The organism is Pseudomonas sp. MYb118 (assembly GCF_040947875.1).
Lineage (GTDB): Bacteria > Pseudomonadota > Gammaproteobacteria > Pseudomonadales > Pseudomonadaceae > Aquipseudomonas.
This window is the reverse complement of the sequence record NZ_JBFRXN010000002.1, coordinates 2,217,651-2,275,321: the sequence shown is the minus strand read 5'-3', so window position 1 is coordinate 2,275,321 and position 57,671 is coordinate 2,217,651. Positions and strand designations below refer to the sequence as shown.

Here is a 57,671-nt window from a genome sequence, read left to right as displayed (position 1 = left end):
GCTTGCAACCAGATCAAACCAACCTCAGAACCGGAACACTTCCATATCGGTGCGAATCGGCGCAGCCATAGGGATTTTTGGCTGTTTTTCCTGCTCTGCCGCCGGTGCTGCCGGTTTGGCTGCCGGTTTGCGCGGCGCCTCGGCAATCGGTGGCTGGTTGGCCAGTGGCTTGAGCGCCACGGACAGCTGCTCGGCCAGACGCTGCAACAACACGCCCTGGGCCTGCACCTGAGCCGCCGTGCCGCCGGCATGCTGCTCTTGCAGGTGGACGATGCGGTTGTCACGAACCTGGCCACGGCGGTCGATCAGACGCCATTGCGCATCCAGGATCGCTGGTTGCGATTCGCCCGAGTCCAGGCGGGTGATGGTCAGCAACACCTGGACATCCGGGGTGAAGCCGATGGTCGCCGGGGCCAGTACGACGCGCTGGCTGTCCAGGTGGCCTGCCACCTGACGCAGCAGCAGTTGGTCAATATCCGCCGACAGGCTGCCCGCCCAACGACCATCGACCGACGCTTGCAGGCTGCCGTCCGGCTGGCGCTGCAGCAAGGTTTCACGTTGCAGGTAATCGGCCACGGTGACCGGGCCAAGCAATACCGCCATGCCTGCGGCTTGCGCAGGTTGTGCCGGACTTCCGCTGTCCAGCTGATACAGCGACACCGGCTGGTGAACGCTGCAACCCGCCAGGCCAAGAACGCCGGCGAGCATCAGAATAAAAGGAAGGCGCAGAGCAGTCATCGTCCCGTCCAGGTGGTCGCTACAAAGCTGACCACAGTGAAAATACTCAATAAATATGAAGAACGCTCGGTCACACCGGCGCTTGGAAAGGGCACATCATCCGTGAATATGCGCTCCGACTCCAGCGCCAAAGCGCCGATCTACGCGATAAATCGTAGATCGGGCGCTCTAGGACGCTTAATTGAGGTTTTCGACGAGCAGCGCATCGACCCGCTGGAAGCCACGTGGCAATTTGTTACCACGACGCCCACGTTCACCCTTGTAGTGTTCGAGGTCGTCCGCTTTCAGTGACAAGGTACGTTTTCCGGCCTGAAGCACCAGGGTGGCGCCTTCCGGAACGACGGCGATGTCCGTGACATATTCTTCGCGATTGGCCACGCGCTCACCGGAAATACCGATGATCTTGTTGCCTTTGCCCTTACCTAATTGTGGCAGATCGCTGATTTTGAAGATCAGCAGGCGACCTTCGGTGGTCACCGAGGCCAGCCAGTTGTTCTCGCGATCAGCCACCGGGCGCGGGGCAATCACCTTCGAATTGTTCGGCAGGCTGAGCAGCGCCTTGCCCGCCTTGTTCTTGGCCTGGAAGTCTTCACCCTTGACCACGAAACCGTAGCCGGCGTCGGAGGCGATCACGTACAGCGAATCGTCCTCGGGCATCAGCACACATTCGAAATTCGCCCCCGGCGGCGGCGTCAGACGACCGGTCAACGGTTCGCCCTGGCCACGGGCCGATGGCAAGGTGTGGGCGGCCACCGAATAGCTGCGACCGGTGGAGTCGATGAACACCGCGTACTGGTTGGAACGTCCGGCGGCCAGCGCCTTGAAACCGTCCCCGGCCTTGTAGGAAAGCCCGGTGGCGTCGATTTCATGGCCCTTGGCAGAACGAACCCAGCCTTTTTCCGACAGCACCACGCTGACTTTCTCGTTTGGCAGCAGGTCGTGCTCGGTCAGGGCCTTGGCTTCGGCGCGCTCGACGATCGGCGAGCGACGGTCGTCGCCATAGGTTTCAGCGTCCTTGATCAGTTCGCTGCGTACCAGTTTCTTCAGCTTGGCCTCGCTGCCCAGCAGGGCTTGCAGCTTGGCCTGTTCCTTGAGCAATGCATCCTGCTCATCACGCAGCTTCATTTCTTCCAGCCGCGCCAACTGGCGCAAGCGGGTGTCGAGGATGTAGTCGGCCTGGATTTCGCTCAGGGCGAAACGGGCGATCAGGCTGGCCTTGGGCTGATCCTCGGTGCGGATGATGTGGATCACTTCATCCAGGTTGAGGTAGGCGATCAGCAAGCCGTCCAACAGGTGCAGGCGACGCTCGACCTTGTCGAGGCGGAATTGCAGGCGACGACGCACGGTCTTGACCCGGAATTCCAGCCACTCGACCAGCAGCGCCCGCAGGTTTTTCAGCTGCGGCTTGCCGTCCAGGCCGATGATGTTGACGTTGACCCGGTAGCTGGACTCAAGGTCGGTGCTGGCGAACAGGTGCTGCATCAGCGCGTCATAGTCGAAGTTCTTCCGCGCGCCCGGGATGATCACGATACGGCACGGGTTTTCGTGGTCGGACTCGTCGCGCAGGTCGGCGATCTGCGGGGCCTTGGACGGTTTGGCCTGCATCATCGCCGCGATCTGTTCCAGCACCTTGGCACCGGAGACCTGATGCGGCAGCGCGGTGACGATGATGTCGCCGTCCTCGATGTGGTACACGGCGCGCATGCGCACCGAACCGCGGCCGGTTTCGTAGATTTTCAGCAGATCGGCACGCGGGGTGATGATTTCCGCTTCGGTCGGGTAATCCGGGCCCTGGATGTGTTCACAGAGCTGTTCGACCGTGGCCTTGGGCTCATCGAGCAGGCGCACGCACGCCGACGCCACTTCCCGCAGGTTGTGCGGCGGTACGTCGGTGGCCATGCCCACGGCGATGCCGGTGGTGCCGTTGAGCAGGATGTTCGGCAAACGGGCCGGCAACACCAGCGGCTCGTCGAGGGTGCCGTCGAAGTTCGGGCCCCAGTCCGCGGTGCCCTGGCCCAGCTCGCTGAGCAGCACTTCGGAGTAACGCGACAGACGCGCCTCGGTGTAACGCATGGCGGCGAACGACTTGGGATCGTCCGGCGCACCCCAGTTGCCCTGGCCGTCGACCAGCGTGTAGCGATAGCTGAACGGCTGGGCCATCAGGACCATGGCTTCGTAGCAGGCCGAATCGCCGTGCGGGTGGAACTTGCCGAGCACGTCACCGACGGTACGCGCCGATTTCTTGTGCTTGGAATCGGCGTCCAGCCCCAACTCGCTCATCGCATAGACGATGCGACGCTGTACCGGTTTCAGGCCGTCGCCGATATGCGGCAAGGCACGGTCCATGATCACGTACATGGAGTAGTTGAGGTAGGCATTTTCGGTGAAGTCAGACAGTGACCGGCGTTCTACACCGTCCAGGCTGAGATCAAGGGAGTCGCTCATGCGGGCCTCATCGGTTCGTTGTCTGGCGCAGCAGCATGGTGCCACCGCGCTGGGTAAATTCAAGTTTGTTCAGCGCGCTCATACCGAGCAGCACCTGATTGCCGTCCAGGCCGGGCGCGACCAGCGCGCGGACATCGCGCAAGACGATGTCGCCGACCTGCAAACGGTCGATCCGGGTACGGTAACCCTGGCTCAGGCCGTTTGCCGTGCTCAGGGTCACCCCGAAGCCTTCTTCCAGTTTCAACCGCTTGGCCAGCTCAGCCGGGATCGACACGTCCGTCGCCCCGGTGTCCAGCATGAAATCCACCGGCTGGCCATTGATCTGGCCGCTGGCGACGAAGTGGCCCTGTTGATTGCTGACCAGTTTCACTTCGATAAAACCATCGCCCTGCTCCGAGCTGACGATGACGTTGGGGTTGTTCTGACGCGCTTCCCACTCGCCGAAAAACCGCGTGGCCAGGAACAAGCCGGCGCACCAGGCCAGGATCAGGAACACTCGCCCTGCGCGCTTGCCCGGTGCCTGCGCCGTCATGGCGTGGCGCTCCAGCCACCTTCCGGCGCGGCAAAGCGCCAGACGATCGGGCGGACTTCGCCATCGGCGCGGGCGCCGTCGTTGTTGTCGATGCCGACCCAGGCGCCCTCGGCGTCAATAATCAACGCTTCGGCCAGGCCGTAGCTCTGTGAATAGAGCCGATTGGGCTGCAACGCTTCGTCGGCGAACGACCAGCAGCGCTCGACCTTGGCGGTCACCGCATCGCGACGGCAGATTTCGAACGCATTACGCTCGAGGGTGAACAGCTTGCCGTTGAACAGGGCCAGATCGGAAAAGTCCCGCGACACCGCCTTCGCTTTCGGAAATTGCGCCGGCTGCATCTCCACCCCGGCCTCGCTCAGCAGCACGCAGCCGCCGTCGCAATCCCAGAGTGTCTGCTGGCGCTTGACCTTGAGCAGGCCACGGCGCTCACGCTCCGCCGCCAGCCATAACTGGTCGCCGGCCGGGTTGATTGCCAGACCTTCGAACAGCGCATTGAAATGCAGCAACATGCCACTGGCGCGCGCTTCGCGAACCAGCAGCGGCGAAATCTTCAACCAGGAGGCCGGACCTTCAGGCGGAACCTGCAATACGGCGGCGTGCGCTTCGCTGACAATGTAGCGGTTACCGGCGCTGTCGCAGGTGATGCCTTCAAAATCCAGGTCACCGCCACGCACGAACGAAGCGGCCCAGGTGCGCGAGCGCAGGCCCCAGGGCAAACCGCTGTCCGGCACCGGTGGCACGTCGAGGTGCACGGTTTGCGCCTGCCAGACCGTACCGCCGGTTTCCAGGCGATAGATCTGGTCGTCGTCGCGATCGGACACCGTCCACATTTCCTTGCCGCACAGGGCCAACCCCGACAGGTTTCCGCCGCGCATGCCGTCCACCGGATGTTCGGACAACAGGCGCAACTCCGGCACCGGCTCGGCAAAGGCCGAAACGGTGGTCAGGAGCAGCGCACACGCCAGGGCAAAGCCAACCCGCATCAGGCCAGAACCTCGGCGAGGTTGCCTTTGGATTCGAGCCAGGTTTTGCGGTCGCCGGCGCGTTTCTTCGCCAGCAGCATGTCCATCATTTCCGAGGTTTCGGCGAAATCTTCGCCCAGGGTCAGTTGCACCAGGCGCCGGGTGTTCGGGTCCATGGTGGTTTCGCGCAGTTGCGGCGGGTTCATTTCACCCAGGCCCTTGAATCGGGTGACCTGCGGCTTGCCACGCTTCTTCTCGGCCACCAGGCGGTCGAGAATGCCGTCGCGTTCGGCTTCGTCGAGGGCGTAGTAGATTTCCTTGCCCAGGTCGATGCGGTACAGCGGCGGCATCGCCACGTAGACGTGACCGGCCTCCACCAGCGCGCGGAAATGCTGGACGAACAGCGCGCACAGCAGCGTGGCGATGTGCAGGCCGTCGGAGTCGGCGTCAGCGAGGATGCAGATCTTGCCGTAGCGCAACTGGCTCATGTCCGTGGCGCCGGGATCGACACCGATGGCGACGGCGATGTTGTGCACTTCCTGGCTGGCCAGTACTTCGCTGCCATCGACTTCCCAGGTGTTGAGGATCTTGCCGCGCAACGGCAGGATCGCCTGGAATTCCTTGTCCCGCGCCTGCTTGGCCGAGCCACCGGCGGAATCACCTTCGACCAGGAACAGTTCGGAACGCATCGGGTCCTGCCCGGCGCAATCAGCCAGCTTGCCCGGCAGTGCCGGTCCCTGAGTGATGCGCTTGCGCTCGACCTTCTTGCTCGCCTTGAGGCGGCGACCGGCGTTGTTGATCGCCAGTTCGGCCAGCAGCATGCCGGTTTCCGGGTTGGCGTTGAGCCACAGGCTGAATGCATCCTTGACCACGCCGGAGACGAATGCCGCCGCTTCCCGGGACGACAGGCGCTCCTTGGTCTGGCCGGAGAACTGCGGTTCCTGCATTTTCATCGACAGGACGAAGGCGATGCGTTCCCAGACGTCTTCCGGCGCCAGCTTGACGCCGCGCGGCAACAGGCTGCGGAACTCGCAGAACTCCCGCATGGCATCGAGCAAGCCCTGGCGCAGGCCGTTGACGTGGGTACCGCCCTGGGCGGTCGGGATCAGGTTGACGTAGCTTTCCTGGACGCTGTCGCCACCCTCGGGCAGCCACAGCAGCGCCCAGTCCACCGCTTCCTTGTTACCGGCCAGGCTGCCGCAGAACGGCTCGTTGGGCAGGCGTTCGAATTCGCTGACCGCGTCAACCAGATACGAGCGCAGGCCGTCCTCGTAATGCCATTCGACTTTCTCGCCGGTGCCTTTGTCTTCGAAGCTGACCAGCAGCCCCGGACACAGCACCGCCTTGGCCTTGAGCACGTGCTTGAGACGGCTGATGGAGAATTTCGGCGAATCGAAGTATTTCGGGTCCGGCGCGAAGAACACGCTGGTGCCGGTGTTGCGCTTGCCAACGGTGCCGACCACTTCCAGCTCGGTTTTCTTGAAACCGTCGGCGAAGGTCATCTGGTATTCGTTGCCGTCACGCTTGACGCGCACCCGCACTTCGGTCGACAGGGCGTTGACCACGGAAATACCCACCCCGTGCAAACCGCCGGAGAACTGGTAGTTCTTGTTGGAGAACTTGCCGCCGGCGTGCAGCTTGGTGAGGATCAGCTCGACGCCCGACACACCCTCTTCGGGGTGGATGTCCACCGGCATGCCACGGCCGTCATCGCAGACTTCCAGGGAATGGTCGGCGTGCAGGATGACCTGCACCGACTTGGCGTGGCCGGCCAGGGCTTCGTCGACACTGTTGTCGATGACTTCCTGGGCGAGGTGGTTCGGCCGACTGGTGTCGGTGTACATGCCGGGGCGTTTGCGCACCGGGTCGAGGCCCGAGAGGACTTCGATGGCGTCTGCGTTATAAGAGCTAGCGCTGGGAGTGGCCATGGGGTCTCTTCGTCCGCCTGTATAAAAAATGTTCGATGAAAAAGAAGCGTGGGTTCACAGTGCCGTGAAATCCACCGCCCGATACAAATCTGCGCCGATGTCGGCAAAACTCAGCATGGCCGGCAATCGCTCGGCAAAACCCTGGAAACCATGGTCGCCACCGGCCTGGATACGCAAGGCGCACGCCCGGTAATACTGCTCGGCGAGGCGATAGTCCAGTGTTTCATCGCCGGTTTGCAACCACACCTGGTAACGCTGCGGGTCCTGGGGCGCCGGCACTTCCAGTTCGGCCAGGGCCGTCACGTGGTCGTGGGTCAACTCCCAGGCCTCATCGGTATACAGGTTTTTCTGCGTTCCCAGGAACCCGTCGAACATCCGGTGCGGGCTGACGGCAGGGTTGATCAGCAGGGCCTTGAGGCCATGGCGCTCGGCCAGGAAAGTCGCATAGTAGCCGCCGAGCGAGCTGCCGACCAGCAGTGGCCGCCCCAGCGCCTCGATCGCCTGTTCAAGCTGCGCGATGGCCTGGCGCGGATGGTGATGCAAGGCCGGTACCCGCAACTGGTCGCTCAAGCCCAGACGTTCCATCACCTGCATCAACTGCGTGGCCTTTTTCGAGGCGGGCGCGCTGTTGAAACCGTGGATATAGAGGATCGAACCGGACATTGGAGCTCCCTGGAGTGTCGGGTGAGGATGGCGGAGTTTACAGGGAGTCGGGGGATTTTTGTCGCTTGGGAGGACGCCATCGCGGGCAAGCCCGCTCCTACAGTTGGAACGCGCTCCTCTGTAGGAGCGGGCTTGCCCGCGATGGGGACGCCGCGGTCTCAGACCAGGCCGACAACCTCAATAGCCATTGGACCCATAATCCACCGTGAACTCGAACCCGGTCACCCGCTCCACTCCGGTCTCGATCTGCCCATCGGGCAGCAGCCGCAGCCAGCGGTAACCCGGCGCCTGTTCGCCGACCTTGAAGTCGGTGCTGCCCGGCTCGAACTGAATGCAGGTCGAAGGCGAGGCGATCAGGCGCAGGTTGTCACGGAACCGATCAATTTCCTGGTGCACATGCCCCCACAGCACGGCGCGCGCCTGGGGAAAACGATCGAGCACGGCAAACAGTGCATCGGGGTTGCGCAGGCCGATCGGCTCCATCCAGGCACAGCCGATGGACACCGGGTGATGGTGGAAACACACCAGGTGATGGCGCTCCGGCGCCTCGCTCAGCGAACGCGCCAGCAGTTGCAGTTGCTCTTCCTGCAAATACCCCGGCACCGACCCCGGCACGGCGGAGTCGAGCAAGGTGACCCGCCAGTTGCCGATGTCCACCACCGGCTCCAACAAAGCGCTCTGCACCGCCGCCTCGGCCATCACCTGCGGCTCATCGTGATTGCCGGGAATCCAGCGTGCCGGAGCATCGAGCGGCCGGGTCAGGTCGCGAAACTGCTGGTAGGACTCGAAGCGTACCGTCCTGGGAAATATCACCGCTGGCGATGATCAGGTCGATGCGCGGCTGTTGCTGCCTGACCAGTTCGATGACCTTTTGCAGGCTTTGCCGCGTGTTCATGCCCAGCAACGTACCGTCGGCCTCGGCGAACAGATGGCTGTCGGACAGTTGCACCAGTAACGCCGAATCGGCGGTGGTCAGTGTGGATACGCTCGGCAAGACGTTCTCCCAGGGCTCGAGTGCGGCAATTATGCTGGGGGACGCTTAAAGGGGAAACCCGCGAACCGGACGCAGTTCACAACTAACGAACGACTTCGTATTCGTGCCCCAGCGCCAGGCAATGGCTCAGCCATTCCCCCAGGAACATGTTCAGCTGGGCCTTTTCGTCCGGCTGATGCATGGCGGCGTTCGGGTAAGGATAGATGCCGCGAAAGCGTCGTGCATGTTCGGCGCTGACCACTTCGGCCATGCAGGCGTCGTGGTAGACCTGCACTTCCAGTTGCGGCACCGGCAGCCACGGCAGGCTGTGTTCCTGGCGCACCTGCAGGGTCGTGGTGTAGGGGCAGACCTGCAACACTTCCAGGGCCAGCACGCCGAGCATCTGGTCACCATGGGTCACGGCAATGCGCCGCGCCGCCGGCTCGTTGCGCATGTCGGGCAGCAGTCGCATCAGGCGCGCGTAGTTGGCCTCGCAGGAGGCTTGCAGCCCCGCCAGGTCGACCCGGTAACGATCGCGCAGCTTGTTTACGACCATAGCCCCCTCACTTCAGCGCGGTTCAATGCCAGCCATTGCAAGGCAATGATGCTCGCCGCGTTGGCAATTCGCCCATCGCGTACGGCTTGCAGGGCATCTTCGAAGGCCCAGACCGTGACGCGGATATCTTCAGCTTCTTCCTCCAGCCCGTGCAGGCCGCCAACCCCGTTGGTTTCACAGCGCCCCAGGTACAAGTGGACAAATTCGTTGCTGCCGCCCGGCGATGGAAAATACTTGGTCATCGGCCACAGCGCGCGCAGTACCAGCCCAGCTTCCTCCTGCGCTTCGCGGTGAGCAACTTCTTCCGGCACTTCCTGCTTGTCGATCAGACCGGCGACCAGTTCGACCAGCCAGGGATTGTCGGCCTTGCCCATGGCACCGACGCGAAACTGTTCGATCAACACCACTTCGTCGCGCTGTGGATCGTAAGGCAACACGCACACCGCATCGTGGCGGACAAACACTTCACGATTGATTTCGCGACTCATGCCGCCACCGAACAATTCGTGGCGCAAGTGCACGCGGTCGAGCTTGTAGAAGCCCTCGTAGCACTTTTCGCGCCGGACGATATCAACGGCGGTCGGAATGGCGTTGGCAAAATCGGTCATGACTATCCTCGTTGGTACAAATCCGCTTCGAGGTTCCTTCATGCGTCCTGCCACCTCGACTTCGCGCCATCCTAACGCGCCGAAGACCTTTGATGCAGCCCCTTTCCCGTCAGCGGGATGGACGGTGAGGGCGAAACCAACTCTAATTAGCTTAGTGGCGAACTGACTGCCTGGTTGAGAGTCGAAGCGGGTAACTTTTCGCCTTTCCCTGTTTGATGAAGGACGCCCATGTCGCTTTTCAAAATCGCCTCAGTGACGGCCATTGCCCTGACCCTGGGCGCTTGCCAGAGCCTGTTCCAGCCCAACTACCGAGTACCGCTGGAAGTGACGCGCGACACCTCCGAGCAGTTGAAGCCCGGCTGCACGAGCGCCGACTGCCCGCTGGTGAATATCGACACGCTGCGCTTCCCTGCCGAGCCGGCACTGGATGGCATTGTCGAAAAGCGCTTGCTGCAAATGACCCGTACCGCGCCGGACGCCCCGACGGCGCCGACGCTGGCGGCCTATCGCGATGAGTTCCTGCGCACGGCAGCACCACGCAACAGCAGCTATTTGCAGGCCAAGGTACGCGAGCAGCATGACGGCTTGGTGATCATCGAATTTTCCAGCTACCTGGACACCGGCGGTGCCCACGGCACGCCGGGTCGCGGTTTCATCAACTATTCGCGTCAGCAACACAAGGTGCTGAACCTGTCCGACATGCTGCTGCCGGGCCAGGAAGAGGCGTTCTGGAAAGCCGCGCAGGTGGCGCACAACAGCTGGCTGATCAGCACCAAGCTCGATCAGGAAGCGGAGTTCGTGAAGAGCTGGCCGTTCCAGAAAACCCAGAACGTGGCGCTGACCTACGGTGGGGTGATCCTCAAGTACCAGGTGAGCACCATTGCGCCTTACGCGCTGGGCCACGTCGAACTGAAGATCCCCTACCCTCGCCTGAACGGCATTCTCAAGCCCGAGCTGTTTCCCGGCCGTAGCTGAAGGCCCGGCCCAGCACCAGTTGCAACAGCCCTGCCAGGACCAGCGCCGGCAGGGTTGCGCCGACATCCGGATACAGGTTGGCCAGCAGATGATAAGTGCTGATGCCACCCAGCCAGGCCAGCAGCGCCGGCCAGCGCAACGCGGCTGAAGCGACCTGGCCACTGCGCTTGCGCAGGATGAAGTGATCCACCAGCACCACGCCGAACAGCGGCGCGAACACCGAGCCGATCAGCAGCAGGAAGTTCTGGTACTGCGCCAGCGGCGCCAGCAGGGCGATCAGGGTGCAGACCACACCGATGGCCAGGGCCAGGTGCTCGACTTTCAAGCGCAGCAGGATGCCGCTGGAAACCGCCGCCGAGTGAATGTCGGCGAAGGCGTTTTCCGACTCGTCGAGCAAAATCAGCAGCAACGGAATACCCAGGCCCGCACCGGCCAGGGCCAGCAACAGGGCATTGACTTCGCCACTCGGGGCGAACGCCAGGGTGTAAGCCACGCCCAGGCTCATCAGCCAGAAGTTACCGATGAAGAAGCCCACGGCCGTGCCGCCGAACACGTTTTTCGCGCGTTTGCCGAAACGCGAGTAGTCGGCAATCAGCGGCAGCCACGACAGCGGCATGGCGATGGCGATGTCGAAGCCCACGGCGAATGGCATCGAGCCGTCGCCAGCCTGGGCCCACAAGGCGGCCAGGTCGGCCTTGGCGAACAGGTTCCAGGTCAGCCAGGTGCACGCTGCCAGCAACAGCCAGATACCCCACTTGCGCAGGATCTGGCGCACGAAGGTCAACGGACCGCTGACCGCCAACAAAGTCGCCAGGCCGCCGAAGAACACGGTCCACAGCAGCGGATTGGCCAGCAGACTGCCGTCGCTGAACGCGCGGGCGCCCAACAGACTGGCGGCGTCGCGCATGACGATGATTTCGAACGAGCCCCAGCCGATCAGTTGCAGCAAATTCAACACCGCCGGGACGCTGGCACCCTTGCTGCCGAGGCTGAGTTTCAGCGCAGCCATCGACGACAGGCCGGTGTCGCTGCCGATCACCCCGACCGCCGCCAGCAGCAGGACGCCGACCAGGGTGCCGAGGAAAATCGCCAGCAACGAACCCGAAAGGCCCAGGCCCGGCGCGAGCAAGGCGCCGGTCTGCAACACCATCAGGCCGATACCTAAGGAAAACCACAGGGAAAACAGGTCGCGACCACCGAACACACGCTTGTCGGCGGGTACGGCGATGTCGGGGGAGTAGGTGCTGGGTTGGATGCTCAAGGGGGTTATCTCAGAGGGACATTTGTTGTTGTGGAGATCGCAATCGCGGGCAAGCCCGCTCCTACAGGGATCGCATACATCCTGTAGGAGCGGGCTCGCCCGCGATGAGGCCGACAGGCCTCAGGATCAAACTTTCTGGTACAGCTGACTGCCTTCCTGCTTGAAGCGCTCGGCCTGTTCGGCCATGCCCTGGGCGACGTCCGCGTCGACCGTGTCGATCCGCTGGTTGGCCGCGTACTCGCGCACTTCCTGGGTGATCTTCATCGAGCAGAATTTCGGCCCGCACATGGAGCAGAAGTGCGCGACCTTGGCCGAATCCTTCGGCAGGGTCTCATCGTGATACGAACGGGCGGTGTCCGGATCCAGGCCCAGGTTGAACTGGTCTTCCCAGCGGAATTCGAAACGCGCCTTGCTCAGGGCATTGTCGCGGATCTGCGCCCCCGGATGTCCCTTGGCCAGATCGGCGGCATGGGCGGCGATCTTGTAGGTGATGATCCCGGTCTTCACGTCATCCTTGTTCGGCAGGCCCAGGTGCTCCTTGGGCGTCACGTAGCAGAGCATGGCGCAACCGAACCAGCCGATCATCGCCGCACCGATACCGGAGGTGATGTGGTCGTAGCCCGGCGCAATGTCGGTGGTCAACGGGCCCAGGGTGTAGAACGGCGCCTCGTCGCAGCACTCCAGCTGCTTGTCCATGTTTTCCTTGATCAACTGCATCGGCACATGGCCCGGACCTTCGATCATGCACTGCACGTCGTGCTTCCAGGCGATCTTGGTCAGCTCGCCGAGGGTTTCCAGCTCACCGAACTGCGCTTCGTCGTTGGCGTCGGCAATCGAACCCGGACGCAGGCCGTCGCCCAGCGAGAAGCTGACGTCGTAGGCCTTCATGATTTCGCAGATGTCTTCGAAATGGGTGTAGAGGAAGTTTTCCTTGTGGTGCGCCAGGCACCACTTGGCCATGATCGAACCACCGCGCGAAACGATGCCGGTCACCCGCTTGGCGGTCATCGGCACGTAGCGCAGCAGCACGCCGGCGTGGATGGTGAAGTAGTCGACGCCCTGCTCGGCCTGCTCGATCAGCGTGTCGCGGAACAGCTCCCAGGTCAGGTCCTCGGCCACGCCGCCGACTTTTTCCAGGGCCTGGTAGATCGGCACCGTGCCGATCGGCACCGGCGAGTTGCGGATGATCCACTCGCGGGTTTCGTGGATGTGCTTGCCGGTGGACAAGTCCATGACCGTGTCCGAACCCCAGCGAATGCCCCAGGTCAGCTTCGCCACTTCTTCTTCGATAGACGAACCCAGGGCGCTGTTGCCGATGTTGCCGTTGATCTTCACCAGGAAGTTACGGCCGATGATCATCGGTTCCAGTTCGGTGTGGTTGATGTTGGCAGGGATGATCGCGCGACCGCGGGCGATCTCCTCACGCACGAATTCCGGAGTGATGACCTTCGGCACGCTGGCGCCGAAGCTGTGGCCGGCGTGCTGCTGGTCGAGCAGGCCGGAAGCGCGGGCGACTTCCAGTTTCATGTTTTCGCGGATGGCGACGTATTCCATCTCGGCGGTGATGATGCCCTGGCGGGCGTAGTGCATCTGGGTGACGTTGGACCCGGCCTTGGCGCGGCGCGGGTTGTTGACGTGGGCGAAGCGCAGCTTGGTCAGCTCCGGATCGGCCAGGCGCTCCTGGCCGAAGTTGGAGCTCAGGCCGCTCAGGCGCTCGGTGTCGCCACGGGCTTCGATCCACGGCGAACGCACGTCGGCCAGGCCTTTGCGCACGTCGATGATGACATTGGGGTCGGTGTACGGGCCGGAGGTGTCATAGACCGTGACCGGTGCGTTGACCTCGCCGCCGAAGTCGGTCGGCGTCACGTCGAGGCTGATTTCACGCATGGGCACGAGGATGTCCGGACGGGAGCCCTGGACATAGATTTTTTGCGAGCGGGTAAACGGCTGAACCGATTGCTGATCGACTTGCGCCGAATCACTGAGGTTGGTCGTATTTTTTAGTTTTATCGTCATCACGGGCTCTCCAGACGGCATCCAGGCATGGGGATTTTGTCGGAGCGAACCTGTAACGAATGGACGCACGTGTACTGGAAAACCAGCTGTGCTGTGCTCAGTGCTCGAGGGGTAGTTCGATGGCGAACGACATCCCGGACGAAGCACAAGAGGACTCGCCGGGTGACGAGAAATCTTGTTCCCTACGCAGGCGCTAACCTGATCAGGTTCAACGGGATCCGAAATTATTCGATCTCAGCCTCATAGCAAGGCACCCCGACAAGAACCCGGCCAGTCTAGACATAACTGGCCAGGAACGCCAACACCGCGGCAATCACCATGATGAATGGCGTAATTGCAGGATTGTTGCCGCCCCAAGGCGCAACTACACTCGCTACGCCGCACTGCGCCTTGACGCTGTGCAGGCCGCGTCTTACCTTGGCGCCTGAATTATCAGCGTAATATCAATTTTTAGGGATCGCCTCATGCTGCGCAAACTCTCACTGGCCGTTGCCGTGTCTTGTGCGTCCAATGGAATGGCCTGGGCAGCAGAAGCGCCCCTGGCGACCAAAACCGATCTGGTCAGCGTCTATCAGGAAGCGGTGGACAACAACGCCGACCTGGCTGCCGCCCGCGCCCAGTATGGCGCCCAGAAAGAAGTCGTGCCCCAGGCCCGTGCCGGCCTGCTGCCCAACCTCTCCGGCGGTGGTCAGGTGGCCAACGTGCGCACCGACATCAATCAACCGTCGGCCATCGCCAACCGCAGCGCCAACTCCTATCAGGCCACGTTGGCGCAGCCGTTGTTTCGTGCCGATCGCTGGTTCCAGTACCAGGCCGCCAAGAACGTCAACGAGCAGGCGGCGCTGCAACTGTCGGCGACCGAGCAGAACCTGATTCTGCAAACCGCCGAAGACTACTTCAACGTGCTGCGCAGCCAGGACACGCTGGCCTCGACCAAGGCCGAAGAAGCCGCCTTCAAGCGCCAGCTCGACCAGTCCAACGAGCGCTTCGACGTCGGCCTGTCGGACAAGACCGACGTGCTGCAATCCCAGGCCAGCTACGACACCGCGCGGGCCAACCGGATCGTTGCCCAGCGTCAGGTGGATGATGCATTCGAAGCACTGATCACCCTGACCAACCGTCAGTACAACTCGATCCAGGGCATGGTGCATTCGTTGCCGATCCTGCCGCCGGCGCCGAACGACGCCAAGGCCTGGGTCGACACCGCCGCCAAGCAGAACCTCAATCTGCTGGCCAGCAACTTTGCGGTCAGTGCCGCCGAAGAAACGCTGCGCCAGCGCAAGGCCGGCCACTTGCCGACCGTCGACGCCGTCGCCAAGTACGAGCGGGGCGACAACGACGCCTTTGGCTTCAGCAACCCGAACGCGTTCGGCCAGAACTACGGTGGCCCCGTCGAACAAACCACCCTGGCGCTGCAACTGAATATTCCGATCTACAGCGGCGGGCTGACCAGCTCGCAGGTGCGCCAGTCGTACTCGCAACTGGACCAGAACGAACAACAGCGCGAAAGCCTGCGTCGGCAAGTGGTGGAAAACACCCGCAACCTGCACCGCGCGGTGAATACCGATGTGGAACAGGTGCAGGCGCGCAAGCAGTCGATCATTTCCAACCAGAGCGCGGTGGAAGCGACCGAAATCGGCTATCAGGTGGGGACGCGCAACATCGTCGACGTGCTCGATGCCCAGCGTCAGCTGTACAACTCGGTACGCGACTACAACAACACCCGCTACGACTACATCCTCGACAACCTGCGCCTCAAGCAGGCCGCCGGCACCCTGAACCCGGGGGACCTGGAAGACCTCAAGCGCTACCTCAAGCCCGACTACAACCCGGACAAGGACTTCCTGCCACCGGACCTGGCCAAGGCGGCAGAGGCGCAGCTCAAGGCACGGCCCTGATCATTAAGCCGGGGATGCTCCCACCTCCAACTTGTGGGAGCGAGCCTGCTCGCGATAAGCGTCAACGATAACGCGGGCGGCCTGTTGCATCAGGTTGCCTGGGCCCTCATCGCGAGCAGGCTCGCTCCCACAGGAGGGAACGATCAACGCTCGATCAACCGCCCCAACCCATCGAGCAAGCGCTGCAACGCGCCCTGGTTGGTGCGCATGACTTTCAGCCCCGCCTCGGCCATGCGCTGTGCATCGCGCGGCAATTCGAACAGGCGCTGCACGGCCAGCGCCAGGCCTTCGGCGTCTTCCACTTCCTGCAACGCACCGGCCGCGCGTAGTTGCGCGGCGATCTCCAGGAAGTTGAACAGGTGCGGCCCGCTGAGCACCGGTTTGGCCAGCGCGGCGGGCTCCAGCAGGTTGTGGCCACCGTTGGGCACCAGGCTGCCGCCGACAAAAGCGCTGTCGGCCAGGGCATACAGGAACAGCAACTCGCCCATGGTGTCGCCCAGCAACACCGACGTGCCGGCTGTCACCGGTTCGCCGGTGGAACGACGGATCGTCGCGAAATCCTGCTGCTTGCACAGTTCGAACACCGGATTGAAGCGTTCCGGATGGCGTGGCACCAGGATCAGCAAGGCGTCGGGGTGACTGGCCAGCAACTGGCGATGCGCTGCCAGCACCACTTCATCTTCGCCGTCGTGGGTGCTGGCGGCGATCCACACCGGGCGCTCCTGCGCCTGCCATTGCCCGCGCAACTCGCTGGCGCGCTGCAGCAAGGCCGGGTCGATGGTCAGGTCGAACTTGATCGAGCCGGTCACTTCGACGGTCTCGGCACGGGCGCCCAAATCGCGGAAACGTTGGGCTTCGGCTTCGGTCTGCACCGCAAACAGGTTCATCTCGGCGAGCATCGGCTGGGTCAGCTTGGCAAAGCGTGCGTAGCCTTTGGCAGAACGCTCGGACAGCCGTGCATTGGCCAGCGCCACGGGAATCCCGCGTTTGGCGCACTGGTGAATGTGGTTGGGCCACAGCTCGGTTTCCATGATCACCGCCAGCGTCGGCCGCACCCGATCCAGGAAACGCGCCGCGGCGCACGGCAGGTCGTAGGGCAAATAGCAGTGCTGGATGCGCGGCTCATTGGCGAACAGCGCCTGGATGCGTTCCGAACCGGTCGGGGTCATGCAGGTGACGGTGATCGGCAGCGCCGGATAGCGTTGCAGCAACGCGCGGATCATCGGCGCCGCCGCGATGCTTTCGCCCACGGACACCGCGTGCACCCAGATGCCGCCCGGCTTCATCGCCGGCAGCCCGTAGGAGAAACGCTCACCGATGCGTTTGGCATAGGCCGGCGCCTTGCGCGAGCGCAGCCACAGCCGAATCGCTACCAGTGGCAGCCCCAGGTAAAACAGCGCGGTGTAGAGAGTTCTATTCATGGCGGCGGAGTTTATCCACTTTTGTCGCCGATCGCCTGCAAGTGCACGGCAAAACATTCGGCCAGCCAGCGCGCCGCCGGGCCCAAAGGCTCGTCGCGACGCCAGACCAGCTCGACCACCAGTGCCGGCGGGGTCCATTCGCTGACCAATTCGACGATCTTGTTGTGATAGCCGGAATACTGCACGACGTTACGTGGCAGCCACGCCCAGCCGAGGCCACGCATGAGCAGTTCGGCGATCACATAAAAGCTGTCCGCCCGCCAGACCTGTGGGCTGGCGGGCTCGCTGCCGGGATAGACACTGGATTGGGCAGCCATCAACAGCTGGCGATGCTGGGCCAGTTGCTGACAGTTGACCTCACCCATGGCGGCCATCGGATGATCGACCCCACAGACCGTGACCATGTCGATACTGCCCAGCACCCGCCGCTCCAGCGCCTCGGGAATCTGCTCGTGATAGAACAGCAACCCGAGGTCGGCATGGCGCTCCACCAGTTTGCGCGCCACATCGCCCTGGGTACCGTTGGACAGTTGCACCTCCAGGCTGGGGAATTGTTCAGCCAGGGCATCCAGGCTGTCGATGACCGGCGCAAATGGCATCGCCTCATCCTGCGCCAGGCGGATCCGCGCTTCCTGCCCGCGCATCATCGCCAACGCCCGGCCATTGAGGCGCTCGCACTGGCGCAGCACCTCCCGCGCCTCCTCCAGCAGGGCATGGCCGGCCTCGGTGAGCCTGGGTTGGCGGCCGCTGCTGCGATCGAACAGGCTCATGCCCAGGTCATCTTCGAGCAGGGCAATCGAGCTGCTCACCGCCGACTGCGCCTTGCGCTGCTGCCGCGCCACTGCGGAAAACGATCGTTGCTCCGCTACGCTGACAAACAGGCGCAGTTGGTCCAGGTCCCATTGCATGATCAACCCATCTCCAAATCAGATAGGTAATGACTTTAACGCATCTGGCCAATCCCTAGAATGCTAACTCAGAAAGCAACACGTCACACGAGGAAGCCCCCATGACCGCTTACTACTATCTGGCTATCGCCATCTGCGCCGAAGTGATCGCCACGGTTTCGATGAAAGCCGTGAAGGGCTTCAGCACCCCACTGCCGCTGGTGCTGGTCATCACCGGCTACGCCATCGCGTTCTGGATGCTGACCCTGGTGGTACGCAGCGTGCCGGTGGGCGTGGCCTACGCCGTGTGGGCGGGCATGGGCATCGTCATGGTCAGCGTCGCGGCGCTGTTCATCTACGGGCAGAAGCTGGACGTACCGGCCATGCTGGGGATGGCGCTGATCGTGCTCGGCGTGGTGGTCATCCAGTTGTTCTCCAAAACCGCCGGCCACTGAAATAGGCCCCCTGTAGGAGCGAGCTTGCTCGCGATGACGGCGTGTCGGCTGGCCCTTTCGGATCAGACACACCGCCATCGCGAGCAAGCTCGCTCCTACAGGTCATCCGTAGCTCTGTATACTGCGACCTCGTCTTGAACCACTGAGGTCGCTGCATGCCATCCGTTATTTCCACCGACGTCCTGATTGTCGGCGCTGGCGTTGCCGGCCTCTGGTTGAATGCGCGCCTGCGCCGCCAGGGCTTTTCGACCGTGCTGGTGGAAAGCGCCAGCCTCGGTGGCGGGCAGAGCGTCAAGTCCCAGGGGATCATCCATGGCGGCGCCAAATACGCGCTGCACGGTGCGCTGACCGGCGCCTCGGAAGCCATCGCCGACATGCCGCGCCGCTGGCGTGAAGCCCTGGCTGGCGACGGCGAGCTGGACCTGTCCGGCGTGCGCCTGTTGTCCGAAGCGCACTACCTCTGGTCGCCGGGCACCCTCGCCGGCAACCTCACCAGCTTCTTCGCCAGCAAAGCCGTGCGCGGCCGGGTCGATCAGGTCAAGGGCGACCAGTTGCCACCCGCCCTGCAAGACAAACGCTTCAAGGGCAAAGTCTATCGCCTGGCGGAACTGGTGATCGACGTGCCGAGCCTGATCCAGCGCCTGGCGGACCTGGGCGGCGACGGCCTGCTGGCCGGCCAGCATATCGAACCGCTGCTCGAGGATGGCGTGCTGGTCGGCCTCAAGGTCGACGAGCGCGAGATCCGAGCCCAGCGCATCGTCATGAGTGCCGGCGCCGGCACCGCCGCGTTGCTGGAAGCGATGGGCCTGAGCCAGCCGGCCATGCAGCGTCGACCGTTGCACATGATCATCGCCAAGGGCCCCGGCCTCAAACCGCTATATGCCCATTGCCTGGGCGGCGGCACCAAACCGCGCATCACCGTCACCACCCACCCGGCCGCCGATGGTCAATGGGTCTGGTATCTGGGCGGCGACATCGCCGAAGCCGAGGGCGTCGCCCGCGAACCAGCGGAGCAGATCGCCACCGCGCAGAAAGAACTCGCGCAGTTGCTGCCATGGATTGACCTGAGCACCGTGCAATGGGCGACCCTGCGCGTGGATCGTGCCGAGCCGCTGCAATCGGGCCTGACCCGTCCGGACAATGCCTTCCTCGCCGAGCAGGGTCGCCTGCTGGTGGGCTGGCCGACCAAACTGGCGCTGGCCCCGGACTTCGCTGACCGCGTGATCAGCGCCCTGCAACGCGACGGCATCCAGCCCGGCCACCCGGCGCCGCTGCCCGAGCTGCCAAGGCCACCGATGGGCGTGCCGGCCTGGGAGCAACTGCTGCCATGAGCGTACCCACTCTGCACGACCTGCACCGGCCGCTGGGCAGCACCGGCCTGATGGTTTCGCCGCTGGGCCTGGGCACGGTCAAACTGGGCCGCGACCAGGGCGTCAAATACCCCAATGGCTTCCAGATTCCCGACGATGACGACGCACGCCGCCTGCTCAAGCTGACGCGCGACCTGGGCATCAATCTGATCGACACGGCCCCCGCCTATGGCCGTAGCGAAGAACGCCTCGGCCCACTGTTGCGCGGCCAGCGCCACGACTGGGTGATCGTCAGCAAGGTCGGCGAAGAATTTGCCGACGGTCAGTCCCGCCACGATTTCAGCGCTGCGCATACGCGGCTCTCGGTGGAACGCAGCCTGCAACGCCTGGAAACGGATTTCATCGACCTGGTGCTGGTGCACTCCGACGGCAATGACCTGGCGATTCTCAACGACAGCGAGGTGTACGCCACCCTGGCGGCGCTCAAGGCCGAGGGCAAGATTCGCGGCTTCGGCTTTTCCGGCAAAACCGTCGACGGCGGGCTCAAGGCGCTGGAGCAAGGCGATTGTGCAATGGTCACCTACAATCTGAACGAGCAGCACGAGAAGGCGGTCATTGACTATGCTGCTGCTCACGGCAAAGCCATCCTGGTCAAGAAAGCCCTCGCCAGCGGCCACGCCTGCCTGAGCCCGGGTGTGGACCCGGTGCGCGCCAGCTTCGAGCTGCTGTTTGAACATCCGGGTGTGGCCAGTGCGATTGTCGGGACCATCAACCCGCTGCATCTGGCCCACAACGTCGCGACCGTTGCCCAGGTTCTGGGCAGACACTGATGCCGCCCTCGCGGCCTTAATGCAGGAGCCGACATGCCGCGTACGCTCATAAGAAAGAACCCGAGCAACTTCAAGACCCTGCCGTTATTCGTCGAAGCGACTCCCGAAGGCCTGAGTTACCAGAAAGTCGGCATGCCGCTCAATTTTGCCCAGACCCTGCAACGTCGTCGCCAGGTGACGGTGGCGGACAGCGAGCGGTTTGCCCTGGAGCTGGCCAACCTCGGGGTCTCGGTACGCCTGACCCTGCATTGGCAGAATCGTGATTACTGGGTGCTGGTGCGCCAGCGGCGGCAGGATCGCGGCGATGTGGTGCTCAAGCTGATTTCCGGTTACGTACCGGCCCACGAACTGAACCTGCCGCTGCACACGGCGATCCAGGAGATCGCCGAGGAATGCCTGCTGGAAACCCCGGAAGGCTGGCTCGGCGGCCGCTTCAATGACACCTGGCTGCCAGCGCCCTACGCCTCTGCCCTGCATTATCGCGAGGCATTGCCGTTCCGCCTGACACCGCTGTCCGGCGCGGCGCGACCGGTACGCTGTGCCAACCTGCAATTGATCGAGCGGCCACAAGCCTATGTGCATCTGCCCACCGCTTCGCTGCAGTTGATCTATGACTTGCGCCTGGACGTCCCCAAGGAAGCCAAGTCCCTGAGCCTGTTTCATGTCGACGAGCGCCTGGAGGGCGATCAGTTGGTGGCCCGCCTGGACCGTAAACGCCCGGACCTGTACCTGATGCCCCTCAAGGATGGCCTGCCGCTTGCCGAGCTGTACACGCTCAAGCGCGACAAGCTGATCCCCGCCAGTACCCGAGGGTTGTACCTGGCGGAGAGCTTTGCCATCCAGGACGGCTGGACCGTGAGCGAGGAACGTATTCGCTGGAAGGACTGGGTGGCTCAACAGGGGCTGGAAGTGCCGAAGCCTCCACGCCAGGGCCTGAAGAAGCTCAGCGTCAAGGCCCTGGGCCTGGTTCGACTGGTGCGCGGGAGCCTGCGCAAATAGCCTGGCGTGACGTCAGGCTCGCTGCTTGTCCATCCAGGTGCGCAACCGGGCGAAGAAGTGGAAGTAGCGATTCTCGCGCTTGCCCATGCCACGCTTGGGAGAAAACGATTCCTCGGCGAATGTCCCGGTGATGCGAACCCGCGAAGCCTGGGTGTCCAGGGTGCAAATTTTCGCCCCGGCCTGTTGCAGCGCGAACTTGAGCAGGCGCTCGGAGTGCAACTTTCTTCCCGTCACCTTGCTGAACTCGAAGATGCGCTCGATCCTTTTGCCGTAGGCGACATAAGTGTCACGCCCGCAAATGGCAAAACGATCATTCAGCCCGCCCCACCATTGCCAGTCTGGAATGTAGGTATTGCGCCGGCGGTTTTCGGCATGCTTGAACACATACGTGGGAAGAGCCGTGTGAAAACAGATATCCGGCCTGACGAACACGACGAAGTCCGGTTTGAACGACTCCATCATGGTCGTGACCGTATGCAGCGAATTGAGCTGATAGATCAGGTTGCGAAGTGACGCGTAATCATCGGCCCAGGTATCGCCCAACGCTTTTACCTGTTCGAAGTTCCAGCGCTCCAGCACTCCGTCGGTGGACGTCAGTTGCCCGGTCATGGACTTGAAAGGCTCGTAGTTGTCAGCCTTCAATTCACCTTGTTCGCCCGAGCGCGAATTCTGCACTTCGTTGATTTCATACAAGTGGTAAAAGCACTTTACGTGACTGTCACGCGGAAGCCGGGCCAGTACGTTTTCTTCAATGGAAGGAAAGCAGATTTGCGAATTTCTCGGGATACCAAAAAAAGCCACCGCAATATTCAACACTCGACAGCACCCCTTGAAAGTTGATCTTCCGTTGCCCATCCGGCAATCGGTTGCACGTCATCGACGATTGAACAGTTTCTGCCACCACCGGCGAGGCCGCAGCGGTATCGTTATCACGCCGGACTGTTGCAACCAGTCACGCTCATAATCCCAGGCATGCCCGCCCCAGCGTTTACCCGCCTCGTTGGAGAACCCCAGGGTCATGAGCTGAAAGTTGTAATCGGCCTGCCCACGCAGCCAATCGAGCAATACCAGCACATTGAAGCCGGTGGTCGGGCCGACATAACGCTTGCCGTCCGGACGATCGACCGGGTAGTTCCACAGGGCCGGCAGCGGGATTCGCTCCCAGTAGAGCGCGACCTGCGGCAATGGGCACATCTGCCCCGTACACCCCACCAGCATGGTGAAGCAGCGCGCATCCGCGTGATTGAGCAGGCGTTGCACGCCCGGCCCGTAGGGAAGGCCGAAAAAATACGCATCCGGCGCATTGAAACCGTGGACGAACAGATTGACGCTCTGCGGTGTCAGCAGCGACGCCACGACGCATTTGTTGAAGCTGACGACGACGTCGTCGGCGCCGATGTCCAGCGCCTGGAAATCTTCCCGAGTGATGGCGGGGTTGTTGGCGACCAGCACCACTCGCCTCGCCTTGCGCAGGCATTCTTTCAGAGCCTGCGGCAGAGCGTCGGGAATGGACTGGTAACCGCCGGGCAACGCATCCAGCGCCAGGCACTCTTCGGTGTGTGGTGGTCGAGGCCCCGTCACTGCTCCGGGACCTGCATGCCGTACCGCAGCTTGACCCACCAGCGAGTGAGCAGCGAAGGCGGTTGCCAGGGGCGCATTTCACGCTGGATCTCGACAGCGAGCGCACGCCCGACACGGGCAAAGGAGTACTGGCTTTCGGCGAACGCCTGACCGTTACTGGCGATACGCGCCGTCAGTTCCGGATCACTTTGCAGCAACTGGAGTTTTTCCACGGCTTCCTCTTCGGAGCGGTAGAACACCGTGTTGTGCATATCCTCAAAACCCAAAAGCTCATCTTCTTCGCCTTGGCTCCAGGCCAGCAGCACACAGCCACACGCCATTGCTTCAAAGTTCTTGATCATGAACTCATTCATGCCGATATCGGCACTGACGAAGATCTTGATGCGATTGAGCATTTCCAGGTATTCGGTGCCCGACTTGGTGCGTGTCACCAACATGCCGGTGCGTTGTGCGAGAGCTTCAAGCAATGCCTTGCGCTGCGAGTACTCGGTACTTTTCAGGCTGCCCAGAAAGCCCGCCGGAATATCCCGCACACCGCCGGTATTGTGCAGCATCTGTTCGTCATATCCCTTTGAAACGAACACGGCGTCAATGTTTTCGGACTTCATCCGCCGCGCCACCACCGCGCCGGAAATCAGCGCACGGGAACTTGGCAAACGGCTGTACAGGCGCGAATAAACCCTTTGGTATTTACTCTCGGGCATGTAGTTCTGATAAGCGTCATGCTCGAGGAAAATCAGGCCAGGGATGCACTTCAAGACTCTGAGTTGAGGCACCAGACGTTTGACCCGCGAGAAAATCACGACCCGGTCGAAAGTCTGGTAATTGACTGAAGCGAGAAACGGCCCCAGGTTCATCTGCTGCTTTTTACTCAGGCGATAGACGATGCACTCGTCGCAGTTCTGCTGCACGATTTCATACAGACGATCCAGAATCACACGCTGTTCGTCCATCACCAGAAGCATTACTTTCATCAATCTTTTACCACTAGATAAAAGCGGGTGAGAGTATTGTGCCAAAACCGCCCGATATTATCGGAGCGGTCATGTTCTCACGGTAAAACCCGCTCACCCCCTGGATGAAACAGGCGTCGTCAAATACATTCAATGGTTGCGAATCTTCTCGACAATCGCCGTCGTCGAGCTGTTTTCCACCAGACCCAGCACTTTCACGGTTCCCCCGTAGGCCGTCACGATGTCCGCGCCAACCACCTGGTCGATCCCGTAATCGCCGCCCTTGACCAGCACGTCCGGCTTGACCTCGCGCAGCAGGTTCTCGGGCGTGCCTTCGGAAAAGCTGATCACCCAGTCTACCGCACCCAGCCCTGCCAGCACGGCCATGCGCCGGTCGACACTGTTGATCGGGCGGCCAGGCCCCTTCAGGCGGCTGACCGACGCGTCGTCGTTGACGGCGACGATCAAACGATCGCCTTGGGCCCGTGCCTGTTCCAGGTACGTGACATGACCGGCATGCAGAATATCGAAGCAACCGTTGGTAAAGACGATCCTCTCGTTGTGCGCACGCGCATCGTCGACCGCCAGGCGTAGTTGCTCCAGGCCCAGCACGCCGCGTTCGGAGCCTTCCTCACGCTGGATGGCGCGACGCAGTTCCGGGGCGCTGATGGCCGCCGTACCGAGCTTGCCGACCACGATGCCGGCGGCCAGGTTGGCCAGTGCCACCGCGTGCGGCAACTCCTCGCCAGCGGCGATTGCAGCGGCCAGGGTGGAAATCACGGTATCGCCGGCACCGGTCACGTCGAATACCTCTCGCGCACGTGCCGGCAGGTGCAGCGCCGGGTGGTCCGGGCGCAGCAGGGTCATGCCGTGCTCACCGCGGGTGACCAGCAAGGCCCCCAGGTCGAGGTCATGCATCAACTGCGCGCCCTTGCTCACCAGGTCATGCTCGTCGACACAACCGCCGACGATCGCTTCGAACTCGCTGAGGTTGGGAGTAATCAGGCTCGCGCCCCGGTAGATCGAGAAATCCTTGCCCTTGGGGTCGGCAAGCACCGGAATGCCACGGGCGCGGGCCGCCTGGATCAGCACCTGGTGATTCTTCAGCGCGCCTTTGCCGTAATCGGACAGCACCAGCACCTTGGTGCCGTCGAGCAGTTCGTCGACCTGCGTACCCAGCGCGAGGGCATCGGTGGCGAAGCGCTCTTCGAAGTCGATGCGCAGCAGTTGCTGGTGACGACTCATGACCCGCAGCTTGACGATGGTCGGCTGGTGCGCAATACGCTGAAACAATGCCCGCACACCCGCCCCCTTGAGGCTGTTGGCCAGGCTGTCGGCTGCTTCGTCGTCACCGGTGACGCCGACCAGCGAGGCCGGCGCACCGAGCGCGGCAATGTTCAGCGCAACGTTGGCGGCACCGCCCGGGCGGTCTTCGATCTGCTCGACCTTGACCACCGGTACCGGCGCCTCAGGGGAAATCCGTGAGGTACCGCCATGCCAGTAGCGGTCGAGCATGACATCGCCGACCACCAATACAGGGGCTTGATCGAATCGCGGCATGGACAACTTCATGGAGCATCCCACATACAAAATGAACAAGGGCGGGATATTAGCACAGGGTTGGCGCGGGTCTTGCGCATGGCATGAATGTGACAGGCAAAATCAGGAAATCGCAGCCTGTTCAGGTCGGAAAACCTCAGGCTGCGACCTTTGTTGGCCATCGGCATGGATGACCGCAGGGGCTCAGGCGATGTCTTCGGCCGGGGCATCGAGCCCCATGGCGTTCAGACGTGCGTAGTAACCGTTTTGTGCCAGCAACTGGCTGTGCGTGCCGCGTTCGACGATCCGCCCCTGATCCATGACCAGAATCAGATCGGCTTTCTCGATGGTCGACAGGCGGTGGGCGATGACCAGCGTGGTACGGCCTTTCATCACCTGGTCCAGCGCGGCCTGGATGTGCCGCTCCGACTCGGTGTCGAGGGCCGAGGTGGCCTCGTCGAGGATCAGCAGCGGCGCGTTCTTCAACAGCGCCCGGGCGATTGCCAGTCGCTGGCGCTGGCCACCGGACAGCAGCACGCCGTTCTCACCGACCTGGGTGTCCAGGCCGTTGGGCAGTTGCGCGATGAAGTCCATGGCATAGGCATCCCGGGCCGCCTTTTCGATGTCTTCACGGGGTGCGCCCGCCAGATCGCCGTAGGCAATGTTATTGGCCACGGTATCGCTGAACAGGGTGACGTGCTGCGTCACCTGGGCGATGTGCCGGCGCAGGTTCAACAGCTTGTATTGCTCGACTTCGACGCCGTCGATCAGGATTTCGCCCTTGTCGTGGTGGTAGAACCGCGGAATCAGGTTGGCCAGGGTCGACTTGCCACTGCCCGAGCGCCCGACCAGCGCCACCATTTGTCCCGGCTCGACCGAAAAGTTGATGTCGTCGAGTACCTGGCGGTCGGTGCCTGGGTAAGTGAAGCTCAGGTTGCGTACGTCCAGGCGACCGTTCACGACGTCGCGCTCGACGGTGCCGGTATCGACTTCCGGCTCGACGTCCAGCTGCTCGAAGATACTCTCGGCACCGGCCACGCCTTTCTGGATGGTCGAGCTGACTTCGGACAACTGGCGGATCGGCTTGGGCAGCAGGCCCGCCAGTGTGATGTAGGCAACCATGTCACCGGCAGAGGCATCGCCACGCAGGAACAGCACCAGGAACATCAGCACGGCCATGGCGCTGTAGATCACCAATTGCAGCAATGGCGTGTAAATGGCGCCGGTACGGGTCATGCGCAATTGTTTGTCGGTGTTGCCCTGGCTCGCATTGAAGAAACGCTTTTCTTCGTAGGCCTCGCCGCCGAAGCTGCGCACCACGCGATAGCCCTGGATGGTTTCCGACGCCACGTGCGTCACATCACCCATGGCCGCCTGGATTTTCTTGCTCTGCTTGCGGAATTTCTTGCTCGCGGTACCCACCATGAATGCGATCAACGGCAGGATCGCAACCATGACCAGCGTCAGCTTCCAGTTCATGAACAACAACGAGGCGAACAGGAAGATAACCGTCATACCCTCACGAATTACGACCTTGATCGCATCTGTTGCCGCCCCCGTCACCATTGTGACGTTAAAGGTGATGCGGGAAATCAGATGACCCGAGTTATGCTTGTCGAAGTATCGGTTAGGCAGCACCAGAAGGTTATTGAACAACTGCACCCGCAAGTCATGTACCAGCCCGAGGGAAACCTTGGCCAGGAAGTAGTTGCCCAGATAAGATCCCAGCCCCTGCCAGGCAGCGATCAGGATGATCAGCAACGGCACGGCTTGCAGCAGTTGCAGGTCGCGCAGGTAAGGCACGCTGGGGAACAACACCGCTTCGGGATTGGACAGGCCATCGACGAAGTACTTGAGGATGTAGCCGAGCATTGGCTGCGTCGAGGCGAAAATCAGAAAACCGACGATGCTGATCAGGAACAGGCTGATGTAGGGCCGAACGTAACCCAGCAGACGGAAATAGATTTTCAAGCTCGAAGGGCTTGCGGAGAGACTGGAGTCGGTCATATCACGCGAATGTCGATAAAAAGGACGCTGACTTTAGCACAGCTTCCTCAGGGTTCTGGCAATCCCCTAAAGGCTGTTATTGTTAGACGGCACAAACAGTATCACAAGGCCACCATCGGAATGGCCGATCAACTTCAGGATTGAATTTCCCAGCATGCAATTCAGCGGTCTAAACAGTACCCCCCATCGAATTTTCGATTTCATTTGCCTCTGGATGCTTCCCGCTGGCTATTTCCTGCTCCTGTGCTCGCTGTTCTTCCTGCCGGATCGCAGCCTGCTTCATAAGCTGTATTACGGCCTGTTCAGTATTCCGACGCTGATTGCTTTGCTCATGCGCCCTCGGGCTTTCAAGGAGCTGCTGCGCGAGCCGATCTTCGTCGCACTGCTGCTGTTTGCCGGCTGGGCGCTGCTGAGCCTGCTCTGGAGCCCGGGCGATGACGGCTTTGCCAGCAAGCTCAAGCCGCCGCTGCATTTGCTGATGCTGTTCGTCGGGTGCTACCTGCTGGTTCGCTATCGTAGCGAGAGCATCCAGCCGCTGCTGTTCAGCGCGGCCGTCGTCGCCTTGATCGCGACGATCTACTATCTGTATCTGTTCGCCGGCATCTATGAGCCAGGTACACGACTGATCGGGGGCGGCGCGTTCGACAACCCCTTGTTGAGCTCGCACCTGTTCGGCTTTTTCTGTGCCTACTGGCTCAGCCTGAGCATGACCTGTAAACGTCCGCAGATACTCTGGCTGAGTCTTCCAGCCATGGTGATCATGTTCGCGGCGGTCATCGCCACCGGCTCGCGTACACCATTGGTCGCCCTGACACTGGCGGCCTTGTGGCTGAGCTTCATCTGCTGGAATCGCCGCTCCGTTCTGCTGCTGGGCATCATGGCGGCCGGTGGCGTAGCGGTGCTCATGCTGTTTTCCAACATGCTCTTCGATCGCGGCAACTCCTACCGTTTCGAAATCTGGCAGTTCGTCCTGCAAAAAATCGCCGAGCGCCCGTGGCTCGGCCACGGATATGACGCCGACCTTACTGTTGATGTCGGCATGGGCTACACACTGGCAGAGCCGCACAACTTCGCCCTGGGCGTTCTTTATTACGTCGGCATCATCGGCCTGATCCCCTGGCTGTTCTTCCAGGCCTGGGCCCTGTTGAGCAGCTGGCGCCAGCGCGTGCAACCGCTGTTGATCATCGCCTCGACCTGGCTGGTGTTCGGGATTGGCGGCGGCCTGACCGAGGGCGGCGGCATCCTTTCGCGTCCCAAGGAGCACTGGTTCCTGCTGTGGATCCCCCTGGCACTGATCGCCGCCTTGAGCATCAACCAGCGTGCGGGCCGCCTGCTGGCGCTTTCCGTGAAACGCCTGACTGCGCCTGCCCTGCAAGCGATGAGCACTGACGCCCGGATCATCGAAGAGGATGGCCTGGGGCCGAAAGTGCTGCGCCTGGTCGATGGCAGCTTCCTCAAGCTGTTCCGGCCGCGTCGCTGGTACACCTCGGGGAGCTTCAACGCCTATTCCGAACGCTTTGCCGTCAACAGCGAGCGCCTGCGCAACATGGGCCTGCCAACGCCGCAGATCCTCGCGCTGTATCGTCTGGATGATGGCAGCAGCGCCGTGCACTACACGCCGCTGCCGGGGCATACCCTGCGCCAGGTCCTGCAAGGGATCACCGCTCCGGAAGTGCGTCAGGCGCTGGTGGAGCGCTTCGGCAAATTCATGGCGCAGTTGCACGAACGCGGCGTGTATTTCCGCTCTCTGCACCTGGGTAATGTGCTGGTACTGGAAGATGGTGAGTTCGGCCTGATCGACGTCGCCGACCTGCGTATCTATCCGTCGTCACTGAGCCTGTCGCTGCGCCAGCGCAACCTGCGCCACATGCAGCGCTACACCGTTGATCGACGCTGGTTGTTCGAGGATCATTTCCAGGCGTTGCTGCAGGGCTATGCCGTGACGGCCTCGCAAACGGCAGTGGACACACTCAACAAACAAGTGCTGGCCACCCGCTCACCTGCGCACTGAACAATTCTCGCCCCCTGATGGTCGTCAACGATGACGCGGGAAGGCGGATGTCCCGCAGTGCCAGGCCCAACATCGCGAGCAAGCTCGCTCCTACAGGGTCCTTGATCGTCTGTAGGAGCGAGCTTGCTCGCGATGGTCGTCAACGATGACGCGGGCAGGCAGATGCCCTGCGGTGCCTGACACAGCATCGCGAGCGAGCTCGCTCCTACAGGGTCTTTGATCGTCTGTAGGAGCGAGCTTGCTCGCGATGGTCGTCAACGATGACGTGGGAAGACAGATGTGCCGCGGTGCCTGACCCGACATCGCGAGCAAGCTCGCTCCTACAGGGGTCGTGTGCCAGCGAGCAATGGGCTCAGTCTTTCTCCAGCGGCGAGAAGTACAGGCGCCCCAACCCCCGCCAGGTTTTCTTGTTCCACGCCTTGAACGGAATCTGCGCCAGCAGCTCTCGCGCCAGTTTGCGGTCGCGATTGGCGGTCTTGAGGAACATCGAGCTGAGGAACCGGTAGCGCACGAATTCGTACATCGGGTGATCGCTGAACAGGGCGTAGGTGCGCAGGATGTTGTCGATCATGAAACGGTGGTTCTTGTAGGAGTTGGTGGCGTGCTTGCGATAGCGCGCCATCAGCACGCTCAGGCCATCAATGAAGTAACCGGCATGGGTCACTTTCAATTCGATCAGCAGGTCCTCCAGGCGGATCGTCGGGTCGAAGCCTCCGACCTTGTCCAGCGCCTCGCGGCGGATCATCAGGGTTGGCGCCGGCGGATAAGGCTTGCGCTCAAGGAACATGTCGTCGAAGTCCAGGCGGCGGAACGGCACATCGCGACGCTGGCGCGACTCCGGGTACGGGACCCCGTCGGCATCCATCAGCTCGATGTTGCCTGCGCAGATACCCACCTCCGGCTTGCCGTCCATGTGCGCCACCTGGATGGCGATGCGCTCGGGCAGCATGATGTCATCGGAGCCGAAGGGTACGATCAGACTGCCCTTCGCCCGTGCAATGGCGCCATTGAGGGTGTTGGTCAGCCCCTGGTTCTGCTGCACACGGAAATCGAAGCCATGTTGCGCCTGCAACGCCTCGATGCGCACGACGCTGTCATCGCTGGAGCCATCATCCACCACCAGCAACTCGATATTCGCGTAGGTCTGGTTGAGGACGCTGAGAATGCTTTCCTCGATGTAGCGACCATGGTTATACGACGCGATGATGACCGTGACGATGGGTTGTGCGTCGCTCATGCTTGCTCCTTGCGCGCCTGGCTCAGGCCAGAGTCGATCAACTCCAGGTATTCCTGGCGGAACACCTCGATGTCGTGCTGTTCCTGAAGATAACGATAGGCCTGTTCGCCCTTGGCCTTGAGATCGTCGTCCGACAGCCCGAGGTAGTCATCCAGCGCCGCGACCAGGCTCGGCACGTCCTTTGGCGTGATCGCCCGGCCGCCTGCGCCCTGGATCAGTGGCAGCATGGCCGGCACGTCCGAAGCGATCACCGGCAGATGGCCGCTCATGCCTTCCAGCAGCGCCAGCCCGAGGCCTTCGGCCAGCGATGGCATGGTCCAGATGTCGAACGCGCGTACGTATTGCAGGGCGTTTTCCTTGAAACCCAGCAAATGCGCACGCCCGGCCAGCCCCAGCCGTTCGATCTCGGCCGCCAGGCGCGACTCTTCGCGACCGGCCCCGATAATTGCCAACTGACTGTTGGGGTACTTGTCCTTGAGTGTGGCAAACGCCTGCAACAGGTAGGTGTGCCCCTTGACCGGCACCAGGCGACCCAGCGCGCCAATCAGGCGTACCGAAGGGTCGATACCGAGCATTTCCCGGGCGCGCTCGCGGCTGTGCTGCAAACCTTCGGCCTGCTCGATGTCGATGGCGTTGGTGATGGCCCAGGTGTTTTCGTCGGTAAACCCGCAGTCGCAGTCCAGCAGGTACTGTTTGACCGCTGGCGATACACCGACGAAACGCCAGTGACGATCAATCAGACGCTGGGTCTGGCGGCGTCGGTAGAAGCGATCGTACTCACCAAAACCGTGGGAGATACCGATGCACAGCGGCACCTTCAGCCAGCGGTTGAGCGCGAGCATCATGTTCACCGGTTTGAAGCGGTTGCAGATCACCACATCGAATTTTTCTTTGCGGCAAAACTGATACAGCCGCCACATGGCACGCAGGCGCATGCCCTTGAGCGATTTGTCGGAGAACTCGAAATACACCGAGCGCACAGCCCGGCTCACGGCTTCGCCGGGCCCAGGCTTGCCACGCAGGAACGCAGCGGTCACTTCATAGCGATCGGTGGGCAAGGCCTTGACGATCTGCTCTGCCAGGTCGGCAAAGTCATGGGCTTTGACATTGTAGTCAGGCTGCAACTGCAGCACCTTCAACCGCTGGCTCATAACGCTCCCCGGTGAAAACCCGTCTCATCAATGATCCAGTCAGGCTCGGCGGCCAGGCGCTTGATCTCTGCCGGGTCGGGTTGCGGCAGTTGCGACCACTCGTTGCGCTTCCAGCAGACGAAGTGGAAATACGGAAACTCGCGCTCGCCATCCCGATCATTGGTGACCGTGCCATCGCGCCAGAACCACCGGTGCGGAAAGTTTTCCGTACCGTCATGCCACTTGATGCAGCCACCCGGCGTGCTGAATGCCTCGGTGAATTCACTGCGTCGGCGCCACGGGTTGAACTTGCCCACCAGTTTGAACAATGGCTCGGGGAAGTTCTTGCGCCAGAGGAAGATCCGGCTGAAGGCACCTTCATCCAGGGCATGGTGCTTCTCGTCCGTGAACCGCGCTTCCCAGTCCTTGATCTTGCGAAACAGCTGACGCTTGCGCTCGGTATTTCTGATCAGGCAAAGATGCCCTGCCACGCGCCGCTCATGGGTCGAGTACAGGTCGTAGGAGGCGAGTCGGTCCGCGGTGAAGTATTTGCGCAGATCGCCGTACACCAGATCAATGTCGCCGAACCCCCAGAAATCATAGCCTTCCAGGCGATCGGCGTGGATGAGACCGAACGCCGGCCGGATATCGCACAGCTTGTAGGCCTGGGTCGGCGCGAAGTCGATGTCCAGCCGTTGGGAGACCACGCCACAGTAGTCGCTGAACGTCATGCACTCGATGGTCACGTTGGGCGGCAGATTCTCCGGCACCCCGCAATCGGTGAACATCAGCCAGTCGATGTCGGGATTACGCCGGCAACTCTCCAGGAAAAACGGCATCCAGAAGGGCCAGCGGCCGAAGTAGGGCATCAGGAACAAAATACGGGGGCATGGATTGATCACGAAAAACTCACTGTAAATGCTGGGAACCCTGGCCGATCGGGCAGGGTTGTCGTTCAGTTCTGCGGTCCGGATGACTCACCATGCTTGAGTATCCAGAACAGCTCCTGGCGGCGGACCGCCTTGCGGAAGAACTCATTCTCTCCATAGACAGGCGGCACTCTTCTGGCCAGCAACCATTGCAGCAATCGCCGCAGTCGCCGCTTGAACGGCATGCGCGGTTGCAAGTCGTGCATCATCCCCAGCGCCATGGCTTTATCCCGCTGCAGTGGCAGGGGAACCGGCAGGCAATAGGGTTGCATCGGCACCGTCGGGTCGAACGCCGGCGGCAGCGCAATGCCATGGCCGGCATCGCCCATGGGCCAGCGATCATTGTCGTGCAGGTGGTTGGCATACCCGAGCAAGGTGGTCGGTTGCCATTCCAGGCCTTGCAGCGCCTCGAGGACCGCCTGCTGCGCACAAATGTGGTCCGGGTGCGGGTCGAGCGTCGGGTGCGGCAACACGATGACTTCAGGGCGCGCCCGCAGCAGCAGTTCGCGCAGGTCCGCCACCAGGTTGTTCCAGGTCGGCGCGCCATCGGCGTCCCCCGGCAAGGCGAACGGGTTCAACTGGCGGAACAGCCGCGTGTCCTCCATCTGCGCTTCGCGGGAGCCCACCGGCCGCGATGGTGCCGCCTGCATCGCCGCCAGTTGCAGGCAGAAATAGCCCAGTTGCACGCAACGGGCTTGCGCAACTCCGGCCCAACGCGGCACGGCAATGCTGTCCCAGGCCCGCAAGCGCCCTTTCAGCCGCGCGGCCTCGACCGGGTCCAGACCCATCTGCTGATAATGCTGCGCTTCGATCTCACCGGCGGTGAGGGTGACGATCCAGGCCTCGTCGGCCTGACTGTACAAACCATAAGCCGCCAGCTCGGCATCGTCGGCGTGGGGCGCGATCACCATCACCCGCTGACGGCGATAATCCGGCTGTTCGAAGGCCCAGAGTACCGGCTCGCCGGACACCCGGCAGAAACGTCCGCGCAATCTCAACTCGCCACGCGAGAGCACCTGCGCCTGGCCACTGAGGTTCAGATAACGCAGCCCGTTGGCACCCCGTTCGAAGGTTTGCCAATCGGGATGATCGCCCCCGGACAGCTCCACCGCCGGGTCGAAAAAGCGCCCCAGCCAGGTGCTTTTGATCCGCACCGCCAGTATCAGCGTCGCGTCGTCCACCAGCATGACGCCTTCATCCAGGCGCAAGCGCTCGCCGTCCAGATGAACCCGGGGCTGCGGCGTGTAGGGCGGGAAGCTGTAGGCGTAATCATCCCTGGGCGAATAGAACAGATGGTCGGCGAACCAGGCTTCGTGGGCGATCCAGCCCAGCACCGCCAACACCAGCGGCAGCCACCAGGCCACCAGCACGCCAAGAACGATCAGCACCGCCAGCGCGATCAGCAGAGCGATGCGCTTGTTGCGTCGGTGGCGCTTGAGCAGTTGTTGTTTACGACTCATGGGCGGGCTCATACGGTGAAAACCGGCACAGGATTACACCAGCGGTCCTTGTATTCACGGTCGGCGCGACCAAAGGAAAAGCGCAGTGGCTTGTCCAGCGCCCGCGCATGTTCCCAGGCGCTCTGGGTATTGAGAAAGCTCAACACGCTGCCGGGGCTGAATTCGCGGGTTTCGGGGTCGACGCCACCATTGATGTATTCGACGCTGATCCATTGCGGCGCTTCGACGCGATAAACCAGTTGGATCGCGATGGGCGCGTCCTTGAGGAAAATCACCGAGCCGATCAACAGGTCGCGCAGCAACTCGATCACCTCGGCCATGCGCTCGGCACCGGTCGCCGGGAAGCCCCAGCGGCGCTGGAACAGGTCGCAGTAGATCGCCGCCAGCTCGGCGCTGGAAAACTCGCCGACCGGCCGCACCACGCCGCCCGCCTCTTCCAGCAGACGCAACTCGCGACGCTGGTTATAGCGGAACTTCTTCGACAGTTCTTCCGGCGTGCGGGCCATGGCCAACTGCTCTGCCTGCAGCTTGATGCCGCTGAAGCGACCTTCATTCAAGGCCGAGAGATAACGCGCGCGATGGCGCAGAGGGACCTGGCTGTCAGCCGCTGCCGGCAGGATGATTTCGGCATTGCCGAGGTCGAACAAACCCTTCTTGCCGTGGCGTTTGAGCACATCCTTGGACAGGGCGAGGTCGCGCCCCCAGGTGGCAATCGCAGCCTGCACATCGCCGTTCGGCGCCCAGGCCAGATAACGCACCGGGATGTTGGCCAACTGTGCCAGGCGCTCGACCACCATGGGATGCGTGGCGACGCTGCCGCCATATCGCTGCCAGGTGTCGGCATAGGTCGGGGCGTCGATCACCGCCCAGCCACGTTCGCGCCATCCTTGAAATCGGTTGAGCATCAACCCCTCGCCGCCAGTTCGGTGACGTTGGGCAAATGCCAGAAAGCATCGCGCACCGCGCGGTCAGAGAAGCGTTCACGCAGGCGCTCGAGCATCAGCTCGGCACATTGGCGACGCTGTTGCTCATCCATCGCCGCCAGGTGTTGCAGCCCCTGGGCCAGGCGCTCGGCATCGCCCAGGGGGAAGAGAATGCCCACCCCTTCGACGACTTCCTTCGCCCCACCGCAAGCAGTCGCCAGCAGTGGCACACCGGCCGCCATGGCTTCCAGCAACACCATGCCGAACGGCTCGTGATCGGAGGTCAGGGCAAATACATCGAAGGCGCGGAAATAGCGACGGGCTTCAGGCACCTGGCCAAGAAACAGCACACGGTCACCGATCCCCAGCTCCCGGGCCATGGCCTTGAGCTCCTGCTCCAATCGGCCGATACCGAGAATCACCAGTTGACTGTTGGCTGGCAACCCCGGCAATGCGGCGGCGAAGCCGTGCAGCAAGGTGGTCTGATCCTTGTCCGGATGCAAACGGCCAACATTGCCGATGATCCATGCATCCATGGAAAGCCCCAGGGTTTCCCGGGCCTCACGGACGGTGGCATGGTCGTCCTGCAGATTTTGCACATCAATGCGGTTGTACAGCGTCTGAATCCGGTTCGCCGGCCATTTCGGCAGGCAACGGCGGATGTCATCGCGCACCGCATCGGAGACCCCAAGCAGGCTCAGGCGCTTGCGGAAAAAATTGGCGAAGAACCGACGCCCGCCGCGCTCGTAATCGTCAAAGGCGTGGTGAACACCGATGACCGGCAACGACGTGCCCAACAAGGCAATGTAGATCGGCTTGAACCGGTGAGCGATGCAGAAACTGAAGTTGCGCGATGCGGCGATCTTGCGCAGATCGCTGATGGCGCCCAGTTTCAGGCCACGAATGGCCCGGGAACTGTATTCCATGAACAACACTTCGTCCGACGCGCAGCTCGCGGCGACCTGAGCATCGGCAACCCCGGTCAGAAAAACCGTCGTCACACGATAACCGGTCCCCGCGAACAGGCTGGCGTACTGCCGGGCACAGTCCAGAAACGGACCGTCATAGCCGTGACAGAACTGCAGCACATGGCGTTCAGCCGAGCGTGTCATAGGCGTCCGCACCCTCTTTGACCACGAGAATGTCTTCCATGATCAGATACTGTAGGTCGGAACCGAAGAACATGTTCAGTGCATCCGTCGGCGAGCAGATCATCGGCTCGCCACGGCGGTTGAGCGAAGTGTTCAGCGACACGCCGTTACCGGTCAGGTCTTCCAGCGCCTTCATCATGTCGTAGTAGCGCGGGTTGTATTCGCGCTTGAGTACCTGGGCCCGGGAAGTGCCATCTTCATGGACAACTTCCGGTACGCGGGTCTTCCACTCTTCAGCCACTTCGAAGGTGAAGGTCATGAACGGCGCGGGGTGATCGACCTTGATCATCTGCGGCGCGACAGTGTCGAGCATCGACGGGCAGAAAGGCCTCCAGCGCTCGCGGAACTTGATCTGGTGGTTGATGCGGTCAGCCACGCCCGCCACGCTCGGGCAACCGATGATCGAACGTCCGCCCAGGGCACGGGGACCGAACTCCATGCGGCCCTGGAACCAGGCCACCGGGTTGCCGTCGACCATGATTTTGGCGATCTGCTGCGGCATGTTGTCGAGCTTGCGCCACTTCGGCTTGTCGGCATGGCGGGCACAGGCGGCGATCACGTCTTCGTTGCTGTAGGACGGGCCGAGGTAGACGTGTTCCATCTTCTCGACCGGCACGCCACGGGCGTGGGATACGTAGGCCGCAGCGCCAACCGCGGTGCCGGCATCGCCGGACGCTGGCTGCACGAACAGCTCCTTGACGTCATCGCGGGCGATGATTTTCTGGTTCAGCTTGACGTTCAACGCACAGCCACCGGCGAAGGCCAGCTTGCCGGTTTCCTTGAGCACGTCGCCCAGGTAGTAGTCGATCATCTGCAGCGCGATCTTTTCGAACAGCGCCTGCATGCTGGCGGCGTAGTGGATGTACGGCTCGTCGGCGATGTCGCCTTCGCGCTTCGGACCCAGCCACTCGATCAGCTTCGGCGAGAAGTAGAAACCCTTGCCCTTCTCTTTATAGCGACGCAGGCCGATGACGTTGGCGTAGTCGGTATTGATCACCAGCTCGCCGTTTTCGAACGAGGCCAGGCGCGAGAAATCGTATTTGCTGGCGTCGCCGTACGGCGCCATGCCCATGACCTTGAACTCGCCATCGAGCATTTCGAAACCGAGGAACTCGGTGATCGCGCCATACAGGCCACCGAGGGAGTCCGGATCGAAGAATTCCTTGATCTTGTGGATCTTGCCGTTTTCGCCATAACCGAAGAAGGTCGTGGCGTACTCACCCTTGCCGTCGATCCCGAGGATCGCGGTTTTCTCCTTGAAGCCGGAGCAGTGGTAAGCGCTGGAGGCGTGAGCCAGGTGGTGTTCGACCGGCTCGATCTTGATCTTTTTCGGATCAAAGCCCAATTGCTCGAGGCACCAGACGATTTTGTTGCGATAGCGCTTGTAGCGACGGTTGCCCATCAGAATCGCGTCAAGGGCGCGATCCGGGGCGTACCAGTAACGCTTGGCATAGTGCCAGCGGGCCTTGCCGAACAGGCTGATCGGTGCGAACGGGATCGCCACCACGTCAACGTCGGATGGCTTGATGCCGGCCTGTTCCAGACAGAACTTCGCCGACTCGTAAGGCATGCGGTTCTTTGCATGTTTATCGCGTACGAAGCGTTCTTCCTCTGCCGCCGCGACCAGTTTGCCGTCGATGTACAAGGCTGCGGAAGGATCATGGCTAAGGGCGCCGGACAGGCCAAGAATCGTCAATGCCACAGGGGTCTAGCCTCTCAAGTCTGCGTGCAGGCGCAAGGCGCCTCAAAATGGATGTGCCCTCGCAAAGGGCGAGAGACAGCTAAAGGGCGGGATTATAGCGTAAAGATGGCAGGAATGACCCACCGGGTTGTCAGCGCAACGCAGATGTTCATCAACGGGGTGCGCTTCGCCAATGGATGCGCATGCTGCCGTCGGTTGCCTGGCGGTAGATCGTGTAAGGCAGCACGACCGTATCGAGGACGCCCGAGAGGGTGAGGTCCAGCACGACGAACGAAGCGAGGTAGCCACCGGGTTCCGGCGGCGCATTCAACACACAGAAATCATAGGCCAGCCCGCTGTAGACGCGCGGGATCGACTGACAGTAAGTCTTGTGTTTGCGCAGGCCGCTGACGGCATCTTCTTCACCCTGCAAAACCGTGAGAGCGGTCCCGCAGCCCGATAGCGCCAACGAGCAGGCGCCCAGTACAACAGCCATTTTAATCGTCAAGAATTGCCCTCCATGAACGTCAGGCAAACTAGCACCCTGGCCATGGAGAGCCCAGTTCATGGGGGCTACAGATTGCGTAGGAGAGTTCAGATGAGCTTGTCTCCTGACCTCTGCAGTTCAGGAGGAAGCCATCGCGGGCAAGCCCGCTCCTACAGGAAATCGACGTATTCCTGTGGGAACGGGCTTGCCCGCGATGGATTCTCAACTGGCGCTGGAGATGTCCCTGGGCAGCCGCTGATCAATGACCTGATACAACGCACTCTGCTCAGGCCAGTTGCGCATGAACCTCGCCCTGTCCCGCGCATAGGCCGGGGCGAAGCTGCTCAGTGAAGCGTGCTGGCACATCGCATCCAGGTCGATCAGCGCCCAGCGATCCTCCTGCCAGAACAGGTTGTGCCCCTTGAAGTCGCCGTGGCTGATTCGCGCGCCAATCAGCTCGGCGAACAGGTGATCCAGCGCCGCCAGCTCAGCCTCCGGTGCTTCACCATTTTCAACGTAGGGCGCAAAGCGCTCGATGATGTCCGGCCCCGGCAGGTGCTCGGTCACCAGGTAAGCCCGGCTGCGCAGCCAGAAGAAGCGTTTTTCCAGGACCGCCAGCGGCTTGGGTGTGGCAATGCCCAGAAACGCCAGGCGATTGCCTTCGCGCCAGGAGTGCCAGGCACGGCTTGGACGCCAGAAGCGCTTGAGCCAGTGGGCAAAGTTCTTGATGTTGTAACGCTTGATCACCAGCGTACGCCCGGCTGCGTCGACCTTGCCGACACTGGCCGCACCGCCGGTCTTGTACAGATGGCCCTGATCGAGCAGTGCATCCGCCTGTTCCAGCACGGGCAGCATGGCCGTTTCCTCTTCGCGGCGGATCGCCCGCAAGCCGAACGCCCCACGCTGCACACTGAACAGTGTGCATTCGCGGCCGACCTTGATGAGAAAGTCCTTCAGGCGCCAGCTGCGCACCTTGTCGATCTGCTTCTGCAAGGCTTCCATCGGCAGGGCATGCTCGCCGTTGCTCAGCAGGTAATACACCAGCAGCTCTTCGGTGAACGGCTCCAGCGACTTGGGCAACTGAGCGAAAAACACCCCGAGGTTTTCCAGGACTTTCTGTCGCGACAGCGGCTGGCCAGGGGTTTCACTGCGAATGCCGGCGCCATCGATCAGATACAACCGACCACGCTGACGCAGCAGGTTGTCCAGATGCAGATCCTCCTGCCACAACCCCTTGCGGTGCATTTGCCCGATCGCGCCCAGCGCTTCGGCCAGCACCGCCGTCTGCTCATCGGCCAGGGCCGGCAGGTGCTCGACCTGCTGCCAGGCATCGCCCAGGCTGTCGGCACCTTCGAGGAAGTCGAACAACAGCCAACCGCCCTCGCCTTCCTTCAGGCCATCGACCAGCAACTGTGGCGTGGTCAGCCCTTGCGCAGCGAGCAGATGCACACCGTCGCGCTCACGCTGAAAATGCCGGGCCGCCTTGCTACCCACCAGCAGCTTGGCCAGCACCGGCCGACCGCGCCAGACTCCGGCACCGACGTAGCGCTGCCCCGGCAACACCCGCAACAGGCTCAACAGCTGCAACTCAGCCGGGCCGGCGGCATCCGCCAGGGTCAGGCTCAGGGGCAGGCTCGGCTGGCGACCGGCCGCCTTCAGTTCAGACAAACGCATCAGCCCGCCCTCTTGTAGCTGCGCCGAGCGGTCAAGCGCGTCAGCCAGTTGTCGATCAGCGAGCTGTCTTGCGGTTGATCCAGGTAGGCCGCCAACAATTCGCGCAAGTTGGCTTCATTCCACTCCCGCGCTCGCCGTGTAAGCGGCTCCAGGTCCTTGACCCGGTCACGCTGACCGAACAGCAACGGACGGGTTTTCTCCAGGTCGATCAACTGGGCGCCGTAACCGTCGCCAGTGGCCTGGAGAAAAATATGTTTGGGGTAAAAACAACCATGCACCTGACGTGCCCCGTGCAGGCGCCTCGCCAGTTGCCCACAGGCCTTGAGAATGGCCGAATGCTGCGCCGGGCTCAGGTCCGACCAGCGCTGCAACAGCGAATCCAGATCATCCCAGCCATCCAGCGCACGGGTCAGCAGGATCGCCCGAACATCACCATCGACTTTGCGCTCGCCGAAGAACGACGCCTTCAGTGCCGGAATGCCGAGCTGCTCATAACGGCTGATGTTGCGAAACTCCCGGGCGAAGCTCGGTTCGCCGAACGGCGCATGCAAGGTGTACATCTGATAATTGCTTTGGCGCTTGAGGTAAAAGCCGCGCCCCTCGAGATCCAGGCGAAACACGCTGCTCCAGCCACCGCGCGCGGTGTTGGGTTCGTCCACGGCTTCAAGCTGCTTGGCCCACAAGGCATCGAAGGTGCCGAGACCATGACGCTCCAGGAGCGCACGGTCTTCAGCGGCCAGAAAATCAGTCATTCGCGTCCCTCGAAAAATCTCACCACGTGCCGGATACGCTTTTTATCCGCGTCATTCAGGCGCGCGCGCTGGCGGTATTGCAGGTAGAAGCGCAGGCGCTGGGTGGCCGACAGATGATACTTGGCGACCTTGTCGAGACACGCCAGATCCTTGGAAATCCGGTATTTGAGCCAGAAACCACGCCAGAAATCGCCGTTGGGGCAGTCAATGAGGAACAGCCTCGACTCATCATCGACCAGCAGGTTGCGCCACTTCAAATCGTTATGGGTGAAGCGGTTGTCGTGCATGATCCGCGTGTAAGCGGCCAATTGCCGGCTGATGTGATCGACCCAGGCGCGATCCTTGAGCTTGGGATCATTGCGCTCGGCCAAGGCATTGAGGTCTTCGGTGCGTGGCAGCTCACGGGTGATCATCGCCCCGCGGTCATAGGCCGCACCGCGCCGCTCCAGGCCCCAGGCCACGACCTCGGCCGTGGGGATACCCCACTTGGCGAAGCGCTTGAGGTTCTGCCACTCCATTTTGACCCGTGGCTTGCCCAGGTAACGACGCAGGCCCTTGCCGGCGCCCACGTAGCGCTTGACGTAATAGTTCACGCCCTTGAGCTGGACACGAACGACCTCGGACAGCGGATCGCGGGTCAACTGCTCGCCCTTAAGGGCAAACACGGCCTCAAGGCTGCCGAAATCGTCAGCCAGATCGCTGTAGGCAGGTTCCAGATTCCAGCCCGACATCAGAGCGCATCCCCGTATCGCTGCTTGCGTTCGTAAAGCTTGTTGGCCTTGCCGTCGAGCCAGGCGAGCAAAGCCGCTTCCTCTGCCAGGATCTGGCGCAGCGGCTGCTGGAAGTAGCCCTTGAGGAAACGCAGCTTGTCGCGACGGGTCAGGCCGATGTCCAGGGCCGAAAAGTACAACGCCGCCAGATCCTTGTTGCGCCAGCGCTGGGTAATCGCCGGGCGGGTCTGGGCACGGTGCAGGTCGATCACCGAAAGCTTGAAGTCTTCATGCGTCACCGGTTTGTCGGTGTGCAGCAGGAAGTGGCAGATGTAGCAGTCGCGGTGATTGACCCCGGCGCGGTGCATCATGCCGGTCATGCGTGCGACCTCGGCGATCAGCGCGCGCTTGAGCCTGGGCTCCGGCGGCTGCTTGACCCAGTCGATGCTGAAGTCTTCGAGGCTGATGGTCGGGGCCAGCTCTTCGGTGACGATGAACGAGTGCTGGTCCGCCGGGTTGCTGCCCCTTTCGCCATAGGCCACGGCGGTCATGGTCGGCACGCCGACTTCCTGCAGGCGCTGGATCGCCTGCCACTCCTGGCCGGCGCCCAGCACCGGCAGCTTGGCGGTCAGCAGGTTCTTGAAGATCTCGCCCCAGCCAATGCCGCGGTGGATCTTCACGAAAAACCCGTTGCCATCCACTTCGGTGCGCAATGTGCGCCGCGCTTCAAGCTCGCGGTACACCTCGCCCTTGAGCCCTTCGACCTCGGCGAACGGGTCGCGTCCGGCCCACAGGCTCTTGAACGGTTCAGCCAGCATCAACTTCATTAAGCGTGCTCCGCCAGAATCACATCGGCCGCGTGCTGCGGCATGCTGTAGAGGTCGGCCGTCTCGGCGAAGGCCAGACCGTTGCGGCGCCAGGCCGCCCGCGCAGGTGCATCGTTCAACATCGCCGTCAGGTATTGCGTCAGTTGTTCCTGCTCGAACGGCTCATCCAGCACCCGGCCGGCATCGGCTTCGGCAATGTAATGGGCATAGCCACACACCGCGCTGACCAGCACCGGCAAACCGGCCACCAGGGCTTCGAGCAGGACGGTCCCGGTGTTTTCGTTGTACGCCGGGTGAATCAACAGATCGGCACCGAGCAGGAAACGCGGGATATCACTGCGGCCCTTGAGGAACGTGACGTTGTCGCCAAGCCCCAGCGTGGCACTCTGCATCTGGAACAATTTGGGGTCATCCTGGCCAATTACAAACAGCCGGGTGCGTTTCTTCAGGTCGGCGGGCAACGCGGCCAGCGCCTTGAGGCTGCGGTCCACGCCCTTGGTCTTGAACCCGGAGCCGATCTGCACCAGCAACAGGTCATCGTCCTCGAGGCTGAATTCACGACGGAAATCGGCACGGATCTCGGCGGCGTTCGGCGGTGCGCGGCGATCCTGGGAAATACCCGGCGGCAACAGATGGAAACGCTCCAGCGGCGTGTCGTAATGCTTGATGAAGAGCGGTTGCTGAACCTCGGAAATCATCAGCACTTCGGTCTTGGCATCCTTGGCAAACACCGCTCGCTCGTACTCGGCGAAGTGCCGGTAGCGGCCCCAACGACGGTACAGCGAGTTGCGCAGGTTCTGTGCCTTGTCTTCGAAACAGCCGTCGGCGGCATAGTAGACGTCCAGGCCCGGCATCTTGTTGAAGCCGATCAGACGATCCACCGGGCGCTTGGCCAGGTCGGCCTCCATCCACTCAGTGAGCTTTTCGTTGCGCCGATGGTTGAAGAACGCCTTGACCGGTGCCACCAGCACTTCGAAACCAGGGGGAACATCGCCCTCCCAGATCAGCGTGTAGACACGGATCTGGTGACCACGCTGCTGGCACTCCAGGGCGATGCGCATGAAATCGCGCTGCAAACCGCCGAATGGAAAATACTTGTACAAGACAAATGCCAATTGCATCAGCGCAGCTCCTCAGCCAGTAACAACGTGCTCAGTCGGGTCGCGACACGCTCGGGATTCAGGCGTGTGAAGCACAATGGCCACTCGCGCTTGAGGTCGAACCGGCGGGCATCTTCGGCCGTCGGTTGATAAGTGCATTTCTTTGACAGGCACGGCGCGCAGGGGAAGTCACTGGCAATGTGAATCTGCGATTTGCCATAGGCGCCGGTCAATCCGGGGTTGGTCGGACCGAACAGCGACAGCGTCGGCACATCGAGCGCAGCGGCCAGATGCCCAAGGCCCGTGTCCACCGCCACGCAGGCCTGCGCGCCGGCCAGAACCTTGCCGACACCTGCCAGATTCAGCCGGGGCAGCACTTCGACATGGCGCATGTCCTTGGCGATCCGCTCGGCGCGGGCCTTTTCCGCCGGGTTGCCCCAGGCCAGCTTCACGCCGACACCCAGGTAGCCAACCCGCTCGGCCAGTTCGCGCCAGTAGGCTTCGGGCCAGTGTTTGGTGTCCCAGGTGGTGCCATGCAGGAACAGCACGTAGGGGTTCTTGCGCGGCAATTCCACCAGACGCTCGACGCTCAGGCCGTAATCCCCCAACCCCTTGGGCAGGTCGTAACCCAGCGCAATGGCAAACAACTGACGCACGCGCTCCACGGCATGCTGGCCGCGCGCAACCGACAGGCGCCGGTCGTAAAAACGCGCCGCGATCGGCTCCCGGGCGGAGTTTTTATCCAGGCCCGCCACCGGCGCCTTGATGTAACGGGTGAGCCAGGCGCTCTTCAACAGGCCCTGAGCATCAATCACCAGGTCATATTTGGTGGCACGAACACTTTGCTTGAAGCGCTTCCACTCGCCACTCTTGATGGTCTGCCAGAGGTTTTTGCGCCAGCGGCGAATCGCCACCGGAATGACCTTGCCCACGGCAGGGTGCCAGGTCGGGATCTCGGCGAAGCCTTCTTCCACCACCCAGTCGAACGTGATGCCGGGAATCGCCCGGGCCGCGTCGGTCAACGCCGGCAACGCGTGAATCACGTCGCCCAGCGAAGAAGTCTTGATCAGCAGAACCCGCAAACTATTGGACCTCGACCGCTGTGCCCTGCAACTTCTGCAAGGCTTCGTTCACCGCTTGCGGCATCAGTTGGCGCAGGCAGTTGTAATGACCGAAACGGCACGTGCGATCAAAGCACGGGCTGCATTCGATGCCCAGGCGCACGATCTCCACGTGCTCGGCCAGTGGCGGGGTGAAGCCCGGCGATGTCGAGCCATAGACCGCCACCAGCGGACGGTTCAGCGCCGCCGCGACGTGCATCAGGCCCGAGTCGTTGGACACCACCGAGTCGGCGCAGGACAACAGGTCGATGGCTTCGGCCAGGGACGTGCCGCCACTGAGGTTGACCGACTCCTCGCGCAGGCCGGGGATCAGCCGCGCGCGGATGTCTTCGCCCACCCCATGGTCGTTTTTCGAACCGAACAACCAGACTTGCCAGCCCTCACGGATCTTCGCCTCGGCGACCTTGGCGTAATGCTCGGATGGCCAGCGCTTGGATTCGCCGAACTCGGCGCCAGGACACAGCGCCAGCACCGGACGGTCGAGGGTCAGGCCGAATTTCGCCAGCGCCGCTTCACGGGTGACCGGGTCGATCTGCAGGGACGGCCTTGGATAGGGCTTGGGCAGTTCAAGACCGGGCTCGTAGGCCAGGGCCATGAAACGCTCGATCATCAGCGGGTAACGCTCTTTGTCCAGCGTGCGCACATCATTGAGCAAGCCGTAGCGGAACTCGCCACGCCAGCCGGTGCGCTTGGGAATGCCGGCAAAAAACGGCACCAGTGCGGACTTCAGGGAATTGGGCAGCAGGATCGCCTGGTCGTACTGACCGGCCAGGGATTTGCCGATGCGCCGGCGAGTCGCCAGCTCCAGCACGCCGTGGCCGAGCGGGAAGCTCAAGGCCTGGCGAACTTCGGGCATGCGTTCGAGAATCGGCCGGCTCCACTCGGGGGCCAGGACATTGATCTCGCATTGCGGGTGGCGCTGCTTGAGACACTGGAACAGTGTCTGCGCCATCACCATGTCACCGACCCAACTGGGCCCAACGATCAGAATTTTCATGTGGTTTCCAAAAACGAACCGGGGAGGCATACGCCTCCCCGCCTCGAGAATTCTACAAAACACTGCATTGCAACTGTAGGAGCGAGCTTGTCGAGGCGTCGAACCGTCGCGATGGCGGTGTCTCAGTCAACACATGGGTTGAATGTGCTGGCGCCATCGCGAGCAAGCTCGCTCCTACAGTGGCCTGGGCGAGGCCTTCAGCTTAGCCCCAGTTCACGCCAAATCCGCATCACCTGCCGCCGTTCGTCCACGAACTGGTCGCCCGGTATTACCCCCGGATCCTTCTGCAAGGCCTGCCGGTGAGCGGCGGAGCGGTAGGCTTTATAGGCCTCGCGCAACAGGCTGGCGTCTTCGGCAGGCATCAGCCCTTCGTGTTCCAGCTCTTCCAGAATGCGGATATTGTCCGTCCAGCGCAGCAATGGCGGGTGTGTTTCGGACCACGCCAGGGCGGCGTATTGCACCATAAATTCAATATCGACGATACCTCCGGCGTCCTGCTTGAGGTCGAATGGCGCCGTGGCCTCAAAGGCATTCGCCGCCGTGCCGGCCCCGGTGCTCTTGCTGCCCAGGTTATCGCGCATCTTGGCGCGCATCTCGCTGACCTCCTGGCGCAGCTTCGCCAGGTCACGGGTTTTGCCCAAGATGGCGGCGCGCACTTTCTCGAACGCCTCGCCGACATCCTGGCTACCCACCAGCACCCGCGCCCGCACCAGAGCCTGATGCTCCCAGGTCCAGGCTTCGTTTTCCTGGTAGCGGGCAAACGCCCCCAGCGAACTGACCAGCAGCCCCGACGCCCCGGAGGGTCGCAGACGCATGTCCACTTCGTACAACTGGCCGGAGTTGGTCTGGGCCGTGAGCAAGTGGATGATCCGCTGCCCCAGCCGGGTAAAGAACTGCGCACCGTCGATGGATTTCGGCCCGTCGGTTTCCGCCTGCGGATCGCCGTCGTGGATGAACACCAGGTCCAGGTCGGAACCATGGCCCAGTTCCAGGCCGCCGACCTTGCCATAACCGACGATGATGAAGCCCGGATCGCACAACGTGCCGTCGTTGCGCAACGGTGTGCCGTACTTGGCCACGGTCTGGCGCCAGGCCAGGGCCAGCACCTGCTCGAGAATCGCTTCGGCCAGCCAGGTCAGGTAATCGCTGACCTTCATCAACGGCAGGTGTCCGGCGATTTCCGAGGCGGCGACGCGCAGGCGGTGTGCCAGCTTGAAATGGCGCAGGGCTTCCATTTGCTGCTCGAGGTCGTCCTCGGGGATGCGCGTCAGGCGCTCGCGCAATTCGGCCGCCAGCTCCGGCGCCAGCGGTGGCTTGAACAACCGGCCTTCGTTGAGCAGTTCATCGAGCAACAGCGGGAAGCGGGTGATCTGCTCGGCGATCCACGGACTGGCGGCGCACAAGGTCAGCAGGCGGCGCAAGGCTCCGGGGTTTTCGGTCAGCAGCACCAGATAGGCGGACCGCCGGGCCACGGCTTCCACCAATGGCAGTACACGCTCGAGCACCAGGTCGGGATTGCTGTGCTCGACAGCCTGGGCCAGCAGCCTTGGAATAAAGGCATCCAGGCGCTCGCGGCCCAAACGCTGCATCGCCCGCAACTGCGGGCTGCTGCGCAGACCAGCCAAGGCTTTCAGGGCTTTGCCGGCATCGCTGAAACCGCCCTCTTGCAACTGACGGCATGCCGCTTCTTCGTCCTGCGCTTCTTCCCACAGCGGCAGCCATTCGCCGCCGACCACCACTTCGCTTTCGGCGCCCGCCTCTTCATCGGGATCAGCGATCACCTGGCCAAAGTGCCAGGCCACTCGATCACGCCAGAACATCAACCGTTCATGGAAGGCCGCCCAGTCATCAAAACCCAGCATAAAGGCAATCCGCGCCTGATCCTGTGCGCCGTCCGGCAGCATCTGGGTCTGGCGATCGGCAATCGCCTGGATCGCGTGCTCGGTGTAGCGCAGGAACTCGTAGCCTTCGCGCAACTCGCTGACCACCGCGGGCGGCAGGTAGCCCTGGCCTTCGAGTGTGCCCAGTACCTTTAATAGAGGGCGCTGCTGCAGGCTCAGGTCGCGCCCGCCGTGGATCAACTGGAACGCCTGGGCGATGAACTCCACTTCGCGAATGCCGCCGGAGCCGAGCTTGATGTTATCGGCCATGCCCTTGCGCCGCACTTCCTGCTGGATCAGCTGCTTCATGGTGCGCAGCGCTTCGATGGCCGAGAAGTCCAGGTAACGCCGGTACACGAACGGCCGCAGCATTTCCTGCAATTGCGCGCCGCTGACCTGGTCGCCCGCCACCACCCGCGACTTGATCATCGCGTAGCGTTCCCAGTCGCGGCCCTGGTCCTGGTAATACTGCTCCAGTGCATTGAAGCTGAGCACCAGTGCACCGGACGAGCCATACGGACGCAGGCGCATGTCGACGCGGAAGACGAACCCGTCGACGGTCATCGGGTCCAGTGCCTTGATCAGGCGCTGGCCAAGGCGGATGAAGAATTCCTGGTTATCCAGCGAGCGCTTCACCCCGACGGTTTCGCCGCCTTCGGGGTAGGCGAAGATCAGGTCGATGTCCGAGGACAGGTTCAGCTCGACCGCCCCCAGCTTGCCCATGCCGAGGATGACCATCTGCTGCGGCTCGCCGCTGCGCCGGCCGGTCGGCACGCCGAACTGCTCGCAATGACGCTTGTACAACCACTGATAGGCCTGGTCGATGCTGGCATCGGCCATGTCCGAGAGGTCGCGGCAGGTCTGCACCAGATCGGCCTGGCGGGTCAGGTCACGCCAGATGATCCGCACCTGATGGCGGGTACGCTGGCGACGCAGGGCGCGGCCGAGTTCGTCCTCGGTCTGCGCCTCATTGACCGCTGCGGCGATTTGTCCGCACAACTCGCCCGGCGCGAAGGGACGATCCAGTTCGCCGGACTGCACCAGCGCGAGCAACATCAAAGGGTCACGAACACTCTGTTCAATGACGAAGTCGCTGGCCGCAGTGACGCGGGCAAACTGTGCCCAGCGTTCAGTGGTCCAGCTGGCCAGGCCATGGTCACCCCCGAGTGCCTCCACAGCCGCACGGAACGACTGCTCGGCGCGGGTGACCAACGGCAGGAGGATGCCGGGAAGTTCGGCAAGCGAAGGCAGGCTCATGGTCTATCCTTGATCGGCGTGTGGAGGGCTGCATGTAGTGTTTTTTCAGTTCGCACTACCTGATCGACTGTCGAACAAAGGTTAGAAATAGCTGAAAAATCTTCATTTTTGGCAGTCAGCATCAAGCTTTCACCTTTTATGGTTGGCAAAAGACCAACCTTAACGATTATTCTCACAACGCAGCTGGAGGCCATAAGCCGCTCACCTGTAGTTTTACTACTCGTATATACATTCGGATAGCTGAAATGCCCGATGATTTGTAGTAAAACTACACGCCGCCGGAACCTACCTCTCGGCAATCCAAGAATTCATAACGTCTGCCCACAAGGCCAGTCGCTCACTCAGGCAACCGATTCTGGTAGCCTTTCCGCCCTGGAGCAAGCCATGCAAGACCTCGATCCCGTCGAAACCCAGGAATGGCTGGACGCCCTGGAATCGGTTCTCGACAAAGAAGGCGAAGACCGTGCTCACTATCTGATGACCCGTATGGGCGAACTCGCAACCCGCAGCGGTTCGCAATTGCCTTACGCCATCACCACGCCATACCGCAACACCATTCCCGTTACCCACGAAGCACGCATGCCTGGCGACCTGTTCATGGAACGCCGCATTCGCTCGCTGGTACGCTGGAACGCGATGGCCATGGTGATGCGTACGAACCTGAAAGATTCTGACCTGGGCGGTCACATCTCCAGCTTCGCCTCCAGCGCCACCCTGTACGACATCGGCTTCAACTATTTCTTCCAGGCCCCGACCGACGAACACGGCGGCGACCTGATCTACTTCCAGGGCCACACCTCGCCAGGCGTCTACGCCCGCGCATTCATGGAAGGCCGCATCAGCGAAGAACAGATGAACAACTTCCGCCAGGAAGTCGACGGTCAGGGCCTGTCGTCCTACCCGCACCCTTGGCTGATGCCTGACTTCTGGCAGTTCCCGACCGTATCCATGGGTCTGGGCCCGATCCAGGCGATCTACCAGGCGCGTTTCATGAAGTACCTGGAAGCCCGTGGCTTCATTCCTGCCGGCAAGCAGAAGATCTGGTGCTTCCTGGGCGACGGCGAGTGCGACGAGCCGGAATCCCTGGGCGCGATCTCGCTGGCTGGCCGCGAGAAGCTCGACAACCTGATCTTCGTCATCAACTGCAACCTGCAGCGCCTCGACGGCCCGGTTCGCGGCAACGGCAAGATCATCCAGGAACTCGAAGGCGTGTTCCGTGGTGCGCAGTGGAACGTATCGAAAGTCATCTGGGGCCGTTTCTGGGACCCACTGCTGGCCAAGGACGTCGACGGCATCCTGCAACGCCGCATGGACGAAGTCATCGACGGCGAGTACCAGAACTACAAAGCCAAAGACGGCGCATTCGTGCGTGAGCACTTCTTCAACTCGCCAGAACTCAAGGCGATGGTTGCCGATCTGTCCGACGACGAGATCTGGAAGCTCAACCGTGGCGGCCACGACCCGTACAAGGTCTACGCGGCGTACCACCAGGCGGTCAACCACAAGGACCAGCCTACCGTCATCCTGGCCAAGACCATCAAGGGTTATGGCACCGGTGCCGGCGAAGCGAAAAACACCGCGCACAACACCAAGAAAGTCGACGTCGACAGCCTGAAGCTGTTCCGCGACCGCTTCGACATCCCGGTCCGGGACGAAGAGCTGGAAAACCTGCCGTTCTTCAAGCCTGAGCCAAACAGCGCCGAAGCCCGCTACCTGAGCGAGCGTCGTGCCGCACTGGGTGGTTTCGTGCCACAGCGTCGCGCGCAGAGCTTCAGCGTACCGACCCCGTCGCTGGACACCCTCAAGGCGATCCTCGACGGCTCGGGCGACCGTGAAATCTCCACCACCATGGCTTTCGTGCGCATCCTTGCGCAGCTGGTCAAGGACAAGGAAATCGGCCCGCGCATCGTCCCGATCATCCCGGACGAAGCCCGTACCTTCGGTATGGAAGGCATGTTCCGTCAGTTGGGCATCTACTCGTCCGTCGGCCAGCTCTACGAGCCAGTCGATAAAGACCAGGTGATGTTCTACAAGGAAGACAAGAAGGGCCAGATCCTCGAAGAAGGCATCAACGAAGCGGGCGCCATGAGCTCCTTCATCGCTGCCGGTACTTCGTACTCCAGCCACAACCAGCCGATGCTGCCGTTCTACATCTTCTACTCGATGTTCGGCTTCCAGCGTATCGGTGACCTGGCCTGGGCCGCTGGCGACAGCCGTACCCGTGGCTTCCTGATCGGCGGCACCGCCGGCCGTACCACCCTCAACGGTGAAGGCCTGCAGCACGAAGACGGTCACAGCCACCTGCTGGCTGCCACCATCCCGAACTGCCGCACCTATGATCCAACCTACGGCTACGAGCTGGCGGTGATCATCCAGGACGGCATGAAGAAGATGACCGAAGAGCAACAGGACGTCTTCTACTACATCACCGTGATGAACGAGTCCTACCAGCAGCCAGCCATGCCTGCCGGTGCCGAAGAAGGCATCAAGAAAGGCATGTACCTGCTCGAGGAAGACACCCGCGAAGCGGCGCATCACGTTCAGCTGATGGGCTCCGGCACCATCCTGCGTGAAGTGCGTGAAGCGGCGAAGATCCTGCGTGAAGAGTTCAACGTCGGCGCCGACGTCTGGAGCGTCACCAGCTTCAACGAACTGCGTCGCGATGGCCTGGCCGTCGAGCGCACCAACCGCCTGCACCCTGGCCAGAAGCCTAAGCGCAGCTACGTTGAAGAGTGCCTGACTGGCCGTAAGGGTCCGGTCATCGCTTCGACCGACTACATGAAACTGTTCGCCGAGCAGATCCGTCAGTGGGTACCGTCCAAGGAATTCAAAGTCCTGGGCACCGACGGTTTCGGCCGCAGCGACAGCCGCAAGAAACTGCGTCATTTCTTCGAAGTCGACCGTCATTTCGTGGTGTTGGCAGCCCTTGAAGCACTGGCTGACCGTGGCGATATCGAACCCAAGGTGGTGTCTGAAGCCATCGCCAAGTTCGGGATCGACCCGGAAAAACGCAACCCACTGGACTGCTGAGGAGAGATTCCGTGAGCGAACTCATTCGCGTACCTGACATCGGCAGCGGTGAAGGTGAAGTAATTGAACTGTTTGTGAAGGTCGGCGACCGTATCGAAGCCGACCAGAGCATCCTGACGCTGGAATCGGACAAGGCGAGCATGGAAGTGCCTGCGCCGAAGGCCGGTATCATCAAGAGCCTGAAAGTGAAGCTGGGCGATCGCCTGAAAGAAGGCGACGAACTGCTCGAGCTGGAAGTCGAGGGCGCCGCTGCTGCGGCCCCTGCGCCGGCTGCTGCGCCTGCGGAAAAAGCGGCTCCGGCCGCCGCCCCTGCTGCTGCACCCGCCGCTGCTCCTGCCGCCCCTGCTGCCGCTTCGGTCCAGCAGGTGCACGTGCCGGACATCGGTTCGGCCGGCAAGGCACAGATCATCGAGATCCAGGTCAAGGTCGGCGACACCGTCGAGGCTGACCAGTCGCTGATCACCCTGGAATCCGACAAGGCGAGCATGGAAATCCCATCGCCTGCCGCTGGCGTGATCAAGGCCATCAGCGTCAAGCTCAACGATGAAGTCGGCACCGGCGACCTGATCCTGGACCTGGAAGTGGTGGGTGCTGCGGCGCCTGCTGCTGCCGCTCCAGCCCAGGCTGCTGCTCCGGCCGCTGCTGCGCCAGCCCCTGCCGCTGCCGCACCGGCAGCCCCGGTTGCCGACAGCGTCCAGGACATCCACGTTCCGGACATCGGTTCGGCGGGCAAGGCCAAGATCATCGAAGTGCTGGTCAAGGCCGGCGACAGCGTCGAAGCCGACCAGTCGCTGATCACCCTGGAATCCGACAAGGCGAGCATGGAAATTCCATCGCCTGCCGCTGGCGTGGTGGAAAGCGTCTCCGTGAAGCTCGACGATGAAGTCGGCACTGGCGACCTGATCCTCAAGCTCAAAGTCAAAGGCGCCGCTCCGGCTGCCGCGGCACCTGCCGCCGCCGCTCCAAGCGCTCCTGCCCCAGCTGCCGCTCCGGCCGCTGCACCGGCTGCGTCGGCTCCTGCTGCTGCGCCAGTCGCTGCACCGGCCAAGCCGGGCGCCAAGGTTCACGCCGGCCCAGCCGTGCGTCAACTGGCCCGCGAGTTCGGCGTCGAGCTGAGCGCTGTCGGCGCCAGCGGTCCGCACGGTCGCATCCTCAAAGAAGACGTGCAGGCGTACGTCAAGGCCATGATGCAGAAGGCCACCCAGGCCCCGGCCGCTGCTGCCGGCGCCACCGGTGGTGCAGGCATCCCGCCGATTCCGGAAGTCGACTTCAGCCGCTTCGGTGAAATCGAAGAAGTGCCGATGACCCGCCTGATGCAGGTCGGCGCCGCCAACCTGCACCGCAGCTGGCTGAACGTGCCACACGTGACGCAATTCGACTCGGCGGATATCACCGAGCTCGAAGCGTTCCGCGTTGCACAGAAAGCCGTCGCAGAGAAGGCCGGCGTCAAGCTGACCATCCTGCCGTTGCTGCTCAAGTCCTGCGCGCACCTGCTCAAGGAACTGCCGGACTTCAACAGCTCGCTGGCGCCAAGCGGCAAGGCGATCATCCGCAAGAAATACGTGAACGTGGGCTTCGCCGTCGACACTCCGGATGGCCTGCTGGTACCGGTCATCAAGAACGTCGACCAGAAGAGCCTGCTGCAACTGGCCGCCGAGGCCGCTTCCCTGGCTGAAAAAGCCCGGACCAAGAAGCTCTCGTCGGACGAGATGCAGGGCGCCTGCTTCACCATTTCCAGCCTCGGCCACATTGGCGGCACCGGCTTCACGCCGATCGTCAACGCGCCGGAAGTGGCGATCCTCGGTGTTTCCAAGGCAACCATCCAGCCGGTCTGGGACGGCAAGGCCTTCCAGCCTAAGCTGATGCTGCCTCTGTCGCTGTCCTACGATCACCGTGTGATCAACGGCGCCGCTGCGGCACGCTTCACCAAGCGTCTGAGCGATTTGCTGGCGGACATTCGCACCATTCTGCTGTAACAACCGATTGGCCCTCCCTCACCGGAGGGCCGACCGCGTTCGCTGTTTTTCGAGCGCCACGCTCGTACCTCAACCCCGTCAATTTGGCGGGGCTTTTTTTTGCCTGCGGTTTTTCAATGGCCCTGCCCCCCCTGTGGGAGCGAGCCTGCTCGCGATGGCGGCCTGACGGGTGTACATATCCATTGCTGCGGTCACGCCTGCTATTGGTTCCGCCCTTACGGCGGGTGACTTTGACTCTCTGTAGGAGCGAGCTTGCTCGCGATGGCGTCTTTAGGGGTGTACATATCCGTTTCTGCGGTCACGGCCGCTTAAGGTTCCGCCCTTACGGCGGGTTACTTTGTCGCGCCAAAGTAACCAAAACGCCCCGCCCCTGACGTACGGCCCTTCGCTGGCGCTCCGGGTTCCCTCGCTCCGGTCCTGCTCCGTGGGCCCGCCGCCATCGGCCATCCTTGGCCGAGGGCGGCTAACCCGGCATCCATGCCGGGTTGCCCACTGCGCAGAACCTCCACTCGGCCTTCCGACGGGGCAATCTGTGGCGCCTGTGGGATCGTGGCTCTGTTTCAGTTTTTTGTGGGAGCGAGCCTGTCGAGGCGTCGAACCGTCGCGATGGTCGTTAACGATGACGTGGGCTGCCTGAATGCTTGCGGTATCTGGGCCGCCATCGCGAGTGAACTCGCTCCTACAGGTACGGTGGGGTTCCTGTGGGAGCGGGCTTGCCCGCGATGGCGGCCTTACGGTGTACATATCTGTTTCTGTGGTAACGGCCGCTTAAGGTTCCGCCCTTACGGCGGGGCAATCTGCGGCGCCTGTGGGATCGTGGGATCGTGGGTCGCGAGGGTCGTTAAGGATGACGCGGGCTGTCTGAATGTCTGCGGTGTCTGGGCTTTCATCGTGAAGCCTCGACAAATTTGTTCCTACAGATAGGGCTGACAGATCTTACGTACGCCATCCACTTCACCCCGGTATTTTTCCCCCGCCGATCTCTAGGCTGTGGCCAACAATCCATTGGCCAGGCAAGTACCCCTTCGAATGCAATTCAAGATGCTTATCCCCACTGTTGGCCCGATCGTTGGTCACACGACCTCCCGTCACGCGCGGATTTTCCTGCGTGGGGACGTTCAGGTAGGTGCCATGGTATTTGCCGGCCTGCGTTTTCGACGTGCGGGCGAGTCTGACTGGTCCAGCCCCGCGTTCATTCAGCTGACAGAAGCGCGGGATATGTGCGAGGTGGTGACCCTGACCCCGCTCGCGGCCAACACCGAATATGAGTACCAGGCAGGCTGGCTGCCGGCGCCTGGCTTGGAGGCGCTTGAGCAATGGTTGCTGCACTGGCCTGGCAAGGTCTATCGCTTTACCACGCCGTCAGACCGTTCTGCGCTGCCGAGGGGGTACATTGTCGGGTCCTGTCGATACCTGCGCATGACCGCCGGCCTGCCTTCGCTGCCCCAGCTGGGTGACCGGATCTTCGCTTCGATCCACCACCTGGCGCAGCGCAGCGAAGCCGCCGTCAACGCGTTGCTGATGATCGGCGACCAGGTCTATATCGACGATTTGAACATCATCGCACCTGACCGCGAATACAAGGCCATCCTGCACAAGTACCGCACAGCCTTCTCCCAACCGCACATTGCCAACCTGATGGCCAGTCTGCCGACGTACATGATCCTCGACGACCACGAGATCGAAGACAACTGGCCGGCCAACAGAAGTCCCCAGGACGATGTGCTCTACAACAATACGATGGCGGCGTACGAGCTGTACCAGGCCAGCCACGGCCCGGCCCTCGAACGGCGTGGCGATGGCACGGTCGAGGATCTCCCGCGGCGTTACTGGTACCCGATCACCCACGGCGATATCGAATGGTTCGTCACCGACAGCCGCAGCCGGCGCAATCTGTCCGCCGACAATCGCCGCATGCTTGACGAAGAACAGGAGGAGGCTTTGTGCAACTGGCTGATCCAGAGCCCCGCACGGGTCAAATTCGTGGTCACCAGCGTGATGTTCTATCCGGACGGCAAAAGCCCCGGCGGCGATGCCTGGAAGGCGTTTCCAGAGCAACGGCTACGCCTGCTGGAGACTATTCGCACACAGCGGATCAAAAACGTCTTCTTCGTCTGTGGCGATGTCCACGGTTCGCTGACCAGTCGACTGAGCCACAGCGAAGACCCCGACTTCGAAGTCCACACCATTGTCTCCTCACCGCTGTGCAACAGCCTGTTTCTGCCTTACGCCAAGGCCTCGACCTTCATCCTCGATCAACCGCTGGCCCGCACAGAGGCCGGCGAGTATCGCCACCAACTGACCAGTGCGGTGATCAGCCAGGACAATTTCGCCCACCTGCTGGTGGAAGCAGAGCAGTTGCGCGTCAGTTACTACGACAGGTACGGCAAGTGGCTGCAATCGCTGAACTTCACGTTGCGTTAATGCCCAGAGGGTCTGATACAGCAGTTTTCGCCCTAAACTGAAGAAATCTTCGCCTCTGCCGACATATTCTTATAGCACTTGGCCTTCATGTCTCTTGTCAGTCGGTGTCGCAATGATGCAACCTTGCCGCACGCAACAGTAAAGAGGGCGTGAGCCCGGCGCGATCAGCACTTTCGAAGCGAGTTTCCTTCCATGAAAAGCCAACCCGATGCCGCCAGCCGTATGGTGGCCGAGGTAGTGACGCAATTGCCGGTGCCCTCGCGCCTCGGCATGCTGCGTTTCGAAAGGCTGAATGAACCGAGCTGGGCCCTGCTGTTTCTCGATCCCAATTGCGAGCGACAGTTCGGCCTCCCGGCGGTGGAACTGTGCGCGCTGGTTGGCTCGCCCTACGCCAGCCTGATGGAACCGGAAGCGCGCTATCAGTTGCATGACGCCATTCAGCAGCAACTGGCCAACAATCCGCATTACCTGATCCGCTATACCCTGCACACTGCCGCTGGCACCTTGAGCCTGCTGGAACTGGGCGAAGCCTACAAACAACACAACAGACACCTGCTGCGCGGCTACCTGATGGTGGTCGACGGCGTCTTCGAGGGCGAGCCGCTGATGCCGGCGCTGGATCTGGAAACCCAGAACAGCCGCCTGCAAATCGCCCTGGAACTCAATCAGCGCGCCCAGCAGGAACAACTCCTGCACCTGGACCGGGTTCGCGCCCAGCAGGACCTGATCCTGCTGCTGACGCGCCAGCGCTACAGCACCGGCAACTCCCTGCAGGAGGCCGCCGAGCTGATTACCCGCAGCGCCTGTGACATCTACCAGATCGACTGCGCCAGCCTGTGGAACCTGGAAGGCTCGATGCTGGTGCCGATTTCGGCGTATCACCGTGGCACCCAGGCTTATGAGCTGCCCGAGCCGATCAACATCAGTGGCTTCCCCGATTACATGGAAGCGCTGCATGGCAGCCGTGCGATTGATGCGCACAACGCCAATATCGACCCTCGCACCCGGGACATGGCCGAAAGCCTGCGACCGCGGGATGTGAACGCAATGCTCGACGCCAGCATCCGCGTCGACGGCCAGGTGGTTGGCGTGCTGTGCCTTGAGCAGTCCGGGGAAACCCGTGCCTGGCAATCGGATGAAATCGCCTTCGCCGGCGAGCTGGCCGATCAGTTCGCCCAGGTCATCAACAACCACAACCGGCGCACCGCCACCAGCGCTTTGCACCTGTTCCAGCGCGCGGTCGAGCAAAGCGCCAACGCCTTCTTGCTGGTCAATTGCGACGGCGTGGTGGAGTACGTCAACCCAAGCTTTACCGCGATCACCCAATACAGCACCGAAGAAGTCCACGGCCAGCGGCTGGCCGAGTTGCCGGCC

44 protein-coding genes, 1 pseudogene and 1 riboswitch (1 of these 46 only partly in view) are annotated in these 57,671 nt (G+C 62.2%); of the genes and pseudogenes, 11 read left to right on the top strand and 34 right to left on the bottom strand.

The window, feature by feature from the left end; genetic code table 11:
- Positions 1 to 24: 24 nt before the first annotated feature.
- The 9 genes and pseudogenes from ABVN20_RS16300 to ABVN20_RS16260 all read right to left on the bottom strand — a co-directional run bounded on the left by ABVN20_RS16300 (position 25) and on the right by ABVN20_RS16260 (position 9,408).
- On the bottom strand, positions 25 to 738 hold the full coding sequence (locus tag ABVN20_RS16300; RefSeq protein WP_368556734.1) for a membrane integrity-associated transporter subunit PqiC: 714 nt from the start codon (positions 736 to 738) through the stop codon (positions 25 to 27).
- A 177-nt stretch (positions 739 to 915) separates the two neighbouring features.
- Complete coding sequence (parC, locus tag ABVN20_RS16295; protein ID WP_368556733.1) at positions 916 to 3,183, bottom strand: DNA topoisomerase IV subunit A; 2,268 nt, start codon at positions 3,181 to 3,183, stop codon at positions 916 to 918.
- A 7-nt stretch (positions 3,184 to 3,190) separates the two neighbouring features.
- The gene (locus ABVN20_RS16290) at positions 3,191 to 3,715 is read right to left on the bottom strand and encodes a TIGR02281 family clan AA aspartic protease (RefSeq protein ID WP_368556732.1); all 525 of its coding nucleotides are present in this window, start codon (positions 3,713 to 3,715) and stop codon (positions 3,191 to 3,193) included.
- Entirely contained in the window at positions 3,712 to 4,701 is a 990-nt protein-coding gene (locus ABVN20_RS16285; RefSeq protein ID WP_368556731.1) for an esterase-like activity of phytase family protein, read from the bottom strand. The genes ABVN20_RS16290 and ABVN20_RS16285 overlap by 4 nt, the downstream gene beginning before the upstream one ends.
- On the bottom strand, positions 4,701 to 6,608 hold the full coding sequence (gene parE, locus ABVN20_RS16280; RefSeq protein WP_368556730.1) for a DNA topoisomerase IV subunit B: 1,908 nt from the start codon (positions 6,606 to 6,608) through the stop codon (positions 4,701 to 4,703). The genes ABVN20_RS16285 and parE overlap by 1 nt, the downstream gene beginning before the upstream one ends.
- Positions 6,609 to 6,662: 54 nt before the next feature.
- Complete coding sequence (locus ABVN20_RS16275; RefSeq protein WP_368556729.1) at positions 6,663 to 7,271, bottom strand: YqiA/YcfP family alpha/beta fold hydrolase; 609 nt, start codon at positions 7,269 to 7,271, stop codon at positions 6,663 to 6,665.
- 177 nt (positions 7,272 to 7,448) lie between these two features.
- Positions 7,449 to 8,265, bottom strand: a pseudogene (gene cpdA, locus ABVN20_RS16270) (3',5'-cyclic-AMP phosphodiesterase).
- Between the two features lie 82 nt (positions 8,266 to 8,347).
- Positions 8,348 to 8,800, bottom strand: a complete 453-nt coding sequence (locus ABVN20_RS16265; protein WP_192307681.1) for a DUF1249 domain-containing protein — start codon at positions 8,798 to 8,800, stop codon at positions 8,348 to 8,350.
- A complete protein-coding gene (locus tag ABVN20_RS16260) occupies positions 8,791 to 9,408 on the bottom strand; it encodes an NUDIX domain-containing protein (protein WP_368556728.1) in 618 nt (205 codons plus the stop codon). The genes ABVN20_RS16265 and ABVN20_RS16260 overlap by 10 nt, the downstream gene beginning before the upstream one ends.
- A 228-nt stretch (positions 9,409 to 9,636) precedes the next feature.
- Here ABVN20_RS16260 and ABVN20_RS16255 point away from each other — a divergent pair, with 228 nt between their 5' ends.
- On the top strand, positions 9,637 to 10,383 hold the full coding sequence (locus tag ABVN20_RS16255) for an RsiV family protein (protein ID WP_368556727.1): 747 nt from the start codon (positions 9,637 to 9,639) through the stop codon (positions 10,381 to 10,383).
- Here the strand turns inward: ABVN20_RS16255 and cytX are convergent.
- Entirely contained in the window at positions 10,352 to 11,644 is a 1,293-nt protein-coding gene (gene cytX / locus ABVN20_RS16250; protein WP_368556726.1) for a putative hydroxymethylpyrimidine transporter CytX, read from the bottom strand. The two genes, ABVN20_RS16255 and cytX, sit on opposite strands and share 32 nt — an antisense overlap.
- A gap of 126 nt (positions 11,645 to 11,770) precedes the next feature.
- On the bottom strand, positions 11,771 to 13,660 hold the full coding sequence (gene thiC / locus ABVN20_RS16245; protein WP_368556725.1) for a phosphomethylpyrimidine synthase ThiC: 1,890 nt from the start codon (positions 13,658 to 13,660) through the stop codon (positions 11,771 to 11,773).
- A gap of 162 nt (positions 13,661 to 13,822) precedes the next feature.
- Positions 13,823 to 13,928: riboswitch (TPP riboswitch) on the bottom strand.
- Positions 13,929 to 14,124: 196 nt separating this feature from the next.
- On the opposite strand from thiC, the gene ABVN20_RS16240 reads away from it, so the two are divergent.
- Positions 14,125 to 15,558 (top strand): TolC family outer membrane protein, encoded by a 1,434-nt coding sequence (locus ABVN20_RS16240; protein ID WP_368556724.1) that lies wholly within the window; start codon positions 14,125 to 14,127, stop codon positions 15,556 to 15,558.
- 143 nt (positions 15,559 to 15,701) lie between these two features.
- On the opposite strand, the gene waaA is transcribed toward ABVN20_RS16240, so the two are convergent.
- Complete coding sequence (gene waaA, locus ABVN20_RS16235) at positions 15,702 to 16,979, bottom strand: lipid IV(A) 3-deoxy-D-manno-octulosonic acid transferase (RefSeq protein ID WP_368556723.1); 1,278 nt, start codon at positions 16,977 to 16,979, stop codon at positions 15,702 to 15,704.
- Positions 16,980 to 16,990: 11 nt separating this feature from the next.
- Entirely contained in the window at positions 16,991 to 17,887 is an 897-nt protein-coding gene (locus tag ABVN20_RS16230; protein WP_368556722.1) for a LysR family transcriptional regulator, read from the bottom strand.
- A gap of 101 nt (positions 17,888 to 17,988) precedes the next feature.
- Here ABVN20_RS16230 and ABVN20_RS16225 point away from each other — a divergent pair, with 101 nt between their 5' ends.
- The 4 genes from ABVN20_RS16225 to ABVN20_RS16210 all read left to right on the top strand — a co-directional run bounded on the left by ABVN20_RS16225 (position 17,989) and on the right by ABVN20_RS16210 (position 21,460).
- Complete coding sequence (locus tag ABVN20_RS16225; protein ID WP_368556721.1) at positions 17,989 to 18,321, top strand: multidrug efflux SMR transporter; 333 nt, start codon at positions 17,989 to 17,991, stop codon at positions 18,319 to 18,321.
- A 155-nt stretch (positions 18,322 to 18,476) separates the two neighbouring features.
- Positions 18,477 to 19,652: an NAD(P)/FAD-dependent oxidoreductase gene (locus tag ABVN20_RS16220; RefSeq protein WP_368556720.1), complete on the top strand. Its 1,176-nt coding sequence runs from the start codon at positions 18,477 to 18,479 to the stop codon at positions 19,650 to 19,652.
- Positions 19,649 to 20,461: an aldo/keto reductase gene (locus tag ABVN20_RS16215; RefSeq protein WP_368556719.1), complete on the top strand. Its 813-nt coding sequence runs from the start codon at positions 19,649 to 19,651 to the stop codon at positions 20,459 to 20,461. The genes ABVN20_RS16220 and ABVN20_RS16215 overlap by 4 nt, the downstream gene beginning before the upstream one ends.
- 33 nt (positions 20,462 to 20,494) lie before the next feature.
- Positions 20,495 to 21,460 carry a metal ABC transporter ATPase gene (locus tag ABVN20_RS16210; RefSeq protein ID WP_368556718.1) on the top strand — a complete coding sequence of 322 codons (966 nt, stop codon included), beginning with the start codon at positions 20,495 to 20,497 and terminating at the stop codon, positions 21,458 to 21,460.
- 12 nt (positions 21,461 to 21,472) lie between these two features.
- Here the strand turns inward: ABVN20_RS16210 and ABVN20_RS16205 are convergent, their stop codons facing one another.
- From ABVN20_RS16205 to msbA, 5 genes are all read right to left on the bottom strand, one after another.
- Positions 21,473 to 22,276, bottom strand: a complete 804-nt coding sequence (locus ABVN20_RS16205; protein ID WP_368557717.1) for a hypothetical protein — start codon at positions 22,274 to 22,276, stop codon at positions 21,473 to 21,475.
- Positions 22,277 to 22,333: 57 nt separating this feature from the next.
- A complete protein-coding gene (locus ABVN20_RS16200) occupies positions 22,334 to 23,041 on the bottom strand; it encodes a hypothetical protein (RefSeq protein WP_368556717.1) in 708 nt (235 codons plus the stop codon).
- Positions 23,038 to 24,015: a glycosyltransferase gene (locus ABVN20_RS16195; protein ID WP_368556716.1), complete on the bottom strand. Its 978-nt coding sequence runs from the start codon at positions 24,013 to 24,015 to the stop codon at positions 23,038 to 23,040. The genes ABVN20_RS16200 and ABVN20_RS16195 overlap by 4 nt, the downstream gene beginning before the upstream one ends.
- Before the next feature lie 129 nt (positions 24,016 to 24,144).
- Positions 24,145 to 25,566 (bottom strand): bifunctional D-glycero-beta-D-manno-heptose-7-phosphate kinase/D-glycero-beta-D-manno-heptose 1-phosphate adenylyltransferase HldE, encoded by a 1,422-nt coding sequence (hldE, locus tag ABVN20_RS16190; RefSeq protein WP_368556715.1) that lies wholly within the window; start codon positions 25,564 to 25,566, stop codon positions 24,145 to 24,147.
- A gap of 171 nt (positions 25,567 to 25,737) precedes the next feature.
- Positions 25,738 to 27,540, bottom strand: a complete 1,803-nt coding sequence (msbA, locus tag ABVN20_RS16185) for a lipid A export permease/ATP-binding protein MsbA (protein ID WP_368556714.1) — start codon at positions 27,538 to 27,540, stop codon at positions 25,738 to 25,740.
- A 154-nt stretch (positions 27,541 to 27,694) separates the two neighbouring features.
- On the opposite strand from msbA, the gene ABVN20_RS16180 reads away from it, so the two are divergent.
- The gene (locus ABVN20_RS16180; RefSeq protein WP_368556713.1) at positions 27,695 to 29,551 is read left to right on the top strand and encodes an O-antigen ligase family protein; all 1,857 of its coding nucleotides are present in this window, start codon (positions 27,695 to 27,697) and stop codon (positions 29,549 to 29,551) included.
- Between the two features lie 352 nt (positions 29,552 to 29,903).
- Here the strand turns inward: ABVN20_RS16180 and ABVN20_RS16175 are convergent, their stop codons facing one another.
- From ABVN20_RS16175 to glnE, 16 genes are all read right to left on the bottom strand, one after another.
- Entirely contained in the window at positions 29,904 to 30,788 is an 885-nt protein-coding gene (locus tag ABVN20_RS16175; protein WP_368556712.1) for a glycosyltransferase, read from the bottom strand.
- Positions 30,785 to 31,939: a glycosyltransferase gene (locus ABVN20_RS16170; protein ID WP_368556711.1), complete on the bottom strand. Its 1,155-nt coding sequence runs from the start codon at positions 31,937 to 31,939 to the stop codon at positions 30,785 to 30,787. Before ABVN20_RS16170 ends, ABVN20_RS16175 begins: the two co-directional genes overlap by 4 nt.
- Positions 31,936 to 32,820, bottom strand: coding sequence for a DUF6625 family protein (locus tag ABVN20_RS16165; RefSeq protein WP_368556710.1), 885 nt, complete (start codon positions 32,818 to 32,820; stop codon positions 31,936 to 31,938). Before ABVN20_RS16165 ends, ABVN20_RS16170 begins: the two co-directional genes overlap by 4 nt.
- Before the next feature lie 53 nt (positions 32,821 to 32,873).
- Positions 32,874 to 34,307, bottom strand: a complete 1,434-nt coding sequence (locus ABVN20_RS16160) for a PIG-L deacetylase family protein (RefSeq protein WP_368556709.1) — start codon at positions 34,305 to 34,307, stop codon at positions 32,874 to 32,876.
- Between the two features lie 8 nt (positions 34,308 to 34,315).
- A complete protein-coding gene (locus tag ABVN20_RS16155) occupies positions 34,316 to 35,212 on the bottom strand; it encodes an antimicrobial resistance protein Mig-14 (protein ID WP_368556708.1) in 897 nt (298 codons plus the stop codon).
- Positions 35,212 to 36,342 (bottom strand): glycosyltransferase, encoded by a 1,131-nt coding sequence (locus ABVN20_RS16150; RefSeq protein ID WP_368556707.1) that lies wholly within the window; start codon positions 36,340 to 36,342, stop codon positions 35,212 to 35,214. Before ABVN20_RS16150 ends, ABVN20_RS16155 begins: the two co-directional genes overlap by 1 nt.
- Entirely contained in the window at positions 36,326 to 38,083 is a 1,758-nt protein-coding gene (locus tag ABVN20_RS16145; protein WP_368556706.1) for a carbamoyltransferase, read from the bottom strand. Before ABVN20_RS16145 ends, ABVN20_RS16150 begins: the two co-directional genes overlap by 17 nt.
- 151 nt (positions 38,084 to 38,234) lie before the next feature.
- Positions 38,235 to 38,570, bottom strand: a complete 336-nt coding sequence (locus ABVN20_RS16140) for a YceK/YidQ family lipoprotein (RefSeq protein ID WP_368556705.1) — start codon at positions 38,568 to 38,570, stop codon at positions 38,235 to 38,237.
- A 201-nt stretch (positions 38,571 to 38,771) separates the two neighbouring features.
- Positions 38,772 to 40,223, bottom strand: a complete 1,452-nt coding sequence (locus ABVN20_RS16135; RefSeq protein WP_368556704.1) for a lipopolysaccharide kinase InaA family protein — start codon at positions 40,221 to 40,223, stop codon at positions 38,772 to 38,774.
- Entirely contained in the window at positions 40,223 to 40,975 is a 753-nt protein-coding gene (locus ABVN20_RS16130; protein ID WP_368556703.1) for a lipopolysaccharide kinase InaA family protein, read from the bottom strand. Before ABVN20_RS16130 ends, ABVN20_RS16135 begins: the two co-directional genes overlap by 1 nt.
- A complete protein-coding gene (locus tag ABVN20_RS16125) occupies positions 40,972 to 41,706 on the bottom strand; it encodes a lipopolysaccharide kinase InaA family protein (RefSeq protein ID WP_368556702.1) in 735 nt (244 codons plus the stop codon). Before ABVN20_RS16125 ends, ABVN20_RS16130 begins: the two co-directional genes overlap by 4 nt.
- Positions 41,706 to 42,512 (bottom strand): lipopolysaccharide core heptose(I) kinase RfaP, encoded by an 807-nt coding sequence (gene rfaP / locus ABVN20_RS16120; protein WP_368556701.1) that lies wholly within the window; start codon positions 42,510 to 42,512, stop codon positions 41,706 to 41,708. The genes ABVN20_RS16125 and rfaP overlap by 1 nt, the downstream gene beginning before the upstream one ends.
- The gene (locus tag ABVN20_RS16115) at positions 42,512 to 43,633 is read right to left on the bottom strand and encodes a glycosyltransferase family 4 protein (protein WP_368556700.1); all 1,122 of its coding nucleotides are present in this window, start codon (positions 43,631 to 43,633) and stop codon (positions 42,512 to 42,514) included. The genes rfaP and ABVN20_RS16115 overlap by 1 nt, the downstream gene beginning before the upstream one ends.
- On the bottom strand, positions 43,633 to 44,694 hold the full coding sequence (gene waaC, locus ABVN20_RS16110; RefSeq protein WP_368556699.1) for a lipopolysaccharide heptosyltransferase I: 1,062 nt from the start codon (positions 44,692 to 44,694) through the stop codon (positions 43,633 to 43,635). The genes ABVN20_RS16115 and waaC overlap by 1 nt, the downstream gene beginning before the upstream one ends.
- Position 44,695: 1 nt before the next feature.
- Positions 44,696 to 45,730 carry a lipopolysaccharide heptosyltransferase II gene (gene waaF / locus ABVN20_RS16105; protein ID WP_368556698.1) on the bottom strand — a complete coding sequence of 345 codons (1,035 nt, stop codon included), beginning with the start codon at positions 45,728 to 45,730 and terminating at the stop codon, positions 44,696 to 44,698.
- Between the two features lie 197 nt (positions 45,731 to 45,927).
- Complete coding sequence (gene glnE, locus ABVN20_RS16100; RefSeq protein WP_368556697.1) at positions 45,928 to 48,867, bottom strand: bifunctional [glutamate--ammonia ligase]-adenylyl-L-tyrosine phosphorylase/[glutamate--ammonia-ligase] adenylyltransferase; 2,940 nt, start codon at positions 48,865 to 48,867, stop codon at positions 45,928 to 45,930.
- A 384-nt stretch (positions 48,868 to 49,251) separates the two neighbouring features.
- Here glnE and aceE point away from each other — a divergent pair, with 384 nt between their 5' ends.
- From aceE to ABVN20_RS16080, 4 genes are all read left to right on the top strand, one after another.
- On the top strand, positions 49,252 to 51,897 hold the full coding sequence (gene aceE / locus ABVN20_RS16095) for a pyruvate dehydrogenase (acetyl-transferring), homodimeric type (protein WP_368556696.1): 2,646 nt from the start codon (positions 49,252 to 49,254) through the stop codon (positions 51,895 to 51,897).
- Between the two features lie 11 nt (positions 51,898 to 51,908).
- Positions 51,909 to 53,873: a dihydrolipoyllysine-residue acetyltransferase gene (gene aceF, locus ABVN20_RS16090; protein ID WP_368556695.1), complete on the top strand. Its 1,965-nt coding sequence runs from the start codon at positions 51,909 to 51,911 to the stop codon at positions 53,871 to 53,873.
- Positions 53,874 to 54,914: 1,041 nt separating this feature from the next.
- On the top strand, positions 54,915 to 56,297 hold the full coding sequence (locus ABVN20_RS16085; protein WP_368556694.1) for an alkaline phosphatase D family protein: 1,383 nt from the start codon (positions 54,915 to 54,917) through the stop codon (positions 56,295 to 56,297).
- Between the two features lie 192 nt (positions 56,298 to 56,489).
- On the top strand, positions 56,490 to 57,671 hold the 5' portion of the coding sequence (locus tag ABVN20_RS16080) for a putative bifunctional diguanylate cyclase/phosphodiesterase (RefSeq protein ID WP_368556693.1). 1,512 nt of this gene lie beyond the right edge of the window; the window shows 1,182 of its 2,694 coding nt (coding positions 1-1,182); its start codon is at positions 56,490 to 56,492; its stop codon lies beyond the right edge, outside the window.

Coding starts and splice junctions, on each gene's coding strand:
- ABVN20_RS16300 (WP_368556734.1), bottom strand. CDS start 738: ATGACTGCTCTGCGCCTTCCTTTTATTCTGATGCTCGCCGGCGTTCTT.
- parC (WP_368556733.1), bottom strand. CDS start 3,183: ATGAGCGACTCCCTTGATCTCAGCCTGGACGGTGTAGAACGCCGGTCA.
- ABVN20_RS16290 (WP_368556732.1), bottom strand. CDS start 3,715: ATGACGGCGCAGGCACCGGGCAAGCGCGCAGGGCGAGTGTTCCTGATC.
- ABVN20_RS16285 (WP_368556731.1), bottom strand. CDS start 4,701: ATGCGGGTTGGCTTTGCCCTGGCGTGTGCGCTGCTCCTGACCACCGTT.
- parE (WP_368556730.1), bottom strand. CDS start 6,608: ATGGCCACTCCCAGCGCTAGCTCTTATAACGCAGACGCCATCGAAGTC.
- ABVN20_RS16275 (WP_368556729.1), bottom strand. CDS start 7,271: ATGTCCGGTTCGATCCTCTATATCCACGGTTTCAACAGCGCGCCCGCC.
- ABVN20_RS16265 (WP_192307681.1), bottom strand. CDS start 8,800: ATGGTCGTAAACAAGCTGCGCGATCGTTACCGGGTCGACCTGGCGGGG.
- ABVN20_RS16260 (WP_368556728.1), bottom strand. CDS start 9,408: ATGACCGATTTTGCCAACGCCATTCCGACCGCCGTTGATATCGTCCGG.
- ABVN20_RS16255 (WP_368556727.1), top strand. CDS start 9,637: ATGTCGCTTTTCAAAATCGCCTCAGTGACGGCCATTGCCCTGACCCTG.
- thiC (WP_368556725.1), bottom strand. CDS start 13,660: ATGACGATAAAACTAAAAAATACGACCAACCTCAGTGATTCGGCGCAA.
- ABVN20_RS16240 (WP_368556724.1), top strand. CDS start 14,125: ATGCTGCGCAAACTCTCACTGGCCGTTGCCGTGTCTTGTGCGTCCAAT.
- waaA (WP_368556723.1), bottom strand. CDS start 16,979: ATGAATAGAACTCTCTACACCGCGCTGTTTTACCTGGGGCTGCCACTG.
- ABVN20_RS16230 (WP_368556722.1), bottom strand. CDS start 17,887: ATGCAATGGGACCTGGACCAACTGCGCCTGTTTGTCAGCGTAGCGGAG.
- ABVN20_RS16225 (WP_368556721.1), top strand. CDS start 17,989: ATGACCGCTTACTACTATCTGGCTATCGCCATCTGCGCCGAAGTGATC.
- ABVN20_RS16220 (WP_368556720.1), top strand. CDS start 18,477: ATGCCATCCGTTATTTCCACCGACGTCCTGATTGTCGGCGCTGGCGTT.
- ABVN20_RS16215 (WP_368556719.1), top strand. CDS start 19,649: ATGAGCGTACCCACTCTGCACGACCTGCACCGGCCGCTGGGCAGCACC.
- ABVN20_RS16210 (WP_368556718.1), top strand. CDS start 20,495: ATGCCGCGTACGCTCATAAGAAAGAACCCGAGCAACTTCAAGACCCTG.
- ABVN20_RS16195 (WP_368556716.1), bottom strand. CDS start 24,015: ATGAAAGTAATGCTTCTGGTGATGGACGAACAGCGTGTGATTCTGGAT.
- hldE (WP_368556715.1), bottom strand. CDS start 25,566: ATGAAGTTGTCCATGCCGCGATTCGATCAAGCCCCTGTATTGGTGGTC.
- msbA (WP_368556714.1), bottom strand. CDS start 27,540: ATGACCGACTCCAGTCTCTCCGCAAGCCCTTCGAGCTTGAAAATCTAT.
- ABVN20_RS16180 (WP_368556713.1), top strand. CDS start 27,695: ATGCAATTCAGCGGTCTAAACAGTACCCCCCATCGAATTTTCGATTTC.
- ABVN20_RS16175 (WP_368556712.1), bottom strand. CDS start 30,788: ATGAGCGACGCACAACCCATCGTCACGGTCATCATCGCGTCGTATAAC.
- ABVN20_RS16170 (WP_368556711.1), bottom strand. CDS start 31,939: ATGAGCCAGCGGTTGAAGGTGCTGCAGTTGCAGCCTGACTACAATGTC.
- ABVN20_RS16160 (WP_368556709.1), bottom strand. CDS start 34,307: ATGAGTCGTAAACAACAACTGCTCAAGCGCCACCGACGCAACAAGCGC.
- ABVN20_RS16155 (WP_368556708.1), bottom strand. CDS start 35,212: ATGCTCAACCGATTTCAAGGATGGCGCGAACGTGGCTGGGCGGTGATC.
- ABVN20_RS16150 (WP_368556707.1), bottom strand. CDS start 36,342: ATGACACGCTCGGCTGAACGCCATGTGCTGCAGTTCTGTCACGGCTAT.
- ABVN20_RS16135 (WP_368556704.1), bottom strand. CDS start 40,223: ATGCGTTTGTCTGAACTGAAGGCGGCCGGTCGCCAGCCGAGCCTGCCC.
- ABVN20_RS16130 (WP_368556703.1), bottom strand. CDS start 40,975: ATGACTGATTTTCTGGCCGCTGAAGACCGTGCGCTCCTGGAGCGTCAT.
- ABVN20_RS16125 (WP_368556702.1), bottom strand. CDS start 41,706: ATGTCGGGCTGGAATCTGGAACCTGCCTACAGCGATCTGGCTGACGAT.
- rfaP (WP_368556701.1), bottom strand. CDS start 42,512: ATGAAGTTGATGCTGGCTGAACCGTTCAAGAGCCTGTGGGCCGGACGC.
- ABVN20_RS16115 (WP_368556700.1), bottom strand. CDS start 43,633: ATGCAATTGGCATTTGTCTTGTACAAGTATTTTCCATTCGGCGGTTTG.
- waaF (WP_368556698.1), bottom strand. CDS start 45,730: ATGAAAATTCTGATCGTTGGGCCCAGTTGGGTCGGTGACATGGTGATG.
- glnE (WP_368556697.1), bottom strand. CDS start 48,867: ATGAGCCTGCCTTCGCTTGCCGAACTTCCCGGCATCCTCCTGCCGTTG.
- aceE (WP_368556696.1), top strand. CDS start 49,252: ATGCAAGACCTCGATCCCGTCGAAACCCAGGAATGGCTGGACGCCCTG.
- ABVN20_RS16085 (WP_368556694.1), top strand. CDS start 54,915: ATGCTTATCCCCACTGTTGGCCCGATCGTTGGTCACACGACCTCCCGT.